Raw genomic sequence first — 49,614 nt, 5'->3', positions numbered from 1 at the left:
AGAATTGAACGAAGAGCTCAAGAAGATCGGCCGTTAGGATAGATGCGGCGGCGGCGATTGTGACCTATGATCGCCGCCGCTTGCGTGAACCGGTCGGGAATGGATCATGACCTTCGAAATTCGTAAAATCGGCGTCGTCGGCTCGGGTCAAATGGGCAGTGGCATCGCGCAGGTGAGCGCCATCGGCGGTTTCGACGTCGTCATGAACGATATTTCCCTGGATCGAATCAACGCGGCCATCGCCAAGATTGACGGCAATCTGAGCCGTCTGGTCGAACGCGACGCCATGACCGCCGCCGAGAAGGCGGCGGCCATCGCGCGCATCAAGCCCGCGCCGGCCTTCAAGGATCTCGGCAACGCCGACCTGGTCATCGAAGCCGCCACGGAAAACGAAGAGATCAAGCGCAAGATCCTCTCCGAAGTTTGCCTGTCGATGAAAAAAGACGCGGTCATAGCGACCAATACGTCGTCGATCTCGATCACGCGTCTCGCTTCGACCACGGATCGCGCCAGCCGTTTCATCGGCATACATTTCATGAATCCCGTGCCGCGCATGCAGCTGGTGGAGCTGATTCGCGGCATTGCGACCGATGACGAAACCTTCGCCGCGGCGCGTGTCTACATCGAGACGCTCGGCAAGACGGTGACCGTCTCGGAAGATTTCCCCGCCTTCATCGTCAATCGCATCCTGCTGCCGATGGTCAATGAGGCGATCTACACGCTTTACGAAGGCGTCGGGACCGTCGACGCCATTGATACAGCGATGCGGCTCGGCGCGAATCACCCCATGGGTCCGCTGCAGCTGGCGGATTTCATCGGCCTCGACACCTGCCTTTCGATCATGCAGGTCCTGCATGAGGGTCTGGCCGATTCAAAATACCGGCCCTGCCCCTTGCTGGTGAAATATGTCGAAGCTGGCTGGCTGGGCCGCAAGACCCAGCGCGGCTTCTACGATTATCGCAGCGGCGCGCCGATCCCGACGCGATAAAACGCCACATCAGAAGGAAAATCACCGGAAAGCCTTCACAAAGGCGTCATCCCCCATATACATTATCCGCATCCGAGATCAGGCTTTTCAAACGAGTCGATTTGCAGGGGGCGGCCAATGATTGGTCAGATGCAGCCGATGCCCGAGCCGGGGTTTCGCCCGGGGCGGGCCGCTTTGTCCCCTGATCCCTTATTCCCCGACTGCGCGCGCGCCGCGCTCCACCCCTGGAAGGGGAGGGCGGCGTGACCGCCGCGTTTCTGCATAGGCGCCAGCGGGCGCCGGTTGCGGAAACTGCGGGCGCCGAAGTTGCGCCCAACACAATTTCTTCTTTTGGATCGGGCGACAGGGCGATGGCGCAAATATTGGCGCGTTCGGTCCCATCCGGTTGCGTCGGTCGAAGCGGGCGGAGGCGCACATGAACGCCCATGTCGCCAATCTCCGTACCCTGGTGCTCAACGCCGACATGCAGCCGGTCAGCTGGGCGCCGCTCTCGATTTGGAGCTGGCAGGACGCGCTTGTCGCCTTGTTGAAGGGCCGGGTCTATCCGGTCGCGACTTATGAAGACGTCGTGGTGCGCTCCGCAAACAAATCCTTCGAAGTTCCCTCGGTCGTCGCCCTCAAGGCCTATCATCGCCGCAAGACCATCGCCTTCACGCGCTATCACGTCTTTTTGCGCGACGAGTTCACCTGCCAATATTGCGGCAGCAAGGCTCTCGCGAAAGATCTGACTTTCGATCACGTCATTCCGCGCTCGAAGGGCGGCCAAACGACCTGGTCCAACATTGTTGCCTGCTGCCAGCGTGACAATCTGCTCAAGGCCGACCTGACGCCCAAGCAGGCCGGCCTGAAGCTGCGGCGCCCGCCCTTCGAACCCAGCCCCTACCAGCTCGACATGATCGCGCGGCGCCTGCCCCAGGCCAATAACGAGCTTCACAAGACCTGGAACGATTTTCTCTATTGGGATTCGGAACTCGATCGCTGATTTTTTGGCGCTTGCGACCGAAATCTTCCGATTGAAAAGCTCGCCGATTTTGCAATTATCCCTACTCGGTGGATTTGCCGCCCGCAGCGCCTGGTTTTTCCGGTTCGAATCGGATTGACAGCAGGACGCGGCGCGAATAACCCCACCGTCCGATGGCCTTCGATCGGCTTGGCCCAGCCGGCGGACGACGACAAGGGGATTCCAAAAGTGGCGAAACCGGAACTCGGCAGTAAACGTCAGTGTCAGAATTGCGGCGTGAAATTTTTCGATCTCAATCGGGATCCCATCCTTTGCCCGAAATGCGGCGCGACCTTCCAGCCGCCAGCCTTGTCGCGCGCCGCAGCCCGCGCCGCCGCGGCGGATGACGAAGAAGCCGAACTGCCTGAGGCCGGCGCGGAAATCGTGTCGCTTGAAGAAGCAGACGCCACGGACGAGAAGGTGGCCGCTGTGGTCGACGACGACGTCGATCTGGGCGACGACGTCGCGGACGACACCTTCCTCGAAGAGGAAGAGGAAGATAACGACGATGTCGCCGATCTCATCGACGGCGATATCGAGAACGACGAAGAGGGCTGAGGCGCCGCTGCCATCCTTCATTCAAGACAAAGCCCGCGTCACAATGGCGCGGGCTTTTCTGCTTTTCAGGCGATGTTTCAGGCCGAATTCGCGAAATTACAGCAAGGTCGCGACGAAATTTTTTCGGCGCGCAAATTTTTGCTGCTCGGCGCCTCTTAGGGCTTGTCCCCTCGCCGCCTTGCCGCTATACACCCGCCCACGCCTCGCCGCGACGCGGTCGCCTTCCCAAAGGCATGAGGTGGAAATGTGGGGCCATAGCTCAGTTGGGAGAGCGCTTCAATGGCATTGAAGAGGTCGTCGGTTCGATTCCGTCTGGCTCCACCAAATCGCTTCCTGCTTGATTGAAATTGTTGTGACGCAGGTCTGGCGTCAAACGTTGCTGTTGCGCCGAATCCGAACAATCAAATCAACGGCGACGACATCGAATCCTTGCGCGTCCGGCAGCTTGAAAAGCGGGATTATCGCCTCGGGCATGTCGAAGAGCAGCTTCGCGTCCTCATCATAGAAGTGGAAGTGCGAGCCTGTATTGGTGTCGTACCAGACCGTCGCGCCATAGAGAGCGACTTCGCGCAGGAGACCTGCCCCGGTGAATTCCTGGAGGCCCGCCTTTACCTCTTTGGTCGTGAGCGGAAGATCCATGGCGCTGGCTTCGCGACTCAGCATCTCGGCGGTGACATGACGGTCGCTCGCCATGAACAAAAGGCTGCACAAGGCGAGCCGCTGAGGCGTGGCGCAGAGGGCCGCCATCTGCAGTTTCGCGCGCATGTGGCGGCGAATCGGATCAAAGCCGTCCGCGCGTTCCTCAAGGTCGCAGCTTTCGCCGCCATCGGTCATTTCCCTGATCATTTCAGGTCGCATCGGCATAACCCCCGCCGCTCGCTCGAAAATATCTGCGACCTTGTTGTTCAAAGGCGCCGATGGCGAGCAAAAAGACATGGGTTAGAACAATTCTAATCTTTCCGGGGTGCGCTTCAGGCCGGGCTGGATTCGCTCTTATCCTTGCGGGGGCGTCTGGATGGAAACAGCGACCGGGCTTCGCCGCGCAAAAGCTTCTTCACGGCGCCGGCCGCGACGATTTCGCCATTATTGACGAAAGCCTCGTGATTGGCCTCGATCTCGTCGAGATCATAGAGGTAATTGACCATGATCGACCCGGATTCGCGCAGTCCCTTGGCGGAAATATCGCCAAGCCAGTTGATTCGCTCGAGCCGCGCGCCATTTCCGAGATGAAACCGAGCCACGGGATCCACGGGCCGTCCATTGGGCGTCTTGGCCTTCAGGAGATATTCCGCAGCGAGCGGCTCCACCACCCGCCGCAAAGCCTCCCGCTTGTCCTCGGCTTCGGTCCAATCCCGATTCGCGAGCAGTTCCCGCAAGGCGGGATCGATCTTCGCAAGGGGCGCGTTCTCGCCTGCCGAAAGCCATTTCAACAGACCTGGAACAGGCGACAAGGTGACAAACTGATCGAGGCGCGGAAGCTCGCGGCGCAATTCCTCGACGACCTGCTTGATCAGGAAATTGCCGAAGGACACGCCCGCCAGCCCCTGCTGGCAGTTCGAAATCGAATAGAAGACCGCCGTGCGCGCCTTTTCGGCGAGTTCATGCGTCCGATCCACCGCGAGCAGGCTCTGGACATTGTCGGGTATCGCGGCGGTGAGGGCGACCTCGACGAAAATCAGCGGCTCGTCGACCAGCGCCGGATGGAAGAACGCGTAACAGCGACGGTCCTGCGGATCGATGCGGCGGCGCAAATCGTCCCAGTCGTGAATCTGGTGAACGGCCTCATAACGGATGATCTTCTCAAGGATATTCGCCGGCGTTCCCCAATCGATGTGGCGCAGGACCAGGAAGCCGGGATTGAACCAGGACGCGAACAAATGCACGAAATCCGCATCAAGCAGGGTTAGATCCGGATTGCCGCGACTGAATTTCAGAAAATCGGCGCGCATGGCGACCAGATCCCGCGTGGCTCCCGGCGCGCGATTGAGCCGGCGGAACAATTCCTGCCGCCGCGGCTCGGTCAGATAGTGCAGCCGCGACGCCGCCGCAGCGTCGGGATTGCTGTCATAGGCGGCGACGGCCTCGTCGAGTTGGTTGAGGTCGGGGCCGAAATCACGCGCCAGGCTTTCGAAAAAATCGCCGCGCATTGCCTCGGGTAGGCGCGCATAGGCGTTCAGGGTCTCACGGGCGATCAGGGCGCCCGTCGCCTCGCCGCGGCCCGAGAGCAGGGCCTCGCAGAGCGACAGCACGTCCGTGGCCGCCACAGGCGCTTCGCCGAGCGACCAGACGCCACGGTCAAGCAGGCTGCGCCCGCGCTCAGCGATGCTCGTCAACAGGTCTGAAAAGAACGCATTGCTCATAAGGGTTCTCTCCCCGTCGTCAGCTCTGGCGCCCCTCCCACGCCGCCGCAAGCGGAACCGGAACGAAACCGGACTCCGCCCCCGCAAATTGGCCGCAGCTCTGCCGACCGCGCCGGAGCAGTCTCAAGCCTAAAGCGCGTGAAATTAAGGCCGGGTTTTCGGCGATCCGCCGTCGCTCATCTCGCGATAAGAACCTGACGGCATTCCGCCGGAAGATTGGCCATGGTGATCGGCGGCTTCGGCTTGGCGTTCGGATTGAGCCTCGGATGGAGGATCGAATCCCTGAACCACCAGTCGAGCGAGGCGTCGCAGCCGTCGCCCAGCGGGACGGGATCCTGCTCCTGGCAGGCGCCGCCTCCATCCGGACAGGCGATCCGCACATGGAAATGGTAATTATGCCCGTAATAGGGGCGCACCCTGTTCAGCCAGGAGCGGTCGCCCGTCGTGTCGCGGCACAAGGCTTTCTTGATCGCGGCGTTGACGAAAATGCGCTCCACGACCGGATCATGCGCCGCCGCCCGGATGATCGCGAGCTGGCCGCGCGTCCAGACCGCGCGATCGACGTCGAGGCCGTCCTGACGCACCATGTTCACAGCCGACATTTCCTCCCGCTCCCGGCGCGACAGCCTGCGGTCCGGCATCGGCGTGAGCCAGATGTCCGCGTCAAGGCCGATCTGATGCGAGGAATGTCCCGTGATCATGGGGCCGCCGCGCGGCTGGGAGATGTCGCCGACGAGTATGCCCGGCCACCCCGCCTCGGCTGGCGCGTGCGAGGAAAGGCGTTCGAGGAACCGGACGAGATTGGGATGCCCCCAGTTGCGGTCGCGCGAGATCCGCATGACCTGCCAGGTTTCGCCATCGACCGGTAGCGCCTTGGCGCCGGCCAGACAGCCGTGGGAGTAAAAGCCGATCGAGCGCGCGGCGAGATCGGCGGGCTCGGTCGCCCGACCGAACAATTCCTTCGCGGGCGTCGCCGGATCGTTGGGATGCGCAAGGGGCGGCAGCGGCTTTGGATCGACCGATCCCTTTTCCTGCGCCCGGGCGGAAAGACTGAGCGGAAGCGCGAGGGACAGCGACGCGAGGAAGCGCAGCACTCGGCGATGGGAGGCTTTTCTCGACCGCATTTCGTCAACCTTTATTTCAGTTCGAACTTTACTGCGCCGCCGGGAGTTGAAATGCTCAATCAACGTCGTTTCAGTTCGAGTTCGCTGGGAGCCTGTGATGCGTAATTTGGCTCAATTCCTTTGCATGTTCGTTACGCTTTTATTCCTTCCGGCCGCCGCCGAGGCGAAAGTGCAGGTTTCGATCGACCTTTCGACACAGACGATGAATGTGCAGGCCTCGAATGGAGAGAGTTATTCCTGGCCGATTTCTTCGGCGCGGGCGGGCTATGTGACGCCGCGCGGCGTCTATTCGGCCAAGAGCCTGCAAGCGATGCACTATTCGAAAAAATATCATAATTCCCCGATGCCGCACTCCATTTTCTTCCGTGGCGGCTACGCGATCCACGGCACCTACGCGACCGCCGCGCTCGGCCGCCCGGCCTCGCATGGCTGCGTCCGCATCTCGCCGGCGCATGCTGCAAAGCTTTATTCCCTGGTGCGGGCGGAAGGCGCGACCATCTCGATCAGCGGATCGCCGCCGCCGAGCCGGCATTTTGCGAGCGAGACTCATCGCCATCAGCGCAACCACCCCCATTATGCGAAGAGCTATCAGGGCGCGCCGTCGCCGGTCATGTCCTACGCGCCGACGCAACATCATGTCGCCACAGGGATTTTCGGCGCGATCATGGGTGAATGAGGATCAGGTCGCGTCGCGCTCGACGCCTTCGTCGAAGCGCAGCTTGAGCACGATGATCAAGGTGTTCAGCGCGATCGTGATCACATTGAAGAGAATGATCGAGACCGACCCGAGCAGGACGCCATAGACCAGCCAGAGGGCGCAGCCGATGACGAAAGTCGCCTGCGTGATCAGGGAGATGGATCTGCCGTCACGGCTGCGTATGAGCTTCAGCGCCTGCGGAGCCCAGCACAAGGTGGTGAGGGTCCCGGCCATGAAGCCGACGATTTCCGTTTCAAACGTCACGCGTTCGTCCTCGCGTTGGAGCGATCGCTTCTCTTAAACGCCCCCGAAGAACCGCGCCATCACCCGGGCGGTGTAATCGACCATGGGCACGACCCGTGCGTAATTCAATCGGGTGGGTCCGATGACGCCAAGAACGCCGACGATGCGGCGCTGCGAGTCGCGGAACGGCGCCGCAACCATCGACGATCCGGAAAGCGAGAAAAGCTTGTTCTCGGAACCGATGAAAATACGAACGCCCTCGCCGTCTTCGGCCCGCGCCAGCAGGTCGATCACGTCCTTCTTGGTTTCGAGGTCGTCGAACAGCAGGCGAATGCGCTCGATATCGGTCGTGGCCGTGACATCTTCGAGCAGATTGGCCTGACCGCGCACGATGAGATTTTGCGCGGCGCCGTCGGGACCGCCCCAACTCGCGAGGCCGGCGCTGACGAGCCGCGCGGTCAGGGAATCAAGCTCCTCCTGAGCGGCTGCGCGCGACAGTTCGATCTCGCCGCGCACCTGCGTCAGGGTCCGGCCACGAATCCGAGCATTGAGATAATTGCCAGCCTCGATCAATGAGGATGGCGGCAGGTCCGACGGCACCGGCAGGATGCGGTTTTCCACCGACCCGTCTTCCGAGACCAGGATCGCCAAGGCCTTTTCAGCCTCAAGGCGGACGAAATCGACCTGCTTGAGCCGGTTGTTCTCCTTGGTGGTCAGAACAACGCCGGCCCCGCGAGTCAAACCCGAGAGCAAGAGGCCCGCGTCGGCAAGGGCCTCATCCACCGTCTGCTTCCGCGAAGCGGCCAGAATCTGCGTTTCGATCTGGCTGCGCTCCTGATCGGTCAGGTCGCCAATCTGGAGCAGGGAATCGACGAAAAAACGCAGCCCCAGTTCAGTCGGCAAGCGGCCGGCGCTGGTGTGAGGCGAATAGACGAGCCCCAGTTCCTCGAGATCCTGCATGACATTGCGCACGGACGCCGGCGAGAGCGGCATCTGCAGGATGCGCGAAAGTTGGCGCGAGCCGACGGGCTCGCCATGGGCGAGATAGCTTTCGACAATATTCTTGAAGATCTCGCGCGACCTCTCGTTGAGACGCGTCAGCGCCCCGGCGCCCGAGACGGGAAATTCTGGATAAGCAGCCATGAAATGATATTTACGCGCCAATCGCCGGCGCGCAAGCCGCCGCGACGCGGAAAGCGCAATTACCAAAACCCCGCCGAAATCATCGGCGGGGCCAAAACTTCAGAAAAGAAGAGCTGTCAGGCCTGGGCGGCGAGGGCCGCGACGCGCGCGGTCAGGCGCGAAACCTTGCGCGACGCCGTATTGCGGTGGACAATGCCCTTCTGCGCAGCGCGCATCAGGATCGGCTCGGCGACGGCCAGAGCGGTCTTGGCGGCGACCTGGTCGCCGGCGACAATCGCTTCTTCAACCTTACGGACGAAGGTGCGCATCTTGCTGCGACGCTGGCGATTGACCGTGGTGCGGCGCTCAATTTGACGGACGGCTTTCTTGGCCGATTTGGTGTTCGCCATGATAATCCCCGGACGAAAGCGCGCGCCTCAATTCGGCGGCAGCGCCGTCTAAAAACGATGACGGCGCCTCAAGCAGGCGCCGCGTGTGAAGGGCTTATAAGCGCGAAAGGGGTGATCCGTCAACGCGGGATTTTGGGCGCCCGCTCCGACGAGGTCAACGATTCTTGAAGTTGGCCTGACGCTTTTCGATGAAAGCCGCCATGCCTTCCTTCTGATCATGCGTCGCAAAGGCCGCATGGAAATTCCGCCGCTCGAATTTCACGCCCTCGGTCAAGGTCGATTCATAGGCGGAATTGATGCAATCCTTGATCTGCATGGCGATGGGGAGGGACATGGACGCGATGGACGCCGCCGTCCGCAGCGCCTCCTCCACCAATTGCTCAGCGGGAACAATGCGGGAGACGAGGCCGGAACGCTCGGCCTCCTGCGCGTCCATCATGCGCCCGGTCAGGCACATCTCCATCGCCTTGGCCTTGCCGACGAAGCGCGCCAGCCTCTGTGTTCCGCCAGCGCCCGGGAGAATGCCCAGCTTCACTTCCGGCTGGCCGAATTTCGCATTTTCGGCGGCCAGGATGAAGTCGCACATCATCGCCAGTTCGCATCCGCCGCCGAGCGCGAACCCCGCGACCGCCGCGATCGCCGGCTTGCGGAAGAAGGAAAGCCTTTCCCAGCTGCGAATGGAATCGCTCAGATAGGCGTCCATATAGGTCAGCGATTGCAGTTCCTTGATGTCCGCGCCGGCGGCGAAGGCCTTTTCCGACCCCGTCAAGACCAGCGCCCCGATCGCCGGATCATTCTCGAACGTGACGAGAACCGCGTTGAGCTCCTGGATCAGGGCGGAATTCAGGGCGTTCAACGCCTTGGGGCGATTGAGCCGGATCAGCCCGACCGAGCCGTGGATTTCGACGATGATGTTTTCAAAGGTCATGAATCACCCTTCCGGCTCCGTCGCCAAATGGTTAACGGAGCCGGGCCGGATTGAAAAGGGACGCCCTCAGAGGCCTTCGAACAGCGCCGTCGAGAGGTAGCGCTCGGCGAAAGAGGGAATGATGATGACGATGTTCTTGCCTTCCGAGCTTGGACGGGCCGCCACCTGAAGCGCAGCCGCGACAGCCGCGCCCGAGGAAATGCCGACCGGCACGCCCTCGATCCGGGCGACCTGGCGGGCCGTCTCGATCGCCGTGGCGCTGTCGATCGTCACGACTTCGTCGATGACCGCGCGATCCAGCACAGCGGGGACGAAACCGGCGCCGATGCCCTGAATCTTGTGCGGACCCGGCTGTCCGCCGGAAAGAACCGGCGATTCCACGGGCTCGACCGCGATGATCTTCACGCCGGGTTTGCGCGCCTTGAGCACTTCGCCGACGCCGGTGATGGTGCCGCCCGTGCCGACGCCAGAAATGATGATGTCGACCTCGCCATTGGTGTCGTTCCAGATTTCTTCGGCGGTGGTGCGGCGGTGAATCTCCGGATTGGCGGGGTTTTCGAACTGCGCCGGCGTGATGCCGCCCGGCGTCGAGGCGACCAGTTCCGCCGCCTTCGCGATCGCGCCCTTCATGCCCTGCGCCGCCGGCGTGAGCACGAGTTCGGCACCAAGCAGCGCCAGCATCTTGCGCCGCTCGATCGACATCGACTCCGGCATGACAAGCTGCAGCTTGTAGCCGCGCGCCGCGGCGACGAAAGCCAAAGCGATACCCGTATTGCCCGAGGTTGGCTCGATCAGCACGGACTTGCCGGGCGTAATCTTGCCCTGCGCTTCGAGCGTGTCGATCATGGAAACGCCGATACGATCCTTGACCGAGGCGATCGGATTGAAAAACTCGAGTTTGGCGAGCAGCTTGCCCTTGACGCCGCGCGCCGCCGCGATGCGATCGAACCGCACCAGAGGCGTGTCGCCGATGGTCTGCGTGATGGAATCGTAGATCTTCCCGCGTCCCGGCTTTTTCGCCGATGTTCCCGGGCTGGTGGCGTTCGTCATCACTTTGCTCCCTGTCGGCGTCTCTGTTCGCCGCGGTCAAAATAACAAACCTGATATATGCTGTCGACTAAAGCTCTGCCCAAAGAAGCCGCATGGCTTGTCGTGTTTACGACGATCCGGACTCCCGCCCGGTGGAGCCAAAACCGCCGCCGCCGCGCGCTGTATCCGAAAGCGCCTCGGCCACGGTTAGATGGGCCCGGACCACCGGAGCGACCACCAGTTGCGCGATCCGGTCGCCGCGCGAGATTTCAAAGGGCCGGTCTCCATGATTAATGAGAATGACGCCCACTTCGCCGCGGTAATCGCAGTCGATCGTGCCCGGCGTATTCAGCACCGTCACGCCATGTTTCAGGGCGAGGCCTGAGCGCGGACGCACCTGGGCCTCGAAGCCCTGGGGAAGCTCCAGCACGAGGCCGGTCGGCGCCAGGGTTCGCGCGCCGGGCGGCAGGATCACGGGCGCGTCGACCGGAACGGCGGCGACGAGATCGAAGCCGGCCGCGCCCTCGCTCTGATAGGCTGGAAGCGGCAGACCTTCGCCATGCGGCAAGCGCTTGATCCTGATATCCACCTCAAAACCCTTCGCGCTGCGCCAGAATTTCTACGAGATGTTCGACCAGCATCACCGCCGCCGCATCCTTGTCCAGCTTCGGCCACGACGTCACGCCTTCCGCCGTGACGATGACCATTGTGTTCTCGTCGCCCCCCATCACGCCGCTCGCGGGGCTGACGTCATTGGCCACGATCAGATCGCATCCCTTGCGCGCGAGCTTTCGCCGCGCATGTTCGACCAGCTTTTCGGTCTCCGCGGCGAAGCCGACCACCAAACCGGGCCTGCCGTTTTGAAGTTGCGACACCTTGGCGAGAATGTCGGGGTTCTCCACCAGCTTCAAATCCGGCGGCCCTTTTTTCCCCTTCTTGATCTTTTCCGCATGGTCGCCGGCAATTCGCCAATCGGCTACGGCCGCGGCCGCGATGAAAATATCGCAAGGAAGGGCCGCGTCCACGGCGGCGGCCATTTCCCGCGCCGTTTCGACGCGGATGACGGGCACGCCTTCCGGAGGCGGAATCGTCACCGGCCCCGAAACGAGAATGACATCCGCGCCTGCCGCCCGGGCCGCGCGCGCGACCGCATAGCCCTGCTTGCCAGAGGACCTGTTGGCGATATAGCGAACCGGGTCGATCGGCTCATGGGTCGGCCCCGCCGTGATGACGATTTTTTTCCCGGCGAGCGGGCCGCGCGGCTCGGGCGCGCCAGCCAGATAGGCTCGAATCGCGGCGAAAATTTCCTCCGGCTCCGCCATGCGGCCGAAACCCGTTTCGCCGCAGGCCATGGCGCCCTCGTTCGGGCCCACGAACCTCATGCCGTCGGCGCGCAATTGCGCGTGATTGCGCCGGGTGGCGGGATGCTCCCACATGCGCCAGTTCATCGCCGGCGCGGCGAGCGCGGGCTTGTTCGACGCCAGCAGCAGCGTCGAAGCGAGATCGTTCGCCAGCCCGTTCGCCGCCTTGGCAAGCAGATCGGCGGTCGCGGGCGCGATCACGATCAGATCGGCCTGCCGGCTCAATTCAATATGGCCCATTTCCGTTTCGTCGGTTAGCGAGAACAGGTCTTCAAAAACCTTCTCGCCGCTCAGGCTGGCCAGAGACAGCGGCGTCACGAATTGCGCCCCCGCCTTGGTCAGCACCGTTCGCACCTGAATCTCGGCGCCGCGCAGCAGGCGGATCAGCTCCAGACTCTTGTAAGCGGCGATGCCGCCGCCGACGATCAGCAGGACGGACGGATGGTCGGTGAGCGTCGTCATGGCCGCGCGTCCTCAACGCAAGAGCAGGACAATGATGATGACACAGGCGAAGGCGAAACCGTATCGCCACAGCCGATGGCTGGCCGCATTGGCTCGCCCGATCGCTTTGACCGTCTCGGGCGCCAGCGCCAGTCCGCCTTCGGCCATGATCTCCAGTTTTTCGGCGATCCGGCCGGCGCGCGCGATCATCTCGGGAGTGTGGGCCGCGACGCGGGCCAGCGCCGCGAGACTTTCGCCGGCGTCGGCGATCTTGCCGCGCGGCCCGAGATTGTCCTCGATCCAGCTCCGCACCACCGGCTCGGCCGTGGACCACATGTCCAGACGCGGATCGAGCGAGCGCGCGACGCCCTCCACGACGACCATGGTCTTTTGCAGCATGACGAGCTCGATGCGCGTGTGCATGTCGAACAGCGCCGTGATTTCAAACAGCAGCGTCAGCAGCTTGGCCATCGAGATTTCATCGGCCCGCCGCGAATGGATCGGCTCGCCGACCGCGCGGATCGCCTGGGCGAAATCCGCGACGCTGTAATGCGCGGGCACATAGCCCGCCTCGAAATGAACTTCCGCCACGCGCCGGTAATCACGGGTTATGAAGCCATAGAGAATCTCGGCCAGGAAGCGTCGCTCCTTGAGCCCCAGCCGGCCCATGATGCCGAAATCCACGGCCGCGAGGCGTCCCCCCGGCGTGAGGAACAAATTGCCTGGATGCATGTCGGCGTGAAAAAAGCCGTCCCGCACGGCATGGCGAAGGAAGGATTGGATCAGGGTGCGCCCGAGACGGGGCAGGTCGGCGCCGGAACGCCGCAAGGCCTCGACATCGGACAGAGCTATGCCCTCGATCCATTCCAGCGTCATGACTTCGCGGGCGCAGCGGTCCCAATCGACCTTCGGCACGAGAAAATCGTCGTCGCCATGGGTGTTTTCAGCAAATTCGGAGGCCGCCGCCGCTTCCAGGCGGAAATCCATCTCGATCTTGACGGAGCGCGCCAGAGTATCGACCACGCCGATCGCATTCAGCCTTTTCGCCTCGTCCGAGAGCCTTTGCGCCTGCCGCGCGGCGAAAAACATGTCGCCAAGGTCGCGACGGAACCGGCGCTCGATGCCGGGACGCAATACTTTGACCGCCACCGGCTTCTCGACGCCGTCCTCGACGACCTTGGCGCGGTGAACCTGCGCGACCGAGGCGGCGGCGACCGGCTCGCTCAATTCCGAAAAACACTCGCCAATGGGCCGTCCGAACGCCTTTTCGATGACAGTCACGGCGATTTCGCGCGGGAACGGCGCCATGCGGTCCTGAAGAGCTTCCAGTTCGCGGGCGACGGCGACGCCGACGACATCGGGCCGCGTGGCGAGCGTCTGACCGAGTTTCACATAGGAAGGACCGAGCCGGGCGATCGCGGGGGCCAATCTGGCCATGCCGCCGTCGCGGCGGGCGACCAGCCCCGCGAACCAAAGCGCCGGCCGCGCCTCGACGGGCAAAGCCGCAGCGTCGACGCCGGAAAATACGCCCTCTCGCGCCAGAATGAAGCCGGCGCGCGCGAGGCGAAGGACATGTCCGATGGTGGCGAACACCGAAGAGGCTCGATTCGTTACAATTTCCAGCCGGAATGGATGGCGACGACTCCGCCGGTGAGGCGGGTGAAGCCCACACGCTGAAAACCGGCCTTTTCAATCATGGCCGCGAAATCTTCCGGGGCGGGAAACTGGCGGATGGACTCCACCAGATAGCGATAGGGCTCCGCCTCGCCGGTGACCAGCCGGCCAATCGCCGGGATCACCGAAAAGGAATAGGATTCGTAAATCCTGGCGAGCGCGGGCGCCTCGACATGGGAGAATTCGAGGCACAGGAAGCGCCCACCGCGCTTGAGGACGCGAAAAGCTTCGGCCAGCGCCTTGTCGATGCGCGGGACGTTGCGAATGCCAAAGGCGATCGTATAAGCGTCGAATTCCGCATCGGGGAAGGGCAATTCCTCGGCATTGGCCTCGACGAAGGTCAATTGCCGAGCCAAGCCGTTCTTCTCGGCCCGTTCGCGTCCGACGCCAAGCATGTCGGGATTGATGTCGAGGACCGTGACGTCCGTCTTCGGCCCGCCGGCGCGCGCGACGCGGAAGGCGATGTCGCCAGTTCCGCCCGCGACATCGAGATGCTTGAAGGGCGAGCGCTTTGACGGCTGGACCTTGGCGACGAAGACGTCCTTCCAGACGCGATGCAATCCTCCCGACATCAGATCGTTCATCACGTCATAGCGATGCGCGACCTTGTGAAAGACATCGTCAACGAGAGTCTGCTTGTCGTCGAGGCGCACCTCCGCATAGCCGAAATGCGTCCGCGCGGCGGCGTCGTGGTCCGGCGCCGGGTCTGACGGGTGCGCGTCCTGCATGAATTCCACTCCCAGAAACGAGCGGACCATAGCGCGGCCGCTCCAGCATGGCTATCTATCTCGTCAAGCGTGGGAAATGAAGGGGAAGACATGCCGGAATTGCCGGAGGTGGAGACTGTCCGCAGGGGCCTCGCGCCGACGCTCGTGGGAGCCCGCATTGCCCGGGTCGAATTGCGCCGTCCCGACCTGCGTTTTCCCTTCCCGCCCGATTTCGCGAAGCTCTTGCAGGGCCGGCGCATTCTCGGCCTTGAACGCCGCGCGAAATATCTCATCGCGTCGCTTGATGACGGGGCTGCGCTCATCGCCCATCTCGGCATGAGCGGCTCGTTTCGCATCGAGGGGCAGGGTGAGCCTCCGGGCGCTTTCGCCCTCCCGCGCTCGAAAAACCCGGCCCATGACCATGTCGTCATTCATCTGGGCGAAGCTTCCGTCGTCTATAACGATCCGCGGCGGTTCGGCTTCATGACGCTGGCCGCAGCGGGGACGCTGGAATCCCATCCCTTTTTTGCGGAACTGGGCGTCGAGCCTCTTTCCAACAGCTTCAACGCCGAAACGCTCGCGCAGCTTTTCGCCGGACGGAAAACCTCGCTCAAGGCGGCCCTGCTCGACCAGAAGCTGATCGCCGGTCTCGGCAACATCTATGTCTGCGAAGCGTTGCATCGCGCGGGGCTCGCGCCCGACCGGCCCGCAGGCGACGTGGTCGGGAAGGCCGGCGCGCCGGGAAAGGCCGCCGAAAGACTCGCCCGATCCATCCGCGATGTTTTGGAGGAAGCGGTGCTGGCGGGCGGATCGTCGCTGCGCGACCATCGGCAAGCGGATGGCTCGCTCGGCTATTTTCAGCACAATTTTCGTGTTTACAACCGCGTCGGAGAGGCTTGTCCCACGCCGGCATGCAGAGGGATAATCGAACGGCGGGTGCAAAATGGCCGCTCGACTTTTTTCTGCCCGAAATGCCAGAAGTGAACGACGGGAGCGCGCGTTTGGCCAAGGGAGCGCGGCTGGTCAAGAAGGCGATGGGCTTCGACGCCTTGTTCAAGGCTTTCCGCCGCAGCGATACGGCTGAAGTCGGCGCCATTGACATCGCCCATCAGGATCAGATCTTCAAGATCGCGCTCAAGCGAAACGGCGCGGCGCGGCGCTTCACGCTCCGCGTGCGCGGGGCGACCGGCGACATCGTGCTGACCATGCCCACGCGCGCCAGCCTCGATCAGGCGCGGGACTTCGCGCAGGCCCATGCCGGATGGCTGGCGAGCCGGGTCGCGCGCCTGCCACAGCGCGCCCTTATCCTTCCGGGCGCGAAATTGCCGCTGCGCGGCGTCGACCATGTGCTCCGACATTGCCCGAGGCCGAGCGTGCGGCGCGGACCGGCCTGGATCGAGGACATCGACGGCGTCTTATATCTTTGCGCGACCGGCGAAATCGCCCATTTCGAGCGCCGGGTCATCGCATTCCTTCGGGAAGAGGCGCGCCGCGACCTCGAAAGCGCCGTCCGCCTTCACGCAGCGAAGAGCGGCCGCCGGCCGATCAGCCTGACGCTTCGGGACACATCGAGCCGCTGGGGTTCATGTTCGTCCAAGGGCGCCCTGAATTTCTCCTGGCGGCTGATTCTCGCGCCGCCCTTCGTTCTGGATTATCTCGCCGCCCACGAAACGGCCCATCTCAGCCATCACGACCATTCGGATTCATTCTGGGCTTTGACGAAAAGCCTTTGCCCGCAAACGGCGAAGGCCGAAGCCTGGCTGAAGGCTTATGGCGCCCAATTGCACCGCTATGGCGGAAAAGCGGGCGAGACGAAGCGTCCTAGCGCCGGATGAAGCTCAGATAGACCGGGCGGCGTCCTTCGCGCAGCGCCTTGGCTTCATAGCGCGTGCCGGGCCAGCCTGCCCAGGGATGGATCCAGTCTTCCACGCTGCGCGCCGGCCAGATGAAATCGGGCGACCGCAGAATTCGGGCGAACGTCCATCCCGCATAATCGTCAATATCGGTCGCGAAGCGCAATTCGGCCCCCGGACGCATGACACGGGCGAGACGGGCCAGCAGGGCGTCGGAAACGAAGCGCCGCTCCTTGTGGCGGCGCTTTGGCCAGGGATCCGGGTAAAGAAGGCAGACGCCTGACAGGCTTTTGTCCGGCAGCGCGTCGATCAGGTCGCCGGCGTCGCCCGGATGAATCCGAATATTGGCAAGGGCGCGCGTCTCAACTTCGACGAGCAGTTTCGCGACGCCGTTGACAAAGGGCTCGCAGCCGATATAGCCGCGCTCCGGATGCGTCTGGGCGTCGGAGGCGAGGTGTTCGCCGCCGCCGAAGCCGATTTCTAGCCGCAGGTCGTTCTTGCGATCCGGAAAAAGCCCGTCCGGATCGTCGAGGCGCTGAGAAAGATCGATCTGAAGCTGCGGCAGCAGGTTTTCGACCAGGCCCGCCTGATAGGGCCGCAGGGTCTTGCCCTTGCGCCTGCCGTAAAGGCCCGCGTCGCGACGAGCGCGACGCGGCTGTTCCAATTCAACCGAGTTCATCAGGAGCCGATTTCAGGCGAAATGCGCTTTGAGCTTGTCGACCAGATCGGTCTTTTCCCAGGTGAATCCGCCATCCGCATCGGGCGCGCGGCCGAAATGGCCATAGGCCGAGGTCCGCGCATAGATCGGGCGATTGAGGTGAAGATGCTCGCGAATGCCGCGCGGCGACAGCCGAACGATCTTGAACAGCACTTCCTCCAGCGCCGCCTCATCGACCTTGGCGGTGCCATGCGCGTCGACATAGATCGACAACGGGTCGGTGACGCCAATCGCATAGGAGAGCTGGATGGTGACCCGATCGGCAAGTCCCGCCGCGACGACGTTCTTGGCGAGATAGCGCGCCGCGTAGGCGGCGGAGCGGTCCACCTTGGTCGGATCCTTGCCCGAAAACGCGCCGCCGCCATGGGGCGCCGCGCCGCCGTAAGTGTCGACGATGATCTTGCGCCCGGTCAGGCCCGTGTCGCCGTCCGGTCCGCCGATCACGAACTTGCCCGTCGGATTGACGTGCCAGACGGTGGCGTCCGAGACCCAGCCCTTCGGCAAGGCGGCGACAATATAGGGCTCAACGATCTTGCGAACGTCTTCGGACGTCAGGTCCTCATCGACATGCTGGGTCGAAAGCACGATCTGGGTCACGCCGACCGGCTTGCCGCCGACATATTTCACCGTCACTTGGCTCTTGGCGTCGGGGCCGAGCTTGATCGCGTCGCCTTCGCCCGATTTGCGAGCCTTGGCGAGAGATTCGAGAATCTTGTGCGCATAATGAAGGGGCGCCGGCATGAGATCGACCGTCTCGTTGGAGGCGTAGCCAAACATGATGCCCTGGTCGCCAGCGCCTTCATCCTTGTTGCCGGCGGAATCCACGCCCTGGGCGATATCTGCCGATTGCGCATGAAGCAGGATTTCAATTTCCGCGGTGTCCCAATGGAACCCGGTCTGCTCGTAACCAATGTCCTTGATCGCCTCGCGAGCAGCGTCCTCGATCTGCTTGTGCGAAATCGCGGGCCCGCGCACTTCGCCGGCGATGACCACGCGATTCGTCGTCACGAGGGTTTCAGCCGCGACGCGGATCTGGAATGGATCGATCCCGGCCTTTTCGCCTTCGCGATAAAAAAGATCGACGATCTCGTCGGAAATCCGGTCTGCGACCTTGTCCGGATGCCCCTCGGACACGGATTCGCTTGTAAACAGAAAATCGCTGCGGGCCACGAACGCTCTCCAAATTCAAGACGGGGGCCGAATTGCGGACGGCGCCCTGGCTGGGATTCCATTCCGCCTTCAGCCTTCCGCACTTCGCGGAACAGCGCCCCGGCCTCATGACGGGGCCCGGCTGGCCAAAGGCGCGTTGCACGAAAAGGGAAGAAAGCGCGCAACTTCACTGCGCAAAATCCCTTGCACGCCGTTTCGGCAACGCATGAACAGCCAACCATTACAAAGTTGGCGTTCGTTTCGTCAAGCGATTTGAGTTGTTTTGTTCGATATAACGAACGCTCCGAGTTTCGCCCTAAGACTGAAACAGGGCTTACCCGGCGTTTTCGGCCTCGGCGAGTACGGTCACGAGATCCACGATTCTCTTGCGAACCTTGGGGTCCGACAGGCGGGCGAAAGCCCGGTTGAGGCTCAGGCCTTCGGCGGTCATCACGAAATCGCTGACCTTGTTTTCTTCCGCGCCAGCCTCGGCGAATCCGCCCTGAACGGCGCCGTCCGAGGTTGGGGCGCCCTTGAAGAAATAGGCCAGCGGCGTACTCAGCGCGTCCGAAATCTGCTGCAGGCGGCTGGCGCTGATCCGGTTCGCGCCCTTCTCATATTTCTGAATTTGCTGGAAGGTCAGCCCCAGGGCTTCGCCGAGCTTTTCCTGGCTCATGCCGATGAGCATCCGGCGCATGCGAACCCGCGCGCCGACATGTCTGTCGATGGGATTTGGGACTTTTGTCACGGAGATACGAGCCTGTAGGATTGCAACCCTAGTTTGCAACGGCGGCTGACCTAAAGTCAAATCCTGCGAGGGCGAATAAAGGCGCCGACGAGGACAAAAATCCACAAGATGAACGGGGCGACATAGGGATATTTTGAGAACAATGTTGATGGAAGCGCTTTGGGCAGCCCTCCGTCAACGACCGCCTCGACCCCGAGCGGGGCCATGGCGACTGTCCTGCCGTAAGGATCGAGAATAGCTGAAATACCGGTATTCGCCGCCCGAATCATCGGCAGGCCTTGTTCAATCGTCCGAAGCCTCGACTGGGCGAAATGCTGGTAGGGACCGGATGTGATTCCAAACCAGCCGTCATTGGTGACATTCAGCATCACGCCGGGGCGCAAAGGCGCGGAACTGATCCGATCCGCTATTTCATAGGGAAAAATCGACTCGTAACAGACCATCGGCAAGACGGGAGGCAGACCCGGCGCGGTCAGGAAGCGGGACGACTGGCCGGAATTGAAACCGCCTGGAATTGCGACGAACTGGGAAATCCCGAGGCGCGCGAGCAGGCCGGTGAAGGGCAGGTATTCGCCGAAGGGGACAAGGTGCCTCTTGTCGTAGCTTTCCTTGACCTCGCCGCCGAAAATGACCTGGACCGCATTGAAATATTGAGTCTTGCGGCCTTCGCCCTCGGCGCGTGCGGCGCCCGTGAAAAGGACCGCGTTCTGAAGCCGCGCCGCCAGCAGGGAAAGCGCCGCTCCGTCCCGGGAAAGAATGAAAGGAAAGGAGGATTCGGGCCAGAACAGATGAGTAACGTCGCCCACGCCGCTGGTCTGGGGCGAGGTCGCGCGATCCGACAGGCTGATATAATGGTCCAGCAGATGATCACGGCGATCGGCGCGAAAATCCTCCAGCGGAACATTTGGTTGCACGATCCGGATTTTAACGCCCCTGACCTCGCCCGGCGACGCCCACAAACGCAACGATCCGAACAGGGCGACGCCCGCCAGGAGAGCAAGCGCCGCGATCGGAACCGTCTTGCGGCCTTCGCCTGCCAGCAGCGCGGGCGAGGAGAAAATCAGGACCGAAAGGATCGTCAGGCCGGAAAGGCCCCAGATCGAAGCGGTCTGGGCAAGAACGAGGTTCCCGCCGAGAACCATCCCGAAATCGTTCCAGGGAAAGCCGGAGAGAACGAAGCCGCGCAGCCATTCGGCCGCGCTCAGGCCCGCTGCGAGCGCAAAGACCCGCGCCGGCCCGGCGGACCACAGCAGCCACGCGAAGACAAAGCCCAAAGCGGTGAAAACAGCCAGAACAGCCGGCAGGCCGAGGACGCCGAGAGGCAGGGCCCAGGCGAAACGATCGGCTTCGGCCAGGAAGGCTGCGCCCAGCCACCACAGGCCCGCGACAAAATAGCCGAAACCGAGCCACCAGCCCGCGCCAGCAGCCCGTCGGAGCCCCGACCAGAACGACTCGGCCCCGGACCCGTCTATCAGCCAGACGGCGAGCGTCATCGGCACGAAAAAGGCCGGGAGAAACCCGACCGGGGCCAAAGCCAAGGCGCCGAACGCGCCGCCGCCAAAGGCGATCAGACGCCGACGCCAGGATTCGGCAAGGATTACGCGCTGGGCAAGTGCAAACATCGGGCGTTCCCGGCAGGGGGCGATCCGGCGACGCCGCACGGCGAAGTTCGCCGGATCGACGCGGATCAAAAAACGAACGGGATTCTAGTTCGGCGATCGCGGGTATGCGAACCTCAGGCCGCGCCGAAGTTCAACTTTCCCCCAAGAAAGCGCGGGCGTGGCTTGATCCCGCGCGGAATTCATTCGGGCGCAGGTTCGGGCGCGGCGGCCGATTTCTCGTCGATGAGGCGCAGCTTCAGCCGCTTCACCCGCCGGGGGTCGGCGTCGAGGATGTCGAATTCGAAATCCCGGGCCGGACTGGCCACGACTTCGCCGCGAATCGGCACGCGCCCCGCGAAGGCCGCCGCTAGGCCGCCCAAGGTGTCGACGTCTTCATGTGCGCCATGCGCCGACAGATTCAGCCCTGTGCGTTCTGACGCCTCCTCGAGGCCGACGCGCGCATCGGCTATAAAGACGCCCGGCGCGACCAATTCGATTTTTGGGCTTTCATCGAGATCATGCTCGTCTTCGATATCGCCAACGATCATCTCGACAATGTCCTCGATTGAAACCAGGCCGTCGGTTCCGCCATATTCGTCGATCACCAGCGCCATATGCGTGCGGGTCGCCTGCATTTTGACGAGAAGGTCCAGGGCCGGCATGGATGGCGGCGCAAACAGGACGGGACGCAAGATGCCCGCCGTCTCAAGCGAGACGCTGAGATCGACCGGCATGAGCAGGGCGTTTTCGCTCGCCACGGGCTCCGCCGAACTGTCGGGCGCCGGCGCTCCGTTTGATCTGGCCCGGCGCTGCGCCAGGCTTTTCTCGGCCGCCGCGGCGACGAAATCGACAAAATCCCTGATGTGAACCATGCCGCGGGGATCGTCGAGCGTCTCGCCGATAACGGGAAAACGCGAATGGCCGGCGGTCCGAAAGGTCGCCAGCACGGCTGCGAGCGACGCTTCGATCGGAACGGACAGTATATCGGCGCGCGGCACCATGACATCGCTGACCCTGACCTCATGCAGACCGAGCACATTCTTGAGCATGGTCCGTTCTTGAGGGCTGAAATCGCCCGCAATCGAGGCGTCGTCCAGCGCGTCCTCGATATCGTCGCGGATTGACGCTCCGCTCAGCCCGAACAAAGATCTCAGCCGTTCAAGGACGGAGCCGCTCTGTTTGCCGGGACTTCGCTCGACAGAAGGGTTTTCCTCAATGTCCCGCTCAGGCGCGCCCATTGACGTCGGTCTCTCTCTGGTTGTCTTCGCGATAAGGGTCTTCAACGCCTAGGGCCTGAAGAATCCGGATTTCCGTCGCTTCCATTTCTTCGGCTTCCACGGATTCTTCATGATCATAGCCCAGAAGATGCAGAAATCCGTGGACGATCATGTGACGGCAATGATGTTCGAGCGATTTGCCCTGCTCCTGCGCTTCCCGGGCGATCGTCTCGAAGGCCAGCGCGATGTCGCCAAGGAATTGCGCCTTGTCCAGGGGGTCCGGGCCGGGAAAGGACAGTACATTGGTCGGCTGGTCCTTGCCCCGAAACTGACGGTTGAGCTCCCGGATGCGCGCATCGTCGCAAAACAGGAAGCTGACCTCGGCGCCTTCCCGGACGTCTTCTCCGGTTTCATTCAGGACCGCTTGCAGGCTTTCAGCGAGAAGGCCGTCGATGTTCGGCAGATTCTCCCACTGGGGGCATTCCACCGCGGCTCCTATGGTCAGCCTCATGGCGACCAATCCTTGTCGATCGGCGAAGGCGGCAAAGGCCTCTCCCGTTCGCGCCGCGTCGCCGCCTCATAGGCGCCGACAATCCGACGCACGAGATCGTGCCGCACGACGTCCTCCTCGGTAAAGGTCACATGGCCGACGCCTTCGAGCCCCGACAGCAGCGATATCGCCTCGCTCAGGCCGGACCTCTGGCCCGGAGGAAGATCGGTCTGGGTCGGATCGCCCGTGACGATCATCCGCGAGCCCTCGCCGAGACGCGTAAGGAACATTTTCATCTGCATCGACGTGGCGTTCTGCGCCTCGTCCAGCAAAACGCAGGCGTTCGTCAGCGTGCGCCCGCGCATGAACGCCAGCGGAGCGACCTCGATCATCCCCGTCTGCATGCCGCGCTCCACCATGCGCGGGTCCATGAAATCCTGCAGGGCGTCATAGATGGGGCGAAGATAGGGATCGACCTTTTCGCGCATGTCGCCCGGCAGGAATCCCAACCTCTCGCCGGCTTCGACCGCCGGCCGGGACAGGATCAGCCGCTCCACCACCCCCTGTTCGAGTAGCGAAACCGCATGGCCGACGGCGAGCCAGGTCTTGCCCGTCCCGGCAGGACCTGCCGCGAAAACGAGCTCGAAACGCCGCAACTCCCGGATATAAAGGTCCTGCGCCGCGGTCCGCGCCCTCACCGAACCCTTCTTGCGCGTCGCGATCTGCTCGAAGGTCGAGCGCGGGCTTGGCGCCTCCTTGGGAAAAAGATTGCCTTGAAGGGCGCATTCCTGAATCGCCCCATCGACGTCGCCCATGGTCGCCAGCTGGCCGCTGCGGGCGCGATCGCACAGGATCTGCAACACCCGGCGCGCATGGCCGGCGGCCTCGGCCGGCCCCTTGATGGCGACATGATTGCCATTGGTGTTCAGAACGACATTCAGCCGGCGCTCGATGCGGGCGAGGTTCTGATCATACTGGCCGAAAACCAGCGAAGCCGTCCGATTGTCGTCAAGCGTCAGCGCCAGTTCGACAGATCCGTCTGCGTTCTGCTCGGCTTTCCCGAACGCGCCATCGGCAAGAGCCATGCTCAGATTTCCCCTCCGGCGCGAAATTGCGAGCTCGCGCCCTCCACGAGACCGCCGAACAATGAATTCGTGCCGCAATCGACGATTTCGACCAGCGCGGTCTCGCCGATCAGAGCGTCCGGACCGTCGACCTGAACAGGCTGGAGATAAGGCGACTTCCCCGCGATCTGCCCCGGACGCCGGCCCGTCTTTTCGAAAAGAACTTCGATCCTGCGCCCGACCATCGAGGCGTTAAAGGCGTGGCGCTGGGCCTCGACCACCTCCGAAAGGCGCGCAAGCCGCTCCGATTTGATCTCTTCAGGAATCTGGTCGTCCAGATCGGCGCCCGGCGTCCCGGCCCGCGCCGAATATTTGAAGAAGAAGGTCGAGGCGAATCCGACTTCATGAGCAAGCGCCAGCGTGGCCTTGAAATCCTCTTCCGTCTCGCCGGGAAAGCCGACGATGAAATCCGACGACAGGGCGATGTCGGGCCGCGCCGCGCGAATACGCTCGACGAGACGCATATAATCGTCGGCTTTGTGCTTCCGGTTCATGGCGTCGAGGATCCGATCCGATCCCGACTGCACCGGGAGATGCAGGAAGGGCATGAGGATCGGCATATCGCGATGCGCGCGGATCAGGTCGTCAGCCATGTCATTCGGATGGCTGGTCATGTAGCGCAGCCGCGCGAGGCCATTGATCCGGGCGAGGCGCTCGATCAATTTCGCCAAGGACCAATCGCCGCCGTCTTCGCCAATTCCATGATAGCCATTGACGTTCTGTCCGAGCAGCGTGATTTCGCGGACGCCGGAGCGCGCCAGATGTTCCGCTTCCGCAACGATCTTGCCCACGTCGCGCGAGGTTTCCGCGCCACGCGTATAGGGAACGACGCAGAAGGAGCAGAATTTGTCGCATCCTTCCTGAACGGTCAGGAAGGATGAAACGCCGCGTTGGCGGATCTTCTCTTCGGAGGGCTTGGTCAGGTGGTCGAACTTGTCCTCGACAGGAAAATCCGTGTCGATCACCGGGCCGTGGGCCGCCTGCCGCAACATTTCGGGCAAGCGATGGTAACTCTGCGGCCCAACCACAAGATCGACCGCGCGTTGCTTGCGCAGGATTTCCCCGCCCTCGGCCTGCGCGACGCAACCGGCGACCGCGATCTGCAGCGTCTTGCCTTCCGCCTTGCGGGCTTCCTTCAGGACGCGCAGTTTTCCCAGCTCCGAAAAGACCTTGTCGGAGGCTTTTTCGCGGATATGGCAGGTGTTCAGAACGACAAGGTCGGCGTCCTCGACGTCGCTGGTTTCGACAAAGCCTTCCGGCGCAAGCACATCGGCCATGCGCGCCGCATCATAGGCGTTCATCTGGCAGCCGTAGGATTTGACGAGAAGCTTTCGGCCTTGGGGCTGCGCGGTCTCGGCTTCGGCGCGCGCGATATCGGGATCAGGCTGCAAAATTGAAATGGTCCCTCCGGGACGGATCTGGAGTCTTTTCACCAATAACCGATTTTGCGGCCGCCGATAAGAAAGCGCGCGTATTTTTTGGTTCAGGCCTGCAATTTGGCGATCTGGGTCTCGGCGAGCGCCCGGACCCTCGTCTCCGTCTCGAGAGCCACGGCCTTGCGGTCGCTCTCCGGCGCGAAGGTCAGAGGCGCGCCAAAAGCGATGACGCAATCAACCGGGGCGTTCTTCAGCAGCAGCCAGATATGCGGCGCAAGGTCGGCGTCGCCGAACCAGGCGAGGGCCCGGCGACCGGTCTCATCGAGCGGCTCGCCGCGCGCATGAGTATAAGTGATCGCCGCAGGCTGCACCGTCACCGCGGATATTTCCGGAAATAGCCGAAACACATCGCGCGCCGCCGCGAAATGCGAGGGCTTGAAGCTGAGGACGCCGGCGCCGTCGGTGGACGTGCCCTCGCCGAACAGCAGGACGTCCTCCCCGGCCACCATCTTTTCCGCCATCGCCGCGTTGACGCGCGGCACCTCGGTTCGGCTGTCACGACGCACGAAAATCGTATCCTGGACGCGGGCGAAAGCGCCGAGCAAAGGCCAGCCCGAGACTTCGCTCTTGGCGACGAAGCAGGGCGTTTCCCGGCTGGCCAGCGCCAGAATATCGCTCCAGGAGACATGATTGGCGACGATCATGCGCGGCTTCGGGCCAAGCTCATTGCCCTCGAACCGGACCCGCAGACCGAGCAGCGCGCAGATCGTGCGCGCGAAAAATGGCGGGATCTCGCGTGACAAGGCCCAGCCCCGGCGGCGCGCAAATCGCTGCAGCGGCACGCCGATGAGATAGAAGCCGCCGAGGGCGAAGATCAGGAGAGCTGCGCGGATATAGGGCATGGCCGCCGGTTAGGCAGAAGCGGTGACGGATTTATGACGAAGACGGGCGGCGGGATGTTCATCAAAGAATGCGCCGCATGATCAGGGCGTCGCCGCGCCCGCCGTCCGACTTTGCGTAATAATTCTTGCGCCGTCCCTCGACGGAAAAGCCGTAGCGGCGATAGAGCGCAAGAGCGGCCGCATTGCCTTCCTCGACCTCGAGAAAGACTTTGGCGACGCCCAGCGCGGCCAGGCGCGCCAGATGCGCGGCAAGCAGGCGGCGTCCGCAGCCCCTTCGGCGCGCGGAGGAAGCGACGACGACGGTCAGCACCTCCGCTTCATCGGCGGCGCGGCGCGACAGAATGAAACCGGTTATTTTGGCCCCGTCGACGATCCCGTCGCCGAAACAGGCGGAATCGGCCAGCAGGGCCTCGAAGTCGGAGGAAGACCAAGGGTGGGCGAAGCTGGTCGCATGGAGATCGGCGCAGCCTGCCGCATCGGCTGGGCGAAGCAGGCGCGGCGCGGCGTCTTGCATGGCGCCGCGCCAGAAAAAGGGCGGCTTCATGAGGCGACGAGCGGGATCGATGGCCTGGCGCCAGGCTTGACGTCCGGCGCCTTGAGGTAAATCGGCCGCGCGGGGGCGTTGGTGGGATCGGCGACAAGGCCGAGCCTCGCCACCGCGAGAATATCGGGCGCGGGAGAGGCGTCGGCGACATGAATGTCGCCGCCATAAATCGCAGCCTCATCCCGCAACAGGGTTGCGCCTGAGCCGACCGCGCGAATGCGGCCAGCGCCGAGCAGCCGGCAGGCGTCGCGCAAAACGAGAATGCGGGGCGAGGTCAGGATGCGGCCGGCAGGTCCATAGGCCGTGAAAAACACATGGCCATGCCGGGCGTCGATCGCGGCTGCGACGATTCCCTCCGATTCCTCGGACAGGAGCGGCGCCGCGAACGCCGCTAAAGTCGAAACGCCGACCGCCTCGACGCCGCGCGCGAGCGCGATGCCGCGCGCGGCGGCGACGCCGATCCGAATGCCGGTGAACGAGCCGGGGCCGACCGTGACCGCGACGCGATCGATCGAGGCGAACCCGCCCCCGACCTGCGCCATGACGCGCGCCACCATCAGCATCAACGCCTCGGCATGGCCCTTGTCCATCGGGACCGATTCCCGCACCACAGGCTGGCTTTCCCCGGCGTCGAGCACACAAACGGAAACGGCGGGCAAGGCGGTGTCTATGGCGAGTATGCGCATGGGCCTATGGTCTGGCTCGCATCAAAGGGGGCGAAAGTCCGCGACCGCCGCTTCAGACCTGCTCGACCGATTTCACATCGGGCAGGTAATGGCAGAGCAGATTCTGAATGCCGCGCTTCAGGGTCGCCGTCGACGAAGGACAGCCTGAACAGGCGCCCTTCATGTGAAGATAGACGACGCCATCCTTGAACCCGCGGAAAACGATGTCGCCACCATCGTTCGCGACCGCCGGACGCACCTGATTCTCAAGCAGTTCCTTGATGGCTGCGACGGTTTCCGCGTGCTCGGGAGCGAAAAACTCCTTTTGCGACGCGTCCGGCTCCCCAGCGTCCGGGGAAAGGATCGGCCCCCCGGACATGAAATGCTCCATGATCGCGCCGAGGATGGCGGGCTTGAGATGCTGCCATTCGCCGGATGATTTCGTGACCGAGATGAAATCCGGCCCCAGAAACACGCCGCTGACGCCCTCGATCGTGAACAGGGCGCTGGCGAGGGGCGAAATCCTGGCTTCGTCCTGGCTCGCCATGTCACGCGAGCCATTTTCCAGCACGGGTCCGCCCGGCAGGAATTTCAGCGTGGCGGGATTGGGCGTCGATTCCGTTTGAATGAACATGCATGCCTCCGAGATCGTCCGGTTCAAGGCCGGAGATGGAATGGACAGAAGATAATCCTCTGGCGCCGCGATAAAAAGGGCTGATTGGTCCTCACGTCGCAATCAGCGGATCAGACCCAATATGTCCTTGACCTGATTCATGATCGGCCCCGCGATCGCCCGCGCGCGCTGCGAGCCGTCGCGCAGGACCGAATCGATATAGGCGGAGTCCTGTTCAAGGCGCCGCATTTCGGCGCCGATCGGGCCAAGCTTGGCGACGGCGAGATCGACAAGCTGCTGCTTGAAAGCGGAGAACTGCGCGCCGCCGAATTGCTGCAGGACGGCTTCCGTTGTCGAATCATTCAGCGCGGCGTAAATTCCGATCAAATTTTCGGCTTCCGGACGGCCGCTCAAGCCGTCCTTGTCCGTCGGCAAGGGCTCGGGGTCGGTCTTCGCCTTGCGAACCTTTTGCGCGATGGTGTCGGAATCGTCGGAAAGGCTGATGCGCGAATATTCGGACGGGTCCGATTTCGACATTTTCTTCAACCCGTCGCGCAGGTTCATCACGCGCGCCGCCGGCCCCTGGATCAGGGGCTCCGGCAAAGGAAAGAAGCCGCCCTCGTGCCCGTTGGCCGCGATGGATTCGGCAAAGTCATTATTGAATTTCTGGGCGATGTCGCGCGCCAGTTCGATGTGTTGCTTCTGGTCTTCGCCGACCGGCACATGCGTCGCGCGGTAAAGCAGGATGTCCGCCGCCATCAGGGTCGGATAGGCGAACAGGCCGATCGAGGCGTTTTCGCGATCCTTGCCGGCCTTTTCCTTGAACTGGGTCATGCGATTGAGCCAGCCCATGCGGGCGACGCAATTGAAAACCCAGGCCAGCTCCGCGTGTTCCGCGACCTGGCTTTGATTGAAGATGATATTTTTGACCGGATCGACGCCCGAGGCGATATAGGCTGCGGCGATCTTGCGGATCGCGGCGCGCAATTCATTCGGCTCCTGCGGCACGGTGATCGCATGCAGGTCGACGACGCAGAACAGGCACTCATGCGTCTTCTGCAGCGCGACAAACTTGACGATGGCGCCCAGATAGTTGCCGAGATGAAGATTGCCGGTCGGCTGAATTCCGGAAAAGACACGTTCGGGAAAAGGGGTCATCGGCGTCCGGGCGGGAAGAATGGGATCGCCGTCTTATGGCGTCGCGCCATTGCGCTGGCAAGAGGCGGAATTGGCGAAACACCCGCCGATTCCGCCCGATCACAGTATGAATCGGCTCAAATCGACATTGCGCGCCAGGTCGCCGACGCGCTCCTCGACATAGGCGCCGTCGACCGTGACAACCTGTCCGGAATGATCGCCGGCGGTGAAGCTGACCTCATCGAGCACCCGCTCCATGACCGTTTGCAGCCGTCGCGCACCAATATTCTCGACGCTGGAATTGACCTGAACCGCAACCCGGGCCAGAGCGTCGATCGCATCGTCGGTAAAGTCGAGGGTCACGCCTTCGGTCGCCAGCAAGGCGCGATATTGCTTGACCAGACTCGCTTCCGGCTGGGTCAGGATGCATCGGAAATCGTCCTCGTCGAGCGACGACAATTCGACCCGAATCGGCAAACGGCCTTGCAGTTCCGGCAAGAGGTCGGACGGCTTGGCGACGTGAAACGCGCCCGAGGCGATGAACAGGATGTGGTCCGTCTTGACGGAGCCATGCTTGGTCGCGACCGTCGTCCCCTCGATCAAGGGCAGGAGATCGCGCTGGACGCCCTCGCGGGAGACGTCGCCGCTACGGCCGTCCTTGGCGCAGATCTTGTCAATTTCGTCGAGAAAGACGATCCCGTTGTTCTCGACTTCGCGGATCGCCAACCGCACGATCTCATCCTGATCGAGCAGTTTTTCGCTTTCCTCGGCCAGCAGCGGCGCGCGGGCGTCCTTGACCAGCAGTTTCTGCTGCTTGGCGCGCGACGCCTTGCCGAAAATATCGCCAAGCGAAATCGCGCCGACCGAAGCGCCCGGCATGTTCGGAAGATCGAACATCGGCATCGAAGGCCCAGCGGACGTGGCGATCTCGACCTCGATCTCCTTGTCCTCAAGCTCGCCCGCGCGCAATTTCCGCCGAAAGGCGTCCCGGGTGGCCGCGCTCGAATTGGCGCCGACCAGCGCCGTCACGATTCGCTCCTCGGCCGCAAGCTGGGCCCGCGCCTCGACATCCTTTCGCTTGGTCTCCTTGACCAGGGAAATGCCGATCTCGACCAGATCGCGCACGATCTGCTCGACGTCGCGGCCAACATAGCCGACTTCGGTGAATTTGGTCGCCTCGACCTTCAGGAAGGGCGCATTGGCGAGGCGTGCGAGGCGGCGCGCAATCTCGGTCTTGCCGCAGCCCGTCGGCCCCATCATCAGGATGTTCTTGGGCAGAACCTCTTCCCGCATCATCCCTTCGAGCCGTAGCCGCCGCCAGCGATTGCGCAAGGCGATCGCCACAGCGCGTTTCGCGTCTTTCTGGCCGATAATGTAGCGGTCGAGTTCGGATACGATTTCGCGGGGAGAAAGGTCGGTCATGAATCAGGCTCTGGGGCTGGCCAAAATTGCGATCAAAGCGAGTCGACGCTTTCCACGACGATATTCGCATTGGTGTAGACGCAGATTTCCGAGGCGATCTGGAGAGAGCGGCGCGCGATGGCCTCGGCGTCGAGACCGCTGTCGATCAGCGCCCGGCCTGCGGCCAAAGCGTAATTTCCGCCGGAGCCGATGCCCATGACCACGCCGTCAGCGGCCGGTTCCGGCTCCAGCACGTCGCCATTGCCGGTCAGGACAAGGGCCGCGCTCTTGTCGGCGACCAGCATCATGGCTTCGAGCCGACGCAGATAGCGATCGGTGCGCCAATCCTTGGCCAGTTCCACACAGGCGCGCAAAAGCTGGCCCGGATATTGGTCGAGCTTGGCCTCCAGCCTTTCGCAAAGGGTGAAGGCGTCCGCCGTCGCTCCGGCAAAGCCGACAATGACCTGGCCCTTGCCCAGACGCCGGACCTTGCGTGCATTGCCCTTGATAATGGTCTGGCCGAGACTGACCTGGCCATCGCCCGCGATCACGGTCTTGCCGCCCTTGCGCACCAGGATGATCGTCGTCGCATGCATGGAAGGCGGGCCGGAGTGGTCGGTCATCGAAACGTCTCGAATGGGATGCGGGTCGCTTTATCTCGCCAGCGCATCTATTGCGCTCACGCTAATGTTACAAGGCCCCCGGCGACAGAGTGGCGCGCGAGGCGGCGTTTTGCTATGAGCCGTTGCATCCGAGGTCAGAATTTATGCCACGTAAGGGCGAAGGCGCGTTGAAAATCGCGCCACGACCAATATCCTAGCGGAAAAGCGCTCGCCAATCCGCGCTGCTTCGGATGGCAAGGGAAAGAATATGACGCGCCAAGCTGAGATCAAGCGCACAACGAAGGAAACCGACATTTTCGTGAAACTTGCGATCGACGGCTCCGGCCTCAGCAAGATTTCGACCGGAATCGGCTTTTTCGATCACATGCTCGATCAACTCGCGCGCCATTCGCTGATGGACATCGAAATCGCGGCCAAGGGCGATCTTCATATCGACCAGCATCACACGGTCGAGGATGTCGGCATCGCGCTCGGGCAGGCGCTGCGCCAGGCCGCCGGCGATCTGCACGGCATCGTTCGCTATGCCGACGTTCATCTGCCCATGGACGAAACCTTGACCCGCGTCGCGATCGACGTCTCGGGGCGACCCTTTCTGGTGTTCCGCGCCGCGATTCCGCAAGCGAAGATCGGCGAATTCGACACCGAGCTGGTCCGCGAGTTTTTTCAGGCCTTCGCGCAGCACGCCGCCATCGCGCTCCATGTCGAGGCGCTTTACGGCGTGAACAGCCATCACATCGTCGAAACCTGCTTCAAGGGCGTCGCCCGCGCGCTGGGCGCGGCGCTGACGATCGACCCTCGCCAAAAGGGCAGAATCCCCTCCACCAAGGGAGCGCTTTGAAGCGACGCGGGAACGCCATGAAGCTCTATTCAGTCTTCCTTCCGACGGGCGGCTCGGCGGCGCGCTCGCTCGAAGGCGCCCGGTTCGTGAAGCTGGGCTTTTCCTGGCCCGCCTTTCTGGCCACGCCACTCTGGGCCGCCCGCCACGGCCTTTGGCTCGCCTTCGGTCTCTGGCTGGCCCTTCTCCTCGCCATCGGGCTGCTCGCCGGCTTCGCCCATGTCGGCCTGGCGGCGGCCTTCCTGCTCTATAATCTCGGCGTCCTGGCCTTCGGCCTCGAAGCCGACCGCTTTCGGCAACACCGCCTGTCCCGGGCGGGCTTCCTGATCCACGGCCTGACTATGGGCGATTCGGTCGGCGACGCGGAAACCGTCTATTTCGCCCAGCGCGCCGACGCTCTGGCCGCTCCGAAGCCGCAGCCGGTCGATCGGGATGACGGCGCGAAGCCTCCGGCGCCCGGCGCAGCGGACGGCGCCGATCTGCTGGGCTTGTTTCCGTCGCGGGAGTCTTATTCTTGAACGTCGCCATCATCGATTACGGCTCTGGCAATCTCCATTCCGCCGCCAAGGCTTTCGAGCGCGCCGCGCGCGAAAGCGGCATAGACGCGGCGATCTCGGTCACGGCGGACGCTGAAGCCGTCCGCCGCGCCGATCGCGTGGTCCTGCCCGGGGTCGGCGCTTTTGCGGATTGCCGGCGCGGCCTTCTGGAGATCGAAGGCATGGCCGAGGCGCTCGAGGACGCCGTCCGCAAGGGCGGCGCTCCCTTCCTCGGCATCTGCGTCGGCATGCAATTATTGGCCGAACGTGGGCTCGAACATGGCGACACGCCGGGCCTTGGCTGGATCGGCGGCGCTGTCGTCCCGATCCAGCCGAGCGATCCGAAGCTGAAAATCCCGCATATGGGCTGGAACAATCTCGACCTGAACAGACCCCACCCCGTGCTCGAGGGCATAGCGACCGGGCGGGACGGGCTTAACGCGTATTTCGTCCATTCATACCACCTGTTGGCCTCCAACCCGGACGATGTTATTGCCACCACCGAATATGGCGGCCCTTTGACGGCGATGGTCGGCCGGGACACGATTGTCGGCGTGCAGTTTCATCCGGAGAAGAGCCAGTCGATGGGGCTCAGGCTCATTTCCAATTTCCTGAGGTGGCGCCCGTGATTCTGTTTCCCGCGATCGACCTCAAGGGCGGACAATGCGTCCGGCTCATCCATGGCGACATGGCGCAGGCCACGGTCTTCAATGACGATCCGGCGGCCCAGGCCCTGACCTTCGAGACCCAGGGCTTCGAATATCTGCATGTCGTCGATCTCGACGGCGCCTTCGCCGGCAAACCGATGAACGCCGCCGCCGTCGACACGGTCCTCGCCGCGCTGACGAAAATGCAGGTTCAGCTCGGCGGCGGCATCCGCGACATGCGGACGATCGAGGGCTGGCTTGGCAAGGGCGTCAATCGGGTGATCATCGGCACGGCCGCCGTCCGCGACCCCGATCTCGTCCGTGAAGCCGCGCGGCTGCATCCGGGGCGGATCGCCGTCGGCATCGACGCGCGCGACGGCCTCGTCGCCGTGGATGGCTGGGCGAAATCGTCACAATTGACCGCTGTCGAACTGGGCAAGAGATTCGAAGACGCCGGCGTCGCGGCGATCATCTACACCGACATCGCTCGTGACGGCGTCCTCAAAGGCCTGAATATCGAGGCTACTCTAGCCCTCGCCAACGCCTTGGCCATTCCGGTCATCGCCTCGGGCGGGCTCGCCTCCATCGCCGATGTCGAACGGCTGCTGGAGCCAGATTGCGCGCGCCTTGCCGGCGCGATCAGCGGTCGCGCGCTATACGACGGCCGGCTCGATCCGCAGCAGGCGCTCAATCTCATCAAGGCCAAGCGCAAAGCCTGAAAAAGGCCCAGCGTCAGCACGGAGCATCATTTTGCTTAAGACACGCGTCATTCCCTGCCTCGACGTCAAGGACGGGCGTGTCGTGAAGGGCGTGAATTTCGTCAATTTGCGCGACGCCGGCGATCCGGTGGAATGCGCGATCGCCTATGACGCCGCCGGCGCCGACGAATTATGCTTTCTCGACATCACCGCCAGCCATGAGGAACGCGGCCTGCTGTTCGACGCCGTCCAGCGGACGGCCGAAGCCTGTTTCATGCCGCTTACGGTCGGCGGCGGCGTCAGAACGCTCGACGATATCCGCAACCTGCTGCTTGCGGGCGCGGACAAGGCCTCGATCATGACCGCCGCCGTCCATGATCGCGATTTCGTACGGCGCGGCGCGGAAAAATTCGGCAGCCAGTGCATTGTCGTCGCCATCGACGCCAAGAACGTCGCGGCCGGACGCTGGGAGATATTCACCCATGGCGGACGCCGACCGACCGGCATCGACGCGGTCGAATATGCGAAAGAAGTCACCGCGCTTGGAGCCGGCGAGATCCTCCTGACCTCGATGGACCGCGACGGCGCCAAGTCCGGCTTCGACATCGAACTGACCCGGACCATCGCCGATGCGGTTTCGATCCCGGTCATTGCATCGGGAGGAGTAGGAACGCTCGAGCATCTGGTCGAAGGCGTGCGCGACGGCCACGCCAGCGCCGTGCTGGCCGCTTCGATCTTCCATTTTGGCGAATTCACCATTGGCGGGGCGAAAGACTATATGGCGAAGGCCGGACTTCCCATGCGACTTGATCGGCCCGCTTTCTGAGGAAGCGCAACGTATGACTGACGCCTTTTCGCTTGAAGATCTCGCCGCCTTGATCGCCCGACGCGCGGCGGCGAGCGCCGACCAATCCTATACGCGGAGCCTGCTCGAATCCGGCACGGGCCGAATTGCGAAGAAATTCGGCGAAGAGGCGGTCGAAGCGGTGATCGCAGCCGCCGAGCGCGACACCCGCGCGCTGAAGATGGAGGCGGCCGACGTGCTCTATCATCTATTGGTCTTGCTTCAAGACGGCGGCGTTCCGTTGCAGGATGTAATCGATGAACTCGCCCGGCGCACCCAGCAATCGGGCCATCAGGAGAAAGCCTCCCGCACCAGTTAGGGGGCTCGGCGCGTCCTGGAGGCGGCGTTGAACGACATCATCAGACAGTCCGTCGCAGAGAACATGGCCGAACGAGTCGGGCCCAATCTTTCTCCCTACCGACATTTCACCCGTGAGGAATGGGCGCGGCTGCGCGCCGACACGCCTTTGACCCTGACGATCGACGACCTGAAGCGGCTTCAATCGATCAACGATCCGATTTCGCTGGAAGAAGTCATCGCCATTTACCTGCCGCTGTCGCGCCTGCTGGCGCTTTACGTCGCGGCGACCCAGGGCTTGTTCAAGGCGACCCAGAGATTTCTGGGCGCGGACGATGGCAAGGTTCCCTATATCATCGGCGTCGCAGGCTCGGTCGCGGTCGGCAAATCGACCACCGCCCGCGTGCTTCAGGCCTTGTTGTCGCGCTGGCCGAACACGCCGAAGGTCGAGCTGATCACCACAGACGGCTTCCTCCTGCCCAATGCGGAGCTGGAGCGGGAAGACCTCATGGACCGGAAGGGCTTTCCGGAAAGCTATGACACCAACAGGCTTCTGCGCTTTCTCTCGGACGTCAAGGCCGGCCGCGGCCACGTCGAGGCGCCCGTCTATTCGCATTTGACCTATGACATGGTCCCCGATGAGGCTGTCAGCGTCGACCGCCCCGACATTCTCATTGTCGAAGGGGTGAACGTCCTGCTGCCGAGCCGCCTGCCGCGCGACGGCAAGGAAACGCCGTTCGTCTCGGATTTTTTCGACTTTTCGGTCTATCTCCATGCGGACGAGGACCAGCTCGAAAAATGGTACGTCTCGCGCTTCATGCGGCTGCGCTCGACGGCCTTCCGCGATCCGCGGTCCTATTTCAGGAAATATGCCGACATCCCCGACGAAGACGCCGAAGCGACCGCGCGGAGCATCTGGAAGCGGATCAACCTGCGCAATCTGCACGAGAACATTCTGCCGACCCGCGCGCGCGCCAGCCTGGTGCTGACCAAGGGCTCAAGCCATCGAATCGAAGAGGTCGCGCTGCGGAAATTGTGAAAACGGGTCAGACCATGACCAGTTTCGGCTTTTTCTCCAAAATGGCGACAACCCGGGCAAGCTCGGTACCGCGCTTCAGGATCAGCCCCGTCTGAGCGACGACCGAATAGGCGCCCTGTTTCCGAATCGCTTTCGGCTCTTTCACGATACGGAAATAGGCGGCCTCGCCATTGCGTCGAAAGACCGAGAAAACCGCCTGCGACGCGGAAAAATCGATGGCATAGTCACGCCAGACGCCTTGCGCGACCATGCGGCCATAAAGATTGAAGATGATTTGCAATTCGCTGCGGTCGAATCCGACCACCTGACCTGACGGGTCGCCCGGCGTCGAAGCTGGCGCCGGCAAACGCAAGACTTGAAGATTTATCTCAGGCGGGTTTTCGCTCAAGCGCAAGACATCGATTCAAGGATTGTATCGCGATGATGTCCCGGTTTCCGCCGCCAGGCAAGTAAAGAAAGCGCGCCTTCGCGCGGGAGCTCCTCCCCCGGGGCGAATTCACATTTCCGCCGCCATCGCGCCATGCGCCCGCTGCTTTGCAGAGCAATCAAGGAAGCGCCTAAGGCCTTTGCCCGGGATTTCGCCGCATTGACGCAGCCCCCCAGCCGAGGCGGCTTCCGGAATTGAACAAATGGTCCTTATGGCATGAGCCGGCCGGCGTCGTCCGGCCGGCTCTCTTTGCGCCTGCGGCGGCCGATCGGGCCCGATGGTTTTGCGCGGTCTTGAATCTCGGCTCGACCGCCGCAATATAGCGGCCCGGGGCATGACGCCCGCAATTTCCTTCCCAAACGAGCCAGAGCGAGAAAAATGACGCAGGAAGCGGCGACGATGGACAACGAACGCCATGTGTTTCAAGCGGATGTGGCGCGATTGCTGCATCTCATGGTTCATTCGATCTATACCGAACGCGATATTTTCCTGCGGGAGCTGATTTCCAACGCGGCGGACGCCTGCGAAAAGCTACGCTATGAAGCCAACAGCAATCCCGCGCTTCTCGACGGCGGCGAAGCTTTCGTCATTCGGGTCGCCGTGGACCCCGAGGCGGGAACGCTGACCATCGAGGACAATGGCGTCGGCATGTCGCGCCATGACCTGACCTCCGCCTTGGGAACGATCGCGAATTCCGGCACCCGCGCCTTCCTCGAGAAGGTCAAGGCGTCCGAATCAGGCGCGGCGGAACTGATCGGGCAGTTCGGCATCGGTTTTTATTCGGCCTTTATGGTCGCCGACCGCGTCGTCGTCGAAACGCGGCGCGCCGGCGAGAGTCTGGCCTGGAGCTGGAGCTCGGACGGCAAGGGCGAATTCGAAATCGCGCCGCTCGACCCGGACAAGGCGCCTCGGCATGGCTCGCGCGTCATTCTCCATCTCAACGACGAGTCGAAGGCCTATCTGGAGCCGAACAAGCTCGAATCGATCGTCAACGAACATTCCAGCGCCGTCGCGACGCCGATCGAAATCATCGAGAAGCCGGACGCCGAACCTCGGCGGATCAGCGAAGGCGCCGCGCTCTGGGCCAAGCCGAAAGCGGAAATCACTGACGAGCAATACAAGGAATTCTATCAGGAGCTTGCAGGGCAATTCGACGAGCCGGCGCTGACCGTGCATTGGCGCGCCGAAGGGCGGGCCGAATACACCGTGCTGGCTTTCGTGCCCGGCTCCCGCCCCTTCGATTTATTCGATCCTGCGCGCAAGGGCCGCGCGAAACTCTATTCGCGCCGCGTGCTGATTTCCCGCGATATCGACCTTCTGCCCGGCTATCTGCGCTTCATCCGCCTCGTGGTCGATTCGCCCGACCTGCCCTTGAATGTTTCGCGCGAAATGGTTCAGGAGAGCCAGCTGTTCGCCGCGATCAAGAAGGGCGTCACGAACCGCCTGCTTCAGGAGCTGGGCAAGCTCGCCGAAAACGATCCGGAAAAATTCGGCCCGGTCTGGAAGAATTTCGGCGCCGTTCTGAAAGAGGGCCTTTATGAGGACCCGGAACGCCGCGACGCCCTTTTGAAAATGGCGCGATTCGCCACGACCGCCGATAGAGAGGGCAAGCGAACTCTCGCCGACTACATCGCGGCGCTACGGCCGAACCAGACCTCCATATATTACATCACAGGCGAGAACGCCGAGCGGATCGCCGGCAGTCCCCAGCTGGAAGGTTTCCGAGCCCGCGGCGTCGAAGTCCTGCTGCTTTCCGATCCTGTCGACGCCTTCTGGGTCCAGACCGCGGTCGGCTATGACGGCAAGCCATTTAAATCGGTCACGCAGGGCGGCGCCGATATCAAGAACATCGAACTTCTCGATGAGAGCCGCAAGCCGCCCGAAGATACGGGAGAGGTCCGGGAATTCGTCGCCTTGGCCAAGCAGACGCTCGAATCGGTCGTGGAAGACGTCCGCGTCTCCGACCGTCTCTCGGAAAGCGCCGCCTGCCTTGTCGCGCCGGAATTCGGTCCCGACCTCCGCCTACAGCAAATTTTGGCGGCGCATGGCCAGGCGCCGGCGGAATTGAAGCCGGTGCTCGAGGTCAATCCTTCGCATCCGCTGGTCCGCGCGCTCGAAATGCTGGCGAAATCCCCGGACAGGGACCTGTTCGAGGACGCCGTCTGGCTCATCTTCGACGAGGCCCGCCTGCTCGACGGCGCGCCCCCGAAAGACACGGCCGCCTTCGCGGCGCGCCTGACGCGCATGCTTGGCAAGGCCTTGGGAGCCTGAACCTGTCGCCTCCGCCAGCCCTCTTCGCAGCCGGCGACACCTTGGCGCAGGCGCGCAAACAGCTTGCGTCGGCTCTCGCCGACGCCGGCAAGGAGCCAGCCGCGCTGGAGGCGCGCCATCTGCTCGAGGGCGCGTCAGGCTTGAATGCGCTTGAATTGCTGACGCGCGGCGACGAACCCCTCGGCTTCGAGCGCGCCGAACGCTTGCAGCGCTTCATGGAGCGCCGAATCGCCGGTGCGCCCGTTGGGCGCATCCTCGGCCGCAGCGGATTTTACGGACTCGATCTGCTCGTCACCGCCGATGTGCTGGACCCGCGCGCCGATACGGAAACCCTGGTCAACGCCGCGCTCGATTTCGCGAGAGCCCGCAAATGGACGGGGCCGGAAATTCTAGATCTGGGGACCGGCTCCGGCGCCATTCTGTGCGCTCTGCTCGACGCGCTCCCGGACGCGACCGGCGTTGGCGTCGACCTGTCTCTTTCAGCCTGCGGAATCGCACAGGCCAATCTCAGGCGATGCGGTCTGGCGAAGCGCTCTTCGATATTTTGCGGAAACTGGGCCGAAGCGCTTGTGGGAACGTTCGACCTGATCGTTTCCAACCCGCCCTATATTGCGCTGACGGAAAAGAGCGAACTTGCGCAAGAGGTTGCTGATCACGATCCAGAATTGGCGCTTTACGCTGGGTCGGACGGACTCGATTGCTATCGGCGTATCGCTCCCTCCCTGTCGCGATTGCTGAATCCGGGCGGCGCCGCTCTTTTCGAGATCGGCTGGCGGCAGGCCGCCGACGTGGCGAAAATTTTCGAAGCCGATGGGTTCGGCCCCACGGAGGTCGCTCGGGACAGCGGCGGCCGCGACCGGGTCGTCATGTTCCGCAGGCCTTGAACGCTTAATTGCTCTTTTCTGGACATTGCCAGAAAGTTTGGGCTTGGCGCGGCGTCAAAAAACATTTAGTCTGCACCGCAGCAAATACCTGGTTGCGCTTGATTTGACCGCAGCAAGGCTCGGCTGGAGAAAGGTTCCGCAGGTTGCGGCGTTTCAGACCTTCCCAAGACCGGCCACTTAGGCATGCGGTTTGAGCGACGTGGTACGATCGCCGTTTCCCTCAATGGAACTGGAAGATTGAAAGCAAGTTTGCGGAGAGTCGCAAACAGGGCCGGTGAGGCAAAAGCGCCGGGATTTCTGCGCCGCCAAAATCTGCAATGCAACAGCGGTGAAGCGTCGGCGCGGATCCTAACGCGGACGACTTTATTACTCAGGGATTATCGATGAGACCTGGTCAAAACAAGCGTATGCGTGGTCGTAATAATCGCAAGGGTCCGAATCCCCTCACCCGGACCTACGAATCGAACGGACCTGACGTCAAGATTCGGGGCACGGCCCAGCACATCGCGGAGAAATATCTCCAGCTCGCGCGCGACGCCCAATCCTCCGGCGACACCGTCGTTGCAGAGAATTTGCTGCAGCACGCTGAGCATTATTTCCGCATCATCGCAGCGGCGCAGACCGCCCAGCAGCAAGCCCAGATGGGCTATAGCCGCAATGGCGAAGACCTTGATGATCTCGACGACGACGACGATTTCGTAGCGCTACCCGACCGTTTCTCCTCGCCTCTGGAACGGCAGGCGCCAAGCCCGCCTCCGCATCAGGCGCAGCCGAATATCGGCCACCTCGGCATGGCCGGCCAGCCTCAGCCCTATTTCGACCGTCCGGTCTACGGGTCGGATACGGCGGAACGGGCGCCCGAGCGCACAGAACGTCAGGACCGATCCGGCGAGCGGCATTCAAACCAACACGGGGAGCGGCAGGAGCGTCACGAACGCCAGCCGCGCAATGACCGCCGTTTCAATCAACAGGGTCAGGGCCGGCAAAACTTCCGCGATCAACAACCCCGGTTCGATGCGGCGCCCCCTGCCGCGCAGGAACAGCCCCGCGTGAATTTCGACGCGGTCACGCCGGGCCTGCCGGCTTTCATCACCGCTCCGACTCGGACCGCTGCGGCGCCCGCCGCAGCGCCGGTCGCCGTCGCCGCCGGCACGCCGGAGGCCCAGGCAGCTGGCTTGGGCAACCAGCCGGCGGTCAGCGACCAGACGGCGGAGTTCAATGCGCCGCAGGGCGACGCCGACGCGGAAGCGCGGTTTCATTTGCGCCCGCGGCGTCGTCGGCGCACACGTGCCGAAATAGCTGGGGAGCAGGACGCCCCGGCGCCGAACGCCGAAGCGAATTCCGCCGACGCCGAGTGAAATCCCTGAACCGATGATCAAAAGCGGCGCCTCGAGCGCCGCTTTTTTCATTTGGGCCATCTTTTTTCGGGACGGCCCTCCCATTCTTCGACTTGGCCTTTTCAAGGGCGAATTGCGTTCCCATATCACCGGTCAGGCCGCCGTTCAGGGGCCGAATTCATGACGCGGCGTTCTCGCCATCCGGGAGATGCATGCGGGCATAGGAGGATCGTAATGAATATCGAAAAGCTGACCGAGCGGGTGCGGGGCTTCGTTCAATCGGCGCAGTCTCTGGCGCTTCGCGAAGGCCATCAGCAATTTACGCCGCTTCATCTTCTCAAGGTGCTTCTCGACGACGAGCAGGGCTTGTCCGCCGGATTGATCGACAAGTCCGGAGGGCGTTCGCGCGACGCCTTGCAGCAATGCGAGCTCGCCCTCGCCAAATTGCCGCGCGTCGAAGGCTCGGGGGCAGGGCAGCTCTATCTCGCCCCGGCGACAGCCCGCCTGTTCGACACCGCGGAACAGATCGCCCAGAAAGCTGGCGATTCCTTCGTGACGGTCGAAAGACTGTTGCTTGCACTGGCGATGGACGCCAATTCCGAGGCTGGAAAGATTCTCGCCAATGCGGGCGTCAATCCGCAGGGCCTGAACCGCGCCATTGAAGATATTCGCAAGGGGCGCACCGCCGATTCCGCATCGGCGGAAAACGCCTATGACGCCCTGAAGAAATATGCGCGCGACCTGACCGAGGCGGCGCGCGAGGGAAAGCTCGACCCGGTCATAGGCCGCGACGAAGAGATTCGGCGCACGATTCAGGTTCTTTCCCGCCGCACCAAGAATAATCCGGTCCTGATCGGCGAACCGGGCGTGGGCAAGACCGCGATCGTCGAAGGCCTCGCGCTGCGCATCGTCAATGGCGACGTGCCGGAAAGCCTGCGCGACAAGAGCCTGCTGGCGCTCGACATGGGCGCTCTGATCGCGGGCGCGAAATATCGCGGCGAGTTCGAGGAGCGATTGAAAGCCGTCCTGAACGAAGTCACTGCGGCCGCGGGCGGGATCATCCTCTTCATCGACGAAATGCACACGCTCGTCGGCGCCGGCAAGACGGACGGCGCGATGGACGCCTCCAACCTGCTCAAGCCGGCGCTCGCGCGCGGCGAATTGCATTGCGTCGGCGCGACCACGCTCGACGAATATCGCAAGCATGTCGAAAAGGACGCGGCTCTCGCCCGGCGTTTTCAGCCAGTCTTCGTCAGCGAGCCAACCGTAGAGGACACCATCTCGATCCTTCGCGGCCTGAAGGAGAAATACGAGCTGCACCATGGCGTGCGGGTGAGCGATTCCGCGCTGGTCGCGGCCGCCACCTTGTCGAACCGCTACATCGCGGATCGCTTCCTGCCCGACAAGGCGATCGACCTCGTCGACGAGGCGGCCTCGCGTCTGCGGATGCAGGTCGATTCCAAGCCCGAGGAGCTCGACGAATTCGACAGGCGCATCATCCAGCTCAAGATCGAGCAGGAGGCGCTGAAGAAGGAAACCGACCCGGCCTCGAAAGACCGCTTGAAGAAGCTTGAGGGTGAACTGGCGGATCTCACGGAGAAATCCGCCGAGCTGACGACGCGCTGGCGCGCTGAAAAGGACAAGCTCGGCGCGGCGCAGAAAATGAAGGAAAAGCTGGAAGCGGCCCGCAACGATCTGCTGATCGCCCAACGCAAGGGCGATTATGCGGAGGCGGGACGACTGACCTATGGCGTCATTCCCGAGCTTGAGCAGAAGCTTGCCGAAACGGAGGCGAAATCCGGCGAGGTCCTGGTCGACGAGGCCGTCACGCCCGATCATATCGCGCAGGTCGTTTCGCGCTGGACCGGCGTGCCCGTCGACAAGATGCTCGAAGGCGAACGCGCCAAATTGCTGAAGATGGAAGAGGCGCTCGCCCAACGCGTCGTCGGCCAGCGGGAAGCGGTCGCGGCAGTGGCGACAGCGGTGCGTCGCGCCCGCGCAGGCCTTCAGGACCCGAACAGGCCAATTGGCTCGTTCATGTTCCTGGGCCCGACCGGCGTCGGCAAGACCGAGCTCACCAAGGCTCTGGCCTCGTTCCTGTTCGACGACGAGACCGCCATGGTCCGGCTCGACATGTCGGAATATATGGAAAAACACTCCGTTTCGCGGCTCATCGGCGCGCCCCCGGGCTATGTCGGCTATGAGGAAGGCGGCGCCTTGACCGAAGCGGTCCGGCGGCGCCCCTATCAGGTCGTGCTGTTCGACGAGATCGAGAAGGCGCACCCGGACGTCTTCAACGTCCTGCTGCAAGTGCTGGACGATGGGCGGCTAACGGACGGGCAGGGGCGGACCGTCGATTTCCGCAACGTGGTCATCATCATGACCTCCAATCTCGGCTCGGAATTCCTCGTCATGCAGAACGAAGGCGAGGATTCGTCGGCGGTGCATGGCGAAGTCATGCAGGTGGTGCGCGCGCATTTCCGGCCGGAATTCCTGAACCGGATCGACGAGATCATCCTGTTCCATCGTCTGAGGAGGCAGGACATGGGCGCCATCGTCGATATTCAGTTCAAGCGGCTCGAACACCTGCTGGAGGATCGCAAGATCGCGCTGAAACTGAGCGAGGCCGGTCGGGCCTGGCTCGCGGAGAAGGGCTATGATCCCGCCTATGGCGCGCGTCCCCTGAAGCGCGTCATCCAGAAGAATGTTCAGGACCCGCTGGCGGAAATGTTGCTGTCGGGCGAATTCGTCGAAGGCCAGACCCTCGACATTTCGGCCGCAAACGGCGAATTGACCTTTGACGGCAAGCCGGTCGGAAAACCCGCCGCAAAAACGGATCCTGACTTCGAGACGCCTCCGGCGCGGCTGAATTGATGCAGCAAGAAAGGGCGGCCTGAGCCGCCCTTTCTTATTGCAACCAGCCTTGCCAGACGGCGGTCAGTAGGAACACGCCTATCAGGAACCGGTAAACGACAAAAGGCCAGGACGAAAAGCGCTCCAGAATCCGCATCAGGCTCCAGATCGCAGCAAAGGCGGAAATGGAGGCGACGATGAGTCCGACGCCGAGGATCATCCAGCCTTCGGCCGAAAGCCCCGCCTTGAACAATTCGTAAAACTCTTTGACGCCGGCGAGGAAAATCGCCGGAAGGCCCAGCAGGAAGGAAAAGCGCGCGGCTTCCTCGCGCTTGAGGTCGAGGAACAGGGCGGCGGTCAGCGTCGAGCCGGACCGCGACACGCCGGGGATCAGCGCGCCGACCTGAGCGAGGCCGACCAGCATGGCGTCCTTGAGCGATACATTGTCGAGCGTGCGCCGATGCGTGCAGAACTTTTCCGCCAGCGCCAGCGCGATCGCCATGACAATGCAGGACGCGCCGATGACCCAAAGGCTTCGCAAGGGCGAACCGCAGGCGTTCAATGTTTTGGACAACAGGACCCCGAACGCCACGAGCGGCAGGGTCGCGAGGAAAATCCAGGTCGTGAAGCGATATTGCCAGTCCTTGAAATCGCGGCGCTTGACGGCGGCGATCGAACCGAAAACAAAGCCGCGAACGTCGCTCCAGAAATAAGAGATCACGGCGGCCAGCGCCGCCATCTGCATCGCCGCGGAGAATGCGGAACCGGGATCGCGCCAGCCCAGAAGAGCCGGAACGATCCGCATATGCGCGGTCGAGGAGATCGGCAGGAGTTCCGTAATGCCCTGTACGACGCCGAGCGCCGCGACTTTCGCGGCTCCCAGTTCGATGAATCCGGTGTCAAGTCCCTGGGTGCAGGCCTCAGCCGACATAAGGTTTCTCCAGTCGAATCAAAACAAAGCCTCCGACAGTTTTGGCAAACATGTCGGAGGCTTTCAATCTCGGCGAAGCCGGCTCAGCCTTGCGCCGCGCGGCTTTCGACGACCCGGACGATATCGGCCATGATCGTGTTCAGTTCGTAATTCTTGGGCGTATAGACCGCCGCGACGCCTTCCGAGAGCAGCAGCTTTTCATCCTCGGGCGGAATGATCCCGCCGACGATGACCGGGATGTCCGAAATGCCCTCGGCCTTCATGCGATCGAGCACGTCACGGACGAGCGGCACATGCGAGCCCGACAGGATCGAGAGCCCGACAACATGGACGCCTTCCTCGAGAGCGGCGTTGACGATCTCGGCGGGCGTCAGGCGGATGCCCTCATAGACCACTTCCATGCCGGCGTCGCGGGCGCGGACGGCGATCTGCTCGGCGCCATTGGAATGGCCGTCGAGACCGGGTTTGCCGACCAGGAACTTGATCCGGCGACCGAGCGTCTTCGAGACGCGCTCGACCTCGGCGCGGACCGGATCGAGCGATCCGCCAGCCTGGCGCGCGCTGCGTCCGACGCCCGTGGGCGCACGGAATTCGCCGAACACCTCGCGCAGGGTCTGGCCCCACTCGCCGGTCGTCACGCCGGCCTTGGCGGCGGCGATCGACGGCTCCATGATGTTTCGATCTTCCACCGCTGCGGCGCGCAATTCCGCGAGCGCCCTGACTACGCCCTTGGCGTCGCGCTGTTCGCGCCAGGCGTTCAGCCGCTCGATCTGCTCCGCCTCGACATGTTCCGGCACGACCAGAATCGAGCCGTCGCCCGTCGTGAGCGGCGATGGTTCCGTCTCGAGGAACTTGTTCACGCCGACGACGATCTGCTCGCCCGATTCGATGCCTTCCAGCCGGCGCGTGTTCGATTCGACCAGCTTGGACTTGAGATAGCCCGTCTCGACCGCCGCCACCGCGCCGCCCATGGCGTCAATTGCGGCAAGCTCGGCGAGAGCCTCAGCTTTCAGCTCGTCGACCTTCTTGCTAAGCTCCAGGCTTCCGTCGAACAGGTCGCCATATTCGAGAAGATCGGTTTCATAGGCGAGAATCTGCTGCAGACGCAGCGACCATTGCTGGTCCCAGGGCCGGGGCAAGCCCAAGGCCTCATTCCAGGCCGGCAACTGGACCGCGCGGGCGCGCGCCTTTTTCGACAGGACGACGGCCAGCGTCTCGATCAGGATGCGATAGACGTTGTTTTCGGGCTGCGGCTCGGTCAATCCAAGGGAATTGACCTGGACGCCATAGCGGAAGCGGCGGTGCTTCTCGTCCTTGACGCCATAGCGGTCGCGGGTGAGGTCGTCCCACAATTCGGTGAAGGCGCGGACCTTGGCGAGTTCCGTCACGAAGCGCATGCCCGCATTGAGGAAGAAGGAAATGCGCCCGACGACCTCGCCGAAATCTTCCTCCGAAACCTGGCCGGACTTTTTCACCGTATCGAGAATCGCGACCGCGGTGGCCAGCGCATAGGAAAGCTCCTGCACCGGCGTCGCGCCGGCCTCCTGCAAATGATAGGAGCAGACGTTCATCGGGTTCCATTTCGGAACTTCCTTGGTCGTGAACAGGATCACGTCCTTGGTCAGCCGAAGCGACGGGCCGGGCGGAAACACATAGGTGCCGCGCGAGAGATATTCCTTGATGATGTCGTTCTGGGTCGTGCCCTGCAGAACGGAACGCGGCGCGCCCTGGGCGTCGGCCGCGGCGATATAAAGCGAGAGCAGCCACGGCGCTGTGGCGTTGATCGTCATCGACGTGTTCATCTGGGCGATGGGAATGCCGTCGAACAGCGTGTTCATGTCGCCGAGATGCGAGATCGGGACGCCGACCTTGCCGACCTCGCCGCGCGACAGCGGGTGATCGGAGTCATAGCCCGTCTGGGTGGGCAGATCGAAGGCGATGGACAGGCCGGTCTGGCCTTTCGCGAGATTGCCGCGATACAGCTTGTTGGACTCCGTCGCGGTCGAATGACCCGCATAGGTGCGGAAAATCCAGGGCTTGTCGCGACCGGTGGCTGTCTTCGTCATCGGAACCTCACTTTGATCGTGGCGTGCAGGCGCTCTATCGTCGGGCCAAAGACCAGACCATTGCTTTGCCTTACTTTGGTGCGGAGCACAATTGGCTCAACACAACCGGACGCAGTCCGGCCATCTTTTGCCTATTTTAACAACCAATTGATTCATAAAACAATATTTCCTACGTCCGTCGCCGGGGCCGAGAGAACAAAACAGGCGCCGACTTTAGCACGAAGCAAAAAAATTGTGCGGACGCTCGCCAAGCGGCAATATTATGTATATTGGCGCAGAAAGAACCAAGGCGAGCACACGAATCCGGAGCGGAGTCGGGGCGCGACGATTCCATCTATTGCGGACCGAGAGCGAAAAAGTCGATCGCTTCACCGGAAACCGCAATGGCGTCGGGCTACCCCAATCCATAATGGCCATCTACGACAGGAGTCAGCGTTGAGCAATCCATCGCCAGCGGCGAGCGGCGTGAACGCCGCAAACCAACCGGTCCTGAAAGATCTTTATGACATCGGCGAAATTCCGCCGCTGGGTCACGTGCCGAAAAACATGCATGCCTGGGTCATCCGCCGGGACCGTCACGGTCCGCCGGAATCCGCCATGCAGCTCGAAGTTGTCCCGACCTGGGACCTGGACAGCCATGACGTGCTGGTCCTCGTGATGGCCGCCGGCGTCAACTATAACGGCATCTGGGCAGGGCTCGGCGAGCCTATCTCGCCTTTCGATGTTCACAAACAGCCCTTCCACATCGCCGGTTCCGATGCGTCGGGCATCGTGTGGGCTATCGGCTCGAAAGTGAAGCGCTGGAAGGTCGGCGACGAAGTCGTCGTGCACTGCAACCAGGATGATGGCGACGACGAGGAATGCAACGGCGGCGACCCGATGTTCTCCTCCTCGCAGCGCATCTGGGGCTATGAGACGCCGGACGGCTCCTTCGCGCAATTCTGCCGCGTGCAGGACCGCCAGCTGATGATCCGTCCCAAGCATCTGACCTGGGAAGAGAGCGCGTGCTACACGCTGACGCTCGCCACCGCCTATCGGATGCTGTTCGGCCATGAGCCTCATCGACTGAAGCCAGGCGACAACGTGCTGGTCTGGGGCGCCTCGGGCGGCCTCGGCGTGTTCGGCGTTCAGCTCATCGCGGCGGCCGGCGCCAACGCCATCGGCATCATATCCGATGAATCCAAGCGCGATTACGTTCTTTCGCTCGGCGCGAAGGGCGTGATCAACCGCAAGGATTTCAAATGCTGGGGCCAGCTGCCCAAGGTCAATTCGCAGGAATATGTCGACTGGACCAAGGAAGCGCGCAAGTTCGGCAAGGCGATCTGGGACATCACCGGCAAGAAGGACGTCGACATCGTCTTCGAACATCCCGGCGAAGCGACTTTCCCGGTCTCGACCCTCGTTTGCAAGCGCGGCGGCATGGTGGTGTTTTGCGCGGGCACCTCGGGCTTCAACCTGACCTTCGACGCTCGTTATGTCTGGATGCGGCAGAAGCGCATCCAGGGCTCGCATTTCGCGCATCTGAAGCAGGCTGCCGCGGCGAATAATTTCGTCGTCGATCGCCGCGTCGATCCCTGCATGTCGGAAGTCTTCCCCTGGGCCAAGATTCCGCTCGCCCATACCAAGATGTGGAAGAACCAGCACGCGCCCGGCAACATGGCCGTCCTGGTCAACGCCACGCAGACCGGCCTTCGCACGCTGGAAGATGTGATCGACGCCGGCAAGGCCGGCTAAGTTCAAGGTCTAAACAGAGGGCGGGACGAAATCCCGCCCTTTTCTGTTGACGCAGCCGCTTCAGGCAATAGAGCGCCTCTACCCCGCCCTGATTTGACGGTTGCCTTGCCGACGCTCCATTCTTCAAATTTGAACTGAAGCTCCAGCGGCGGCGCGCAAGCTTTGCCAATGCATGATCTATGCTTGCAGAAGGCGTCTGGAATTGCCTGATTTTACGATTTTGATAAGGTTAAGCCAAAGTTAACCGAAAATCCTTAACCTTGCTCAGCCATTATCAATCGAGCGGGTTGGAATCTACCACATGCGCACGACGACATTGCCGATCGGCGAGGTGCTGCCCGAGTCGGCGCGCGTGTTCTTCCAACGGCGGCTTCAGGAAGCCGCCGGACTGTCGATCATCGCGCTCACCGCAGCCCTCGGCCTGGCGCTCGCCACCTGGTCGATCGCCGACCCCAGCCTGAACCATGCGACGGACACGCCGGTTCGCAATGCGCTCGGCGTGAAGGGCGCCATGGTTTCTGATCTCGTCATGCAATTGATCGGCATCAGCTCGATCATTCTGCTTGCGCCACTTGGCCTGCTCGGCTGGAAGGTGCTTTCGCATCGCCGCACGGGGAGCACAGGCAGCTATCTCGCCTATTGGCTCGTCGGTACGCTTAGCGCCGCGGCCGTCGCCTCACTCCTTCCGACGACGGACGGATGGCCGCTGCCTACGGGACTGGGGGGCGTCGTTGGCGACGCGCTCGTCGCCTTGCCGAAGCGCTATTTTTCGCCTTTCGGGCTCACTCTGAGCGGTCTGGTCTATTTTTCCATCGCCATACTGGCCTTGTCCGCCTCGCTAGGCATGGGCGCTCCGCCGTCGCTCGATCCCGACGATGCGGAGGACTCCCGTCAGTCCACGCGATTCTCCGGCCTCGTTGCGACTCCGGTTGATGACAGGGCCATATTCGATCCAGCCCCCGAATCCAGGATTTCTCCGGAACGCGCAAGGCGCCATCCGGTGCAGCAATGGCTTCACGCCATTTTCCGGCGAAAGCCGCAGGAGGCCCGCCAGACCGCGCCGGTCGAGCATGATATCGCCGCGCGGCAATTCGACGAACTCGGCCCGGCCCGCTCGAACCTTGCGAGACCCCAGCCGGTCTTCGGGGACGCGGCGACGCCTGCATTTCCGGGTGATAAATCCCGCGCCTCGCGAACCAGCGGAAAGACGCGTCGCGGATTCCTGGATGCAGGCGGCGAAGCGATTCGCGGCCCCGTTTCCCCGGGCGTCTATGTGGCGCCCGCCATCCACCTCCTTGCCGTTGGCAAGAAGACGTCAAGCGGCATTGCTCAGGATTCACTGGAGCAAAACGCCCGCCTGTTGGAAGGGGTTCTCGAGGACTTCAGCGTCAAGGGCGATATCGTCAGCGTTT

At 62.8% G+C, this 49,614-nt stretch carries 49 protein-coding genes and 1 tRNA gene; 20 read left to right on the top strand and 30 right to left on the bottom strand.

From position 1 onward, the window contains the following. Positions 1 to 106: 106 nt before the first annotated feature. The 4 genes from QM467_RS17745 to QM467_RS17730 all read left to right on the top strand — a co-directional run bounded on the left by QM467_RS17745 (position 107) and on the right by QM467_RS17730 (position 2,870). Entirely contained in the window at positions 107 to 988 is an 882-nt protein-coding gene (locus QM467_RS17745) for a 3-hydroxybutyryl-CoA dehydrogenase (protein WP_283367671.1), read from the top strand. Positions 989 to 1,403: 415 nt separating this feature from the next. Beyond that, positions 1,404 to 1,970: an HNH endonuclease gene (locus QM467_RS17740; protein WP_283367670.1), complete on the top strand. Its 567-nt coding sequence runs from the start codon at positions 1,404 to 1,406 to the stop codon at positions 1,968 to 1,970. Positions 1,971 to 2,177: 207 nt separating this feature from the next. After that, positions 2,178 to 2,546, top strand: coding sequence for a TIGR02300 family protein (locus QM467_RS17735; protein ID WP_283367669.1), 369 nt, complete (start codon positions 2,178 to 2,180; stop codon positions 2,544 to 2,546). A 248-nt stretch (positions 2,547 to 2,794) separates the two neighbouring features. Further along, a tRNA-Ala gene (locus QM467_RS17730) sits at positions 2,795 to 2,870 on the top strand. A 45-nt stretch (positions 2,871 to 2,915) separates the two neighbouring features. On the opposite strand, the gene QM467_RS17725 is transcribed toward QM467_RS17730, so the two are convergent. The 3 genes from QM467_RS17725 to mepA form a co-directional block, all read right to left on the bottom strand. Further along, a complete protein-coding gene (locus QM467_RS17725) occupies positions 2,916 to 3,455 on the bottom strand; it encodes a transcriptional repressor (protein ID WP_283367668.1) in 540 nt (179 codons plus the stop codon). A 62-nt stretch (positions 3,456 to 3,517) separates the two neighbouring features. Continuing rightward, positions 3,518 to 4,906 (bottom strand): malonyl-CoA decarboxylase, encoded by a 1,389-nt coding sequence (locus tag QM467_RS17720; protein ID WP_283367667.1) that lies wholly within the window; start codon positions 4,904 to 4,906, stop codon positions 3,518 to 3,520. Between the two features lie 176 nt (positions 4,907 to 5,082). Beyond that, on the bottom strand, positions 5,083 to 6,030 hold the full coding sequence (mepA, locus tag QM467_RS17715; protein ID WP_283367666.1) for a penicillin-insensitive murein endopeptidase: 948 nt from the start codon (positions 6,028 to 6,030) through the stop codon (positions 5,083 to 5,085). Between the two features lie 97 nt (positions 6,031 to 6,127). On the opposite strand from mepA, the gene QM467_RS17710 reads away from it, so the two are divergent. Then, positions 6,128 to 6,706, top strand: coding sequence for a L,D-transpeptidase (locus QM467_RS17710; protein WP_283367665.1), 579 nt, complete (start codon positions 6,128 to 6,130; stop codon positions 6,704 to 6,706). A gap of 3 nt (positions 6,707 to 6,709) precedes the next feature. On the opposite strand, the gene QM467_RS17705 is transcribed toward QM467_RS17710, so the two are convergent. The 9 genes from QM467_RS17705 to ubiE form a co-directional block, all read right to left on the bottom strand. Beyond that, complete coding sequence (locus tag QM467_RS17705) at positions 6,710 to 6,991, bottom strand: SemiSWEET family sugar transporter (RefSeq protein WP_283367664.1); 282 nt, start codon at positions 6,989 to 6,991, stop codon at positions 6,710 to 6,712. Positions 6,992 to 7,024: 33 nt separating this feature from the next. Further along, entirely contained in the window at positions 7,025 to 8,113 is a 1,089-nt protein-coding gene (gene hrcA / locus QM467_RS17700) for a heat-inducible transcriptional repressor HrcA (protein ID WP_283367663.1), read from the bottom strand. 116 nt (positions 8,114 to 8,229) lie between these two features. Next, positions 8,230 to 8,502 (bottom strand): 30S ribosomal protein S20, encoded by a 273-nt coding sequence (gene rpsT, locus QM467_RS17695; protein ID WP_283367662.1) that lies wholly within the window; start codon positions 8,500 to 8,502, stop codon positions 8,230 to 8,232. Between the two features lie 154 nt (positions 8,503 to 8,656). Continuing rightward, positions 8,657 to 9,430 (bottom strand): enoyl-CoA hydratase, encoded by a 774-nt coding sequence (locus QM467_RS17690; protein ID WP_283367661.1) that lies wholly within the window; start codon positions 9,428 to 9,430, stop codon positions 8,657 to 8,659. 66 nt (positions 9,431 to 9,496) lie between these two features. Further along, positions 9,497 to 10,480, bottom strand: a complete 984-nt coding sequence (gene cysK / locus QM467_RS17685) for a cysteine synthase A (protein ID WP_283367660.1) — start codon at positions 10,478 to 10,480, stop codon at positions 9,497 to 9,499. A 106-nt stretch (positions 10,481 to 10,586) separates the two neighbouring features. After that, positions 10,587 to 11,048, bottom strand: a complete 462-nt coding sequence (gene dut / locus QM467_RS17680; protein WP_283367659.1) for a dUTP diphosphatase — start codon at positions 11,046 to 11,048, stop codon at positions 10,587 to 10,589. Between the two features lies 1 nt (position 11,049). After that, positions 11,050 to 12,282 (bottom strand): bifunctional phosphopantothenoylcysteine decarboxylase/phosphopantothenate--cysteine ligase CoaBC, encoded by a 1,233-nt coding sequence (gene coaBC, locus QM467_RS17675; RefSeq protein ID WP_283367658.1) that lies wholly within the window; start codon positions 12,280 to 12,282, stop codon positions 11,050 to 11,052. 12 nt (positions 12,283 to 12,294) lie between these two features. Beyond that, positions 12,295 to 13,854, bottom strand: a complete 1,560-nt coding sequence (gene ubiB / locus QM467_RS17670; RefSeq protein WP_283367657.1) for a 2-polyprenylphenol 6-hydroxylase — start codon at positions 13,852 to 13,854, stop codon at positions 12,295 to 12,297. A 17-nt stretch (positions 13,855 to 13,871) separates the two neighbouring features. Beyond that, the gene (gene ubiE, locus QM467_RS17665; RefSeq protein ID WP_283367656.1) at positions 13,872 to 14,663 is read right to left on the bottom strand and encodes a bifunctional demethylmenaquinone methyltransferase/2-methoxy-6-polyprenyl-1,4-benzoquinol methylase UbiE; all 792 of its coding nucleotides are present in this window, start codon (positions 14,661 to 14,663) and stop codon (positions 13,872 to 13,874) included. A 90-nt stretch (positions 14,664 to 14,753) separates the two neighbouring features. Here ubiE and mutM point away from each other — a divergent pair, with 90 nt between their 5' ends. Together mutM and QM467_RS17655 are read left to right on the top strand one after the other, a co-directional pair. After that, positions 14,754 to 15,626, top strand: a complete 873-nt coding sequence (mutM, locus tag QM467_RS17660; protein WP_283367655.1) for a bifunctional DNA-formamidopyrimidine glycosylase/DNA-(apurinic or apyrimidinic site) lyase — start codon at positions 14,754 to 14,756, stop codon at positions 15,624 to 15,626. Between the two features lie 50 nt (positions 15,627 to 15,676). Further along, complete coding sequence (locus tag QM467_RS17655; protein ID WP_283367673.1) at positions 15,677 to 16,477, top strand: M48 family metallopeptidase; 801 nt, start codon at positions 15,677 to 15,679, stop codon at positions 16,475 to 16,477. Here QM467_RS17655 and trmB read toward each other — a convergent pair. The 15 genes from trmB to hslV form a co-directional block, all read right to left on the bottom strand. Continuing rightward, positions 16,464 to 17,174: a tRNA (guanine(46)-N(7))-methyltransferase TrmB gene (gene trmB / locus QM467_RS17650; protein ID WP_283367654.1), complete on the bottom strand. Its 711-nt coding sequence runs from the start codon at positions 17,172 to 17,174 to the stop codon at positions 16,464 to 16,466. The two genes, QM467_RS17655 and trmB, sit on opposite strands and share 14 nt — an antisense overlap. A 12-nt stretch (positions 17,175 to 17,186) precedes the next feature. Next, positions 17,187 to 18,383 (bottom strand): methionine adenosyltransferase, encoded by a 1,197-nt coding sequence (gene metK / locus QM467_RS17645; RefSeq protein ID WP_283367653.1) that lies wholly within the window; start codon positions 18,381 to 18,383, stop codon positions 17,187 to 17,189. Between the two features lie 313 nt (positions 18,384 to 18,696). Next, positions 18,697 to 19,110 (bottom strand): helix-turn-helix domain-containing protein, encoded by a 414-nt coding sequence (locus QM467_RS17640; protein WP_283367652.1) that lies wholly within the window; start codon positions 19,108 to 19,110, stop codon positions 18,697 to 18,699. 56 nt (positions 19,111 to 19,166) lie between these two features. Beyond that, the gene (lnt, locus tag QM467_RS17635; RefSeq protein ID WP_283367651.1) at positions 19,167 to 20,732 is read right to left on the bottom strand and encodes an apolipoprotein N-acyltransferase; all 1,566 of its coding nucleotides are present in this window, start codon (positions 20,730 to 20,732) and stop codon (positions 19,167 to 19,169) included. 179 nt (positions 20,733 to 20,911) lie between these two features. Further along, entirely contained in the window at positions 20,912 to 21,949 is a 1,038-nt protein-coding gene (locus QM467_RS17630; RefSeq protein ID WP_283367650.1) for a hemolysin family protein, read from the bottom strand. Continuing rightward, positions 21,936 to 22,439 carry an rRNA maturation RNase YbeY gene (gene ybeY, locus QM467_RS17625; RefSeq protein ID WP_283367649.1) on the bottom strand — a complete coding sequence of 168 codons (504 nt, stop codon included), beginning with the start codon at positions 22,437 to 22,439 and terminating at the stop codon, positions 21,936 to 21,938. Before ybeY ends, QM467_RS17630 begins: the two co-directional genes overlap by 14 nt. After that, on the bottom strand, positions 22,436 to 23,503 hold the full coding sequence (locus QM467_RS17620; RefSeq protein ID WP_283367648.1) for a PhoH family protein: 1,068 nt from the start codon (positions 23,501 to 23,503) through the stop codon (positions 22,436 to 22,438). Before QM467_RS17620 ends, ybeY begins: the two co-directional genes overlap by 4 nt. Positions 23,504 to 23,505: 2 nt before the next feature. After that, entirely contained in the window at positions 23,506 to 24,933 is a 1,428-nt protein-coding gene (gene miaB / locus QM467_RS17615) for a tRNA (N6-isopentenyl adenosine(37)-C2)-methylthiotransferase MiaB (RefSeq protein ID WP_283367647.1), read from the bottom strand. A 92-nt stretch (positions 24,934 to 25,025) separates the two neighbouring features. Further along, a complete protein-coding gene (locus tag QM467_RS17610) occupies positions 25,026 to 25,820 on the bottom strand; it encodes a lysophospholipid acyltransferase family protein (RefSeq protein ID WP_283367646.1) in 795 nt (264 codons plus the stop codon). 61 nt (positions 25,821 to 25,881) lie between these two features. Then, positions 25,882 to 26,334 (bottom strand): ribosomal protein S18-alanine N-acetyltransferase, encoded by a 453-nt coding sequence (gene rimI, locus QM467_RS17605; protein ID WP_283367645.1) that lies wholly within the window; start codon positions 26,332 to 26,334, stop codon positions 25,882 to 25,884. Positions 26,335 to 26,360: 26 nt separating this feature from the next. Next, positions 26,361 to 27,050, bottom strand: coding sequence for a tRNA (adenosine(37)-N6)-threonylcarbamoyltransferase complex dimerization subunit type 1 TsaB (tsaB, locus tag QM467_RS17600; RefSeq protein ID WP_283367644.1), 690 nt, complete (start codon positions 27,048 to 27,050; stop codon positions 26,361 to 26,363). 52 nt (positions 27,051 to 27,102) lie between these two features. Then, positions 27,103 to 27,663, bottom strand: coding sequence for a NifU family protein (locus QM467_RS17595; protein ID WP_283367643.1), 561 nt, complete (start codon positions 27,661 to 27,663; stop codon positions 27,103 to 27,105). A gap of 102 nt (positions 27,664 to 27,765) precedes the next feature. Beyond that, on the bottom strand, positions 27,766 to 28,800 hold the full coding sequence (gene trpS / locus QM467_RS17590; RefSeq protein WP_283367642.1) for a tryptophan--tRNA ligase: 1,035 nt from the start codon (positions 28,798 to 28,800) through the stop codon (positions 27,766 to 27,768). 99 nt (positions 28,801 to 28,899) lie between these two features. Continuing rightward, positions 28,900 to 30,201 carry an ATP-dependent protease ATPase subunit HslU gene (hslU, locus tag QM467_RS17585; protein WP_283367641.1) on the bottom strand — a complete coding sequence of 434 codons (1,302 nt, stop codon included), beginning with the start codon at positions 30,199 to 30,201 and terminating at the stop codon, positions 28,900 to 28,902. Between the two features lie 32 nt (positions 30,202 to 30,233). Next, positions 30,234 to 30,803, bottom strand: coding sequence for an ATP-dependent protease subunit HslV (gene hslV, locus QM467_RS17580; protein WP_283367640.1), 570 nt, complete (start codon positions 30,801 to 30,803; stop codon positions 30,234 to 30,236). Between the two features lie 247 nt (positions 30,804 to 31,050). Between hslV and hisB the strand changes: the two genes are divergently transcribed. From hisB to coaA, 7 genes are read left to right on the top strand one after another with little or no spacing between them, the layout of a single operon-like run. Beyond that, positions 31,051 to 31,641 (top strand): imidazoleglycerol-phosphate dehydratase HisB, encoded by a 591-nt coding sequence (gene hisB, locus QM467_RS17575; RefSeq protein WP_283367639.1) that lies wholly within the window; start codon positions 31,051 to 31,053, stop codon positions 31,639 to 31,641. A gap of 17 nt (positions 31,642 to 31,658) precedes the next feature. Then, positions 31,659 to 32,156 (top strand): DUF2628 domain-containing protein, encoded by a 498-nt coding sequence (locus QM467_RS17570; RefSeq protein WP_283367638.1) that lies wholly within the window; start codon positions 31,659 to 31,661, stop codon positions 32,154 to 32,156. Beyond that, positions 32,153 to 32,803, top strand: a complete 651-nt coding sequence (hisH, locus tag QM467_RS17565; protein ID WP_283367637.1) for an imidazole glycerol phosphate synthase subunit HisH — start codon at positions 32,153 to 32,155, stop codon at positions 32,801 to 32,803. Before QM467_RS17570 ends, hisH begins: the two co-directional genes overlap by 4 nt. Beyond that, positions 32,791 to 33,540, top strand: a complete 750-nt coding sequence (hisA, locus tag QM467_RS17560) for a 1-(5-phosphoribosyl)-5-[(5-phosphoribosylamino)methylideneamino]imidazole-4-carboxamide isomerase (protein WP_283367636.1) — start codon at positions 32,791 to 32,793, stop codon at positions 33,538 to 33,540. Before hisH ends, hisA begins: the two co-directional genes overlap by 13 nt. A gap of 31 nt (positions 33,541 to 33,571) precedes the next feature. After that, positions 33,572 to 34,345, top strand: a complete 774-nt coding sequence (hisF, locus tag QM467_RS17555) for an imidazole glycerol phosphate synthase subunit HisF (RefSeq protein ID WP_283367635.1) — start codon at positions 33,572 to 33,574, stop codon at positions 34,343 to 34,345. A 13-nt stretch (positions 34,346 to 34,358) separates the two neighbouring features. Next, positions 34,359 to 34,682: a phosphoribosyl-ATP diphosphatase gene (locus QM467_RS17550; protein WP_283367634.1), complete on the top strand. Its 324-nt coding sequence runs from the start codon at positions 34,359 to 34,361 to the stop codon at positions 34,680 to 34,682. Between the two features lie 15 nt (positions 34,683 to 34,697). Continuing rightward, entirely contained in the window at positions 34,698 to 35,699 is a 1,002-nt protein-coding gene (gene coaA / locus QM467_RS17545) for a type I pantothenate kinase (protein ID WP_446737798.1), read from the top strand. Positions 35,700 to 35,706: 7 nt separating this feature from the next. Here the strand turns inward: coaA and QM467_RS17540 are convergent, their stop codons facing one another. Continuing rightward, positions 35,707 to 36,045: a DUF2794 domain-containing protein gene (locus tag QM467_RS17540; protein WP_283367633.1), complete on the bottom strand. Its 339-nt coding sequence runs from the start codon at positions 36,043 to 36,045 to the stop codon at positions 35,707 to 35,709. 459 nt (positions 36,046 to 36,504) lie between these two features. On the opposite strand from QM467_RS17540, the gene htpG reads away from it, so the two are divergent. From htpG to clpB, 4 genes are all read left to right on the top strand, one after another. After that, positions 36,505 to 38,397, top strand: a complete 1,893-nt coding sequence (gene htpG / locus QM467_RS17535; protein WP_283367632.1) for a molecular chaperone HtpG — start codon at positions 36,505 to 36,507, stop codon at positions 38,395 to 38,397. 41 nt (positions 38,398 to 38,438) lie between these two features. Next, a complete protein-coding gene (prmC, locus tag QM467_RS17530; RefSeq protein ID WP_283367631.1) occupies positions 38,439 to 39,281 on the top strand; it encodes a peptide chain release factor N(5)-glutamine methyltransferase in 843 nt (280 codons plus the stop codon). A gap of 407 nt (positions 39,282 to 39,688) precedes the next feature. Continuing rightward, complete coding sequence (locus QM467_RS17525; protein WP_283367630.1) at positions 39,689 to 40,639, top strand: DUF4167 domain-containing protein; 951 nt, start codon at positions 39,689 to 39,691, stop codon at positions 40,637 to 40,639. Positions 40,640 to 40,852: 213 nt separating this feature from the next. Next, positions 40,853 to 43,492: an ATP-dependent chaperone ClpB gene (clpB, locus tag QM467_RS17520; RefSeq protein WP_283367629.1), complete on the top strand. Its 2,640-nt coding sequence runs from the start codon at positions 40,853 to 40,855 to the stop codon at positions 43,490 to 43,492. A 34-nt stretch (positions 43,493 to 43,526) separates the two neighbouring features. Here clpB and QM467_RS17515 read toward each other — a convergent pair whose 3' ends face one another. Together QM467_RS17515 and QM467_RS17510 are read right to left on the bottom strand one after the other, a co-directional pair. Next, a complete protein-coding gene (locus QM467_RS17515; protein ID WP_283367628.1) occupies positions 43,527 to 44,402 on the bottom strand; it encodes an undecaprenyl-diphosphate phosphatase in 876 nt (291 codons plus the stop codon). Between the two features lie 83 nt (positions 44,403 to 44,485). Then, the gene (locus tag QM467_RS17510; protein WP_283367627.1) at positions 44,486 to 46,468 is read right to left on the bottom strand and encodes a protein meaA; all 1,983 of its coding nucleotides are present in this window, start codon (positions 46,466 to 46,468) and stop codon (positions 44,486 to 44,488) included. A gap of 435 nt (positions 46,469 to 46,903) precedes the next feature. Here QM467_RS17510 and ccrA point away from each other — a divergent pair, with 435 nt between their 5' ends. Together ccrA and QM467_RS17500 are read left to right on the top strand one after the other, a co-directional pair. Next, positions 46,904 to 48,202, top strand: a complete 1,299-nt coding sequence (gene ccrA / locus QM467_RS17505; RefSeq protein ID WP_283367626.1) for a crotonyl-CoA carboxylase/reductase — start codon at positions 46,904 to 46,906, stop codon at positions 48,200 to 48,202. 301 nt (positions 48,203 to 48,503) lie between these two features. Then, positions 48,504 to 49,614 (top strand): DNA translocase FtsK 4TM domain-containing protein (locus QM467_RS17500; protein ID WP_283367625.1); only part of this gene is annotated, 1,111 nt, incomplete at its 3' end.

The organism is Rhodoblastus sp. 17X3, from assembly GCF_030056575.1.
Taxonomy (GTDB): Bacteria; Pseudomonadota; Alphaproteobacteria; order Rhizobiales; family Beijerinckiaceae; genus Rhodoblastus.
This window is presented reverse-complemented; position numbering and strand designations above follow the sequence as displayed.

Bases quoted from the DNA above. Each gene is read 5' to 3' on its own strand.
- QM467_RS17710 (WP_283367665.1), top strand. From the start codon at position 6,128: ATGCGTAATTTGGCTCAATTCCTTTGCATGTTCGTTACGCTTTTATTC.
- clpB (WP_283367629.1), top strand. From the start codon at position 40,853: ATGAATATCGAAAAGCTGACCGAGCGGGTGCGGGGCTTCGTTCAATCG.
- QM467_RS17620 (WP_283367648.1), bottom strand. From the start codon at position 23,503: ATGGCTCTTGCCGATGGCGCGTTCGGGAAAGCCGAGCAGAACGCAGAC.
- mepA (WP_283367666.1), bottom strand. From the start codon at position 6,030: ATGCGGTCGAGAAAAGCCTCCCATCGCCGAGTGCTGCGCTTCCTCGCG.
- rimI (WP_283367645.1), bottom strand. From the start codon at position 26,334: ATGCAAGACGCCGCGCCGCGCCTGCTTCGCCCAGCCGATGCGGCAGGC.
- QM467_RS17740 (WP_283367670.1), top strand. From the start codon at position 1,404: ATGAACGCCCATGTCGCCAATCTCCGTACCCTGGTGCTCAACGCCGAC.
- QM467_RS17525 (WP_283367630.1), top strand. From the start codon at position 39,689: ATGCGTGGTCGTAATAATCGCAAGGGTCCGAATCCCCTCACCCGGACC.
- QM467_RS17570 (WP_283367638.1), top strand. From the start codon at position 31,659: ATGAAGCTCTATTCAGTCTTCCTTCCGACGGGCGGCTCGGCGGCGCGC.
- hslV (WP_283367640.1), bottom strand. From the start codon at position 30,803: ATGACCGACCACTCCGGCCCGCCTTCCATGCATGCGACGACGATCATC.
- lnt (WP_283367651.1), bottom strand. From the start codon at position 20,732: ATGTTTGCACTTGCCCAGCGCGTAATCCTTGCCGAATCCTGGCGTCGG.
- coaBC (WP_283367658.1), bottom strand. From the start codon at position 12,282: ATGACGACGCTCACCGACCATCCGTCCGTCCTGCTGATCGTCGGCGGC.
- rpsT (WP_283367662.1), bottom strand. From the start codon at position 8,502: ATGGCGAACACCAAATCGGCCAAGAAAGCCGTCCGTCAAATTGAGCGC.
- hisB (WP_283367639.1), top strand. From the start codon at position 31,051: ATGACGCGCCAAGCTGAGATCAAGCGCACAACGAAGGAAACCGACATT.
- cysK (WP_283367660.1), bottom strand. From the start codon at position 10,480: ATGACGAACGCCACCAGCCCGGGAACATCGGCGAAAAAGCCGGGACGC.
- QM467_RS17630 (WP_283367650.1), bottom strand. From the start codon at position 21,949: ATGGGCGCGCCTGAGCGGGACATTGAGGAAAACCCTTCTGTCGAGCGA.
- ubiE (WP_283367656.1), bottom strand. From the start codon at position 14,663: ATGCAGGACGCGCACCCGTCAGACCCGGCGCCGGACCACGACGCCGCC.
- htpG (WP_283367632.1), top strand. From the start codon at position 36,505: ATGACGCAGGAAGCGGCGACGATGGACAACGAACGCCATGTGTTTCAA.
- QM467_RS17745 (WP_283367671.1), top strand. From the start codon at position 107: ATGACCTTCGAAATTCGTAAAATCGGCGTCGTCGGCTCGGGTCAAATG.
- tsaB (WP_283367644.1), bottom strand. From the start codon at position 27,050: ATGCGCATACTCGCCATAGACACCGCCTTGCCCGCCGTTTCCGTTTGT.
- ybeY (WP_283367649.1), bottom strand. From the start codon at position 22,439: ATGAGGCTGACCATAGGAGCCGCGGTGGAATGCCCCCAGTGGGAGAAT.
- QM467_RS17655 (WP_283367673.1), top strand. From the start codon at position 15,677: ATGGGCTTCGACGCCTTGTTCAAGGCTTTCCGCCGCAGCGATACGGCT.
- QM467_RS17550 (WP_283367634.1), top strand. From the start codon at position 34,359: ATGACTGACGCCTTTTCGCTTGAAGATCTCGCCGCCTTGATCGCCCGA.
- trmB (WP_283367654.1), bottom strand. From the start codon at position 17,174: ATGAACTCGGTTGAATTGGAACAGCCGCGTCGCGCTCGTCGCGACGCG.
- QM467_RS17595 (WP_283367643.1), bottom strand. From the start codon at position 27,663: ATGTTCATTCAAACGGAATCGACGCCCAATCCCGCCACGCTGAAATTC.
- QM467_RS17510 (WP_283367627.1), bottom strand. From the start codon at position 46,468: ATGACGAAGACAGCCACCGGTCGCGACAAGCCCTGGATTTTCCGCACC.
- trpS (WP_283367642.1), bottom strand. From the start codon at position 28,800: ATGACCCCTTTTCCCGAACGTGTCTTTTCCGGAATTCAGCCGACCGGC.
- mutM (WP_283367655.1), top strand. From the start codon at position 14,754: ATGCCGGAATTGCCGGAGGTGGAGACTGTCCGCAGGGGCCTCGCGCCG.
- QM467_RS17690 (WP_283367661.1), bottom strand. From the start codon at position 9,430: ATGACCTTTGAAAACATCATCGTCGAAATCCACGGCTCGGTCGGGCTG.
- QM467_RS17515 (WP_283367628.1), bottom strand. From the start codon at position 44,402: ATGTCGGCTGAGGCCTGCACCCAGGGACTTGACACCGGATTCATCGAA.
- QM467_RS17720 (WP_283367667.1), bottom strand. From the start codon at position 4,906: ATGAGCAATGCGTTCTTTTCAGACCTGTTGACGAGCATCGCTGAGCGC.
- hrcA (WP_283367663.1), bottom strand. From the start codon at position 8,113: ATGGCTGCTTATCCAGAATTTCCCGTCTCGGGCGCCGGGGCGCTGACG.
- QM467_RS17610 (WP_283367646.1), bottom strand. From the start codon at position 25,820: ATGCCCTATATCCGCGCAGCTCTCCTGATCTTCGCCCTCGGCGGCTTC.
- hslU (WP_283367641.1), bottom strand. From the start codon at position 30,201: ATGACCGACCTTTCTCCCCGCGAAATCGTATCCGAACTCGACCGCTAC.